Below are 57,671 nucleotides of genomic sequence, written 5' to 3' on the forward strand. Positions count from 1 at the left end.
GGCGGCAATCGAGGCCCGGGTGCAGGCGAGCTTTGATGCCCTGGCGGACCGGATCCTTCCTGTCGACCGCGAGATCGCGGCCCTATGGGGCAGGTTGTTGGGCACCAACGATAAACATACCGACGACACCGGATTGGCAGCCACCGCCCGCATCCATCGGCTGATCCTTGTTACCCGAAATACCGCCGACGTGGCCGGGCGGGGCGTTACCACCCTCGACCCCTACTCTGCGTCTCCCCGGATACGGCCCGCCTGACGCACCCCCTTTGGCCTATCCGACTATCCCGGCGTAGGTCCACGGCCCACGGGGAATCCCCAATCGGCGGTCCAATCCTGCTCCTGGGGTGAAACCACCAGTCCTGTCCGATGACGGGTAACCCGGACCGTGCCACCGACGGGCAAGCTCGAACTATTGAGGTCGGCGCCCAAGCGCAGGTAGTGGGACCGCCCCTCCTGGTCTTGGACAATGATGAACGGCCGGCCCGTCAACTCGTCGTCCAAGCCCTTGGCGGTGATTTGACCGACGATGGGGTGGGCCGGCCCCTCTTGCCCATGGACTACCACGTCACCGACCGCACGGCCCAGCATCTGGTTCACGGTCCGAATGATGTCGCCGCGGCGGCCCATCGCCTTCAGCGTGGGCTCCGCCTCTTCGGCCAGGCGCCAGCGCCCTTCCCCGTCAGTCGAGGCCAACCCCAGGGTCTGCAATCGCTGCAGCCGGCCGATGAGCAAGCCCTGCACCCCTGCCCCATCGCCCCGGCCCGATTCTGATCGCATGTCGATGACGCCGGTGGGATCGGTGGTGGCCACCCGAGCCAGGGTGCGGTCCAACTGCGTCCAGCGCTCGGCCTCCACCTCCCGCGCCAGCTTGGTCCGGATCTCCCACTCCGAGCGCGGCCCCAGTTCCAGGGTGGCCAGTTCCTGGGCCCGTGCCCGCAGGCCCTGGGTGATGTAATTGCGGTGGATGACCAGGTCGCGGCCGGCCTCGTCCTTGCCACGCACGATCAGGTGGACATGGGGGTTGTCGGTGTTCCAGTGGTCGACGGCCACCCAGTCCAGCTTGGTGCCCAGGTCGCGCTCCATGGTCCGCACCAGGTCGCGGGTGTAGGCCCGCAGGTCGGTGAGGTCGGCCGCATCCTCCGGGCTGACGATGAAGCGGAAGTGGTGGCGGTCCTCCGCCGTCCGGTTGACGAACGTCCGCACGTCGGCGTCGTCGGGGTCCGCGCTGAACATCCGGGCCGGCTGGCCGTCCTTGGTCACGCCTTCCCGGCGCAGATAGGCCAGGTGGGTTCCCAGCGGCGCCCCCCGCCGGCCGTGGCGGACGATGCGGGCCTTGACCACGACGCGGCGCCCGCGCTGGGCCAGGAGGCCCCGGCTGAGCTTCCAGGCCATGCCGGCCCCCCGGCCAGCCATTGAGTGCTTGGAGCGGGTGGAGATGACGCCCGCCTGCTCCCGCGCCACCAGCACCTTGGCCTTGAACAGGCGGGGCTGCCGCTCCGCCCGGAAGCGGCCCAGGCGGGGGCGCAGGAATGCGTCAGCGTCACGGTCACTACGGCACCGCATGATGCCCCCGTGCCAGGAAATCCCAGGCAATCCGCCCCTCAGCGGGCGCGACCGGCACGGCACCACGAAGCTGGCACCGTCCAGACGCCAGGCAATCTGCCGCTGACAGCCCGTAAAATCCACCCCACGGCACTGCCTTTAATCTTGCCGTCCGTCGTCCATCGGGGTGGCAAGCGTCGATCCCCCGCCCCTCGCCGCCGATCAACGCCCCGCCCTCGCCGTCGCGCTGGCCTCTCATGGTGCCCTCTCGGCGTGGCTCAGCACGACAAACAGCCCTTGGTCCCGCGCCAAGGGCTCACTTGGGGCTTGGGTCCATGGCCGCAGCACCTGGGCGACATAGCGCTGGGTTGCCGCCGGGAGCGGCTGGCCGGTACGGTAGTGCGCCAGCACACGCGCGGTCCCGGCGTGGTAAGCGGCCAGGGCGTCCACAGGCCCGAAGCGCTCCCGCAGGTCGGCCAGGAGGGCGGCACCGGCCAGCAAGTTGTCGCGCACCTGGTAGGCGCTGGCGCCCAAGTGCAGCCGGGCCCGCAAGGAGGCCCAGGTCCCAGGCAACAGCTGTGTCAGACCCATGGCCCCGGCCGGTGAGGTCGCGACCGGGTCGCCGGCGCTTTCCACCGCCACCACGGCCATCAGCAAGGACGGCGGCAGGTGGAAGCGCTCGGCTGCTTCGGTGATCTCGACCCGCCAGCGTCCGGCCTCCCCCACGCAGGGCGGCGAAGGCTGCAACGGCGCGAACAGCGGACTGGCGGTGGCGAGGCCGCAGGCGGCGGCCAGGGTCAGGACGGGCATGGCGGTCTCCGATACGACAGCGACGACGGGAGGAGCGGAGCGTGGCCCTCAGCCACCGGGCTCGCCCGCGTCAAGGCCAAGCGCCGCTTGACCTTGACCCCGGCTGCGCGCGGCGGCGGACTGGAGGGCGGTCGGGACGACAGGATGGCAAAGGATGGGCGGCGTCATGGGTCCCGCCTCACCCAGAACGGGATCGCCTGGCCCAGGACGGCGGTGAGCGGCGTCGGTCCAAAATACCTTCCGTCCAGCGCGTCGGTACGGTCGGGGTTCAGCAGCAACACCTCGCCGGGGAACAGCCGCCGGCAGCCGCGCCAGGCGGTGAGGGGCCGGCCCCGGCCATCGGCCTCCAGCGCCCGCGCCAGAGGGCGTCGGTCCACCAGCATCCAGCCGGCGCGGCCACAGACCTGCTGCCCCGCCACCGCCGCCACCGGCTTCAGCAAGGGCATGCCCAGGGGTAGGTAGCCGCGATCCGCAAAGAGGCGGGCCTGAGCGGCATCGGGCCGCACCAGCAGATAGGCGCCGGGGGCCAGGCCGCCATCCGCCAGGGGGCGGAGGCGATAGAGGCCGAGGGGCGCGCTGGCGGTGGCGTTCCACACCAGTACAGGCCAGCGGCCTGGCGTGGCGAGGATCAGCAGTAGCACGGCGGCCAGGCCCGCCAGCAGGAGGACAATCCGGCGCGTCATGCCCCCACCCCCCGGCGCCGGCACAAGGCGGCATGCTGATCCCGGCCATAGCGCCGGGGGGCTTGGCCACAGGCCAGGCGGTTGTGGGCATGGCGCCAGTAGTCCGGCGCCACCGCCGCCGGGTCGAAGCCATCGGCCTCCAGCATGTCGACCAGTTCCAGCGTGCGCTTCACCCGGGGCCAGCCCGACAGGCGCAGCAGGCTGTCACCCCCAGGATCGACGCCGGGAACGGTGACGCACCCCTCCCCGGCGGCACAGGCCCGCAGGATGTCGATGCGGGAGAGCACGGTGCCGTGGGCGTTGCCCTCCCACCGCACATAGCCGAACACGGCACCGGGGGCGAAGAACAGCAGGCGCCGCCGCCGGTCCAGCACCTGATCCGCCACCGGATGGCCGAAGCGCAGCCAACGCTCGATCCAATCGCGGTGGAACACCAGTTCGACACTGATCAGGGAGCCACCCAGGGAAGCCGGCGCGATCATGACGGCCCCGCGCCGAAGCGCTCCTCCAGCATCGCGCGCAGCAGGTCCGCCACGGTGACACCCTGACGGAAGGCCGCGACCTTGATGCGGCCGCGCAAGGCCGGCGTGACGTCGATGGTCAGGCGGGCGCTGTAGGCCTCGGCCTTGGGCGCGGTGCGACCCTTGCCGTCGCCATCGACCCAGCGCTGGGCATCGTCGCGCGGACGGGCCGCGAGCACGGGGGCGGGCCGGCGGGTCATGGCCGCCCCCGCAGCACCTCGGCGGCCAGCGCCGCCACCTCGCGCACCGCCGGCGAGGCCCGGTCGATCTCCCGCGCCAGCAGGCCGGACCCCGCCGCCTCGGCGTAGATCACCCGTTGGGCCAGGCTGGCCTCCAGCGCCGGCACGCCCAGGCTGGCGATGGCGCGCTTGACCTCCCGGGCGATGCGGGTGCGCACCACCCGGCGGTTGACGACGAAGTCAGCCGGGCGGACACCGCGCCCAGCTTGAGGCGCTGCTTCACCGTCCGCTCAGCCACGCCGAAGCGGGCTGCGATCTCCAGGGCCGGCAAGCCCTCGGCGGCATGCAAACGGTGGAAGGCCTCGAACTGGTCCGCCGGATGGGGCGGAACGTAGCTGTTCTCGGCCAGGCTGACCTCCAGGGCGTTGGCCGTCCCCAGCAGGGCGCAGGGGATGGGGGCCGCCTTGGGCAGGCGCTTGCGCTGGGCCAGGAGCTTGAGCGCCGCCAACCGGCGCCCACCGGCCACCACCTCATAGCGCCCCGTCTCCTGCCCCTGGCCATCGAGGACAGGCCGGACGGTGAGGTTTTGCAGCAGGCCATGAGCGGCGATGCTGGCCGCCAGTTCCTCCAGCCCGCTGTCGCGGGCGGTCTTGCGCATGTTGGCATCCGAAGCGCTGAGCTTGGACAAAGGCAGGGTCAAGAGCTCTCCCATGATCGTCTCCATCGGTAAAATCCCGCCGGGAAGCACCCGTGCGTGCTTCCCGGAGGCGGGCGACCGCGCGGGGGGAGAGGGGGGCGAGCGCCGACGCGCCCGGCCGGGTTGCCAGGACGGGCGGGACCGTCGCCGCCTCCGTGATCATGACCATAACGCCGGGCCTGCGCGGCCGCGGCCCTGCCGGGCGGCGCCCGGCGCTCGCGGGGGAGAGGGGGCGAAGGGCCCACTCTCCCATACGGAAGGAGAGCCTCAGGAAAGCTGTGGGACCTTCACATCGTCATTAGCGCAGGCGCATGCCAATTTTACGACAGGCCCGCCAATTGATCTCCTATCCTGAGAATTCTCGCACTTGACCTGAATAATCCGCTTCAATCGCTTCAGGTCATCAGGAGGTGGACGACATGAAACGATTGGAAAGTCACGGCCAAACGCGGACGATACGCCGGCATCAATTGCGGGAAATCGTACCGCTCGCAGATACGACCATCTATGACATGGAGCAGCGTGGTGAATTCTCGCAGCGTTTCTACCTCACATCACGCTGCGTGGTGTGGGATCTGGGCGAGGTTGAAGCCTGGCTTGAGGCGCGCCGGCAGGCGTCACGGGCCAAAACTATTAATCGTGCCCCAGCCCCTGACGTGAAGTTGCGAAAGACCAGGCCCGTCAAGCGGTAGGCTCTGGCGCCAAAAGGTCCATTGCTGGCGGCAGCAGGGTCGGGAGGTATTTCCTCCCTGCCGCCCAAGCGTCGACCAAGTTGGCCCATTCCTGCAGCATGTGCCGGCGCTGATGTTCGTATTCCGCACGGTTGTATGTACCTCGTGAGGACCGGCTATCCTCATGGGCAAGGCACTTCTCTATCCAATCGCGGTTGAAGCCCAACTCGTTCAGGAGAGTGGAGCCCGTCCGCCGAAGGTCGTGGACGGTGAAGGCCGCCAGCGGCAGTCCCTCCTTCTCCGCGCGCGCCACAACCGCTGTGGTGATGCGGTTGAAGGTCGCCCGGGACATTGGCGCATCCGCATCATAGCGCGAGGGCAGTAAGTACCGCGAACCGCCAGCGCAGGTCTTGAGCGCGATCAGGATATCGATGGCTTGTTGGGCCAAGTACACATTGTGCGGCTTGGCCCGCTTCATCCGCTCTTTCGGAATAGCCCAAACCGCATTCTCAAAGTCGACCTCGTCCCAGGTTGCGTCCAGCAGTTCACTCTTGCGCACCATAGTGAGCAGGATGAACTTAAGGCCGAGCCGGATGGTGGGCAGCGTGGGGACATGTTCCAACTGCCCCAGCATGAGCCGTATCTCCAACGGCGACAGCGCCCGGTCCTTCGGGACAAAGGTAGCGATGGACGCCGGGTTGACGCTCTCGGCAGGGTTCGCCACCTTCTCGCCATGCAGGATGGCGAAGCCATAGATGAGCTTCACAATGTCCCGGACCTGCACAGCCGTGGCGGGAGCGCCGCGCGCTTTCACCTTCGCACACATGGCACGGACATCATCTGACTCGATTTCAGTCAGCAGTCGGTTCCGGAATGTGGGAAGGATGTCCCGTTCATAAATGATCCGCCGCATCGCGCGCGTGCTATCGGCCATTCGGGCCTCCTGCAGCCAGCGCTCACCAAACTCGCCAAAGCGTTTGGCCTCCTTGAGGCGGCGCTTTTCCCGCTGTTTCTCTTGGGCTGGCGACCGTCCTTCCAGAACCGCCCGTCGGGCTTCGATCACCTTATCTCTGGCACGCGCCAGGGACAGGTCGGCCGCGCCATATCGACCCAACGTCACGGACTCCCGCCTTCCGTTCAGGTGATAGTCCAGCCTGAACACAATCGTGCCCGACGGCTGGACGACGACGTACATACCGTCACGGTCCGAGACCTTGTATGCTTTTGCCTTTGGTTTCAGTGCCTTGATACCAGCGTCCGTCAGCATTCTGGGCCTCCGACATCGGCAAAAGCGCGATAGCGCCGCCAAAAAATACCGTCAACCCAAAAGGGCCTTGGCACCCAGGCATTTTATCCTTTTAGTTCAAAGCACTGAGGTCAAAAAAATACCGTCAGGGGCTCGATATCCCCTGACGGTATCTTCACTTGGCGCTGTCGGCAAGAGCCGACATACCGTCAGCCAGACCGTCAACCGCGAGGCTAGCCCCGCGATCGGCCTTGATAGATGCCGACGGATTATTCAAGTATTTTCAGTGGGTTATGTCGTACTTTAGCGTACTGTCGAGTGCTCACGCGGAGGCAAAAATCACTCCCACTCGATGGTGCCCGGCGGCTTGCTGGTGATGTCGTAGGTCACGCGGTTGATGCCGCGCACCTCGTTGATGATGCGGGTCGCCACCCGGCCCAGGAACTCATGCGGGAAGGGGTAGTAGTCGGCCGTCATGCCATCGACCGAGGTGACGGCGCGCAGGGCGCAGGCGTAGTCGTAGGAGCGGCCGTCGCCCATCACACCCACGGTGCGGACCGGCAGCAGCACGGCGAACGCCTGCCAGATGGCGTCATAGAGGCCGGCGTTGCGGATTTCCTCCAGGTAGACCGTGTCGGCCTTGCGCAGGATTTCCAGCTTCTCCGGCGTGATCTCGCCGGGGATGCGGATGGCCAGGCCCGGGCCCGGGAAGGGATGGCGGCCGATGAAAGCCGGGGGCAGGCCCAGTTCCACGCCCAGGCGGCGGACCTCGTCCTTGAACAGCTCGCGCAGCGGCTCCACCAGCTTCAGGTTCATGCGTTCCGGCAGGCCACCCACATTGTGGTGCGACTTGATGGTGACGCTGGGGCCGCCGGTGAAGCTGACGCTCTCGATGACGTCGGGGTAGAGCGTGCCCTGGGCCAGGAAGCCGGCGCCGCCGATCTTCTTGGCCTCAGCATCGAACACGTCGATGAAGGTGGCGCCGATGGTCTTGCGCTTCACCTCCGGGTCGCTGACGCCGGCCAGCTTGCCGAGGAACAGGTCGGCCGCGTCCACATGCACCAGCGGGATGTTGTAGTGGTCGCGGAACAGCGTCACCACCTCATCCGCCTCGCCCGCCCGCATCAGGCCGGTGTCGACGAAGATGCAGGTCAGCTGCTCGCCGATGGCCTCATGGATCAGCACGGCGGCGACCGAACTGTCGACGCCGCCGGACAGGCCGCAGATCACCCTGCCGCTGCCGACCTGGGCGCGGATCTTCTCGATGGCCTGGGCCTTGAAGGCGGCCATGGTCCAGCTGCCGCTGAGGCCGCATACCGAGAACAGGAAGTTGCGGATCAGCGCGTCGCCATGCGGGGTGTGCACCACCTCCGGATGGAACTGCACGGCGTAGAAGCGGCGGTCATCGTCGGCGATGATGGCGTAGGGCGCGCCCTCGCTGGTCGCCACGATGCGGAAACCTTCCGGCAGCCTGGCGACGCGGTCGCCGTGGCTCATCCACACCTGCTCGCGGGCGCCGACCTGCCACACGCCCTCGAACAGGGCGCAGGGCTCCTTCACGTCGACGAAGGCGCGGCCGAATTCGCGGGTCTCGCCCGGCTCGACCTTGCCGCCCAGCTGCTCGCACATGGTCTGCTGGCCATAGCAGATCCCCAGGACGGGCAGGCCACTGGTGAAGACGATGCCCGGCGCACGGGGGCTGCCCTCTTCCGTCACCGAGGCCGGGCTGCCCGACAGGATGATGGCCTTGGGCGCGTAGGCCTGGATGGCCTCCTCGGACATGGAGAAGGGATGGATCTCACAGTACACGCCCGCCTCACGCACCCGCCGGGCGATGAGCTGGGTCACCTGAGACCCGAAATCGAGAATGAGGACCCGATCGGACGTCGTCTCTGTGGCCATGGCCTTATCCATATGATGGGGGTTGCGAGGGTGGCCGCACGCTAGTCCAAGGCACCCGGGACAGCAAGCGCCGGACGGGCAAGGGCCCCCCGCGCTGAACGCGGGCGAAACCTCGGGCCCAAGGTCCCGGGAGCATGAGCGGGACATTCATTTGTTATTTTGCTAAATAACAAACTATGAAGTCTACTTCCGGGTTCGACCAGCCCTGCCCTCGCCCACGAGCCTTCAGGAGATGATGCCCCATGCCCACAATCCATCCCACCCACCCCCGCCTCCGGGGTTGGGGCCCCGCCTTGCTGGCCTCCCTGTCGCTGACGCTTGGCCTTGGCACCCAGCCCGCCTTCGCCCAGGTGGCCGACACACCCGCCGCCGCCAGTGCCCCCACTGCCGCCGCCCCGGTGGGAGAGGTCAGCATAGCCGGGGGTGCCGCGCCGCTCTACGGCACCTACTTGAGGCCAGAGGGGTGGCGGGGAGGCGTTGCGGTGCTGATGCAGGCGGGCTCGGGCCCATCCGACCGCGACGGCAACGCCACGACGCTGCGGGTTCGCAGTGACGTGCTGAAGCTGATCGCCCAGGGCCTGGCGGCCCATGGCATCGCCAGCCTGCGGGTGGACAAGCGCTGCATCGCCAAGAGTGCTGCCGCCTGCCCCGGCGAGGACAAGCTGCGCTTCACCACCTATGTCGATGATATGACCGCCTGGGCGCGCTTCCTGGCCCACCAGCCGCAGGTGCGCTGCGTCATGCTGCTGGGCCATTCGGAGGGGGCGACCATCGCCACCCTGGCGGCGACGCGGCTGGCGGCGGAGGGCGTGGCGGTTTGCGGCGTGCTGTCGCTGTCCGGCGCCGGCCGCCCGTTCGAGGACATTCGGCTGCAACAGTTGCGCGACCGGGGCGCGCCACCGGACGTGCTGGGCCAGGTGGCCACCATCCAGGCGGCGCTGAAGGCAGGCCGGACGGTGGATGACGTGCCGCCGGGATTGAAGGCCCTCTACCGACCCAGCATCCAGCCCTACCTCATGTCCATGGACGCCGTCAGCCCGACGCAGGCGGCAGCCGGCCTGACGGTGCCGTTGTTGGTTCTGCAAGGGGAAACGGACCTGCAGGTCAGCGTCGAGGACGCCCACCGGCTGGCCCAGGCCCAGCCAACGGCCACCCTGGCCCTCATTCCCGGGGCCAATCATGTGCTGAAAACGGCGCCGGCGGAGCCCAAGGCCAACATCGCCACCTATGCCGACCCCACCCTTCCCCTGGCCCCCGGGGTGATGGAAGCCATCACTGCCTTCATCGACCAGGCGGCGCCCGGGAAATAGCGCCGTAACCGAACATCCGCCAACCGTCCGGAAACGGACAGTGTCCGAGAGCGGACAGTATGCGATGGGTAAATCTCTCATTAAGTCGCCAACATGGCGACTTAATGGCAGGAAAGCGGTTCACGTTCGGTTGATGCAGGCCATAACATCAGGATTTTCGCCATCTTCAACGACTGGCACGCCCTTTGCTTTTGTAGGGGCAACACCGACCCACCATCCTGATGGAGATGAAAATGACCACCTTCACCGTGGCCCCCCGCACCGCTTCCTTCCGCTTTTTCAAGGTGTTGCCGTCCATCGAGAGTGTCGAGACGGTCGCCATGCTGGCCGTCGCCCTGGTGGTCGCCGCCAGTATCAACGCGATGCTGTAAGCCACCCGCCCAACCAACCCACGTTTCGACCAACGACCATCGCCCGACCAGCGATCCTACACATCACAAGGGGATATCGATCATGACCACCGCCACTGCCGCCGCCAATGCCACCCGGACCACGTCCTCCTTCGGCTTCGCCGCCCGCCTCACCGCCCTGGTCGAGGCCGCCGGCATGCTGTCCATCGCCGCCGTCGCGGCCTTGTGCATCAACGCCATGCTGTGACGCTGGTTCAAGACCCCGCGCGCCTGGCCTTGAAGCCGGCGCGCCGGCCGGAATCGCGGCGAAACGAAAAGGCCTTCTTCCCTGCGGGGGGAGAGGGCCTTTCGCTTTCCGGGCCGGGCGGCAGGCACCACCGGTAGACCTTTGCCCCTTGCGCCAACCCACCCGCATGCCTATCCAAAGGGGGCAACGATTGGGGGATTCGCTTTGGCCGACCTGACCCTGTTGGATAATCCGGTGTGGAACGCCCTGACCACCCTGCACCAGCCCCTGGGTGTGGCGCGGGGCCTGGCCGCACGGTACGCCGAGGACATCTCCCCCCTCGCCAGCCTGGCGGAACCGACAGCGCAGGCGCTGGCCGACCTGACAGCCCTGGTGCCGGCCGGGCGCGCCATCGGCCTGGTGACGCCGATGGCGGTGGACACCCTGATCCAGGAGGGGCCGGCCGATGCGTGGCAGGTGCTGCGGGCGCGGGAAATCGACCAGATGGTGTGCGAGACGCTGGTCGCCCCGCCGACATCCGCCACCGGCCCGTTGCTGACCTTGGGAGTCGATGACGTGCCCGACATGGTGGATCTGGCCACCCGGACGGAGCCCGGGCCCTTCCTGCCCGGCACCATCCGCATGGGCGTCTATTCCGGCCTGCGCAGTGAGGACGGCCGGCTGATGGCCATGAGCGGCCAGCGCATGCACCTGCCGGGCCTACAGGAGGTCAGCGCCGTCTGCACCGACCCGGATTTCCGTGGCCGGGGCCTGGCCCAGGCCCTGGTCGGCGCGGTGGCCGCCAGCATCGTGGCGGCGGGCAAGACGCCCTTCCTGCATGTGAAGACGGAGAACGGGTCCGCCAAGACGGTCTATGAGAGGCTGGGCTTCCGCGTGCGTCGCTCCATGCACTTCACCGTGTTGCGCAGAACCTGAAAGGCCCGGGCGCGACACCCGACACCGGCGTTCAAGATGGCCCTCACCGCTCGCTGTACGACGACAGGCGGGCCAGCGGCGCCAGGTCCAGCCAGCCATAGGCGACCTCCGTCAGGCGGGCGCCGGCGAAGGTGATGGGCTGTTCGGCCAAACGACCGCCCCCCAGGCGTTCATAGAACCAGCGGGCCGGATTGTCGCGCAGCACCCAGACACAGGCGGAGCGCATGCCCGACGACAGCAGCTCCGTCGCCATGGCGGCCATCAGACGGCGGCCATGGCCCTGGTTCTGGGCGTGGTCGTAAAGATAGATGGCGTAGAACTCGCCCTCATAGCCCCGTATCTCGGTACGCTGGGGGCCGCAGGTGGCGAAGCCCACCACGCCGGTGGCGGGCAAGCCGTCGGCGGCGATGTTCTCCCCCATGGCGACAAAGGTGCGGCGCTGACGCCCGGCCAGCAGGCCGCGCCAACGCGCCGCGTGCGCCTCGGGCGACAGGCCCACCAGATAGTCGTCGGGCAACTGCCCGGGATATGTCGTGCGCCAGCTGGCGACATGGACGCGGGCGATGGCGGCGGCGTCCGCCACCGTCGCGTGCCGCACCAAACCGATTTCCGCCGGACCGTGAGCCATAAACCGCCCCTCGTTCCCGTTACCGCTTCCACCATCCTGCCGCAGATTCCCGCGGCCCGCCAGAGGGTGGCGCGAGGGAGGGTGGTGTTGGTCGGGGCCCGGGGCGGGGGATCAGGCCTCGGCCGTATCCTCCACGGCTTCATCCGCCGCTTCAGTGCCTTCGGCGGCCCCCGGGGCCGCCTCCTGGCGCACCATGACGGCGGCGAAGAAGCCGTCGGTGTCGTGGCGGGCGGGGGACAGCGACAGCATGTCGCCGGTGCTGGGCGGCGTGCCCATACCCTCTGGCCAGGCTTCCTGGATGGGCATCAGGGTGAAGTCCGGATGGCTGGCCAGGAAGGCCGTCACCTGGTTCTGGTTCTCCTCCGGCAACAGGGAGCAGGTGGCGTAGACCAGCCGGCCGCCGGGCCGCACCAGACGGGCGGCGCTGTCCAGGATTTCCGCCTGCAAGGGCAACAGTTCCGACAGGCCCGGGCCCAGCTGGCGCCAGCGGGCGTCGGGGTTGCGGCGCCAGGTGCCGGTGCCGCTACACGGCGCGTCCACCACCACGCGGTCGAAGCGGCCCTTGTGCCGCTTCACCCAGGGGTCGCGAGCGGACTTCAGCGGCCGCGTCTCGATGTTGTGCAGGCCCGCCCGGCGGAACCGCTCCTGCGCCCGCTTCAGCCGGCCATCCAGCACGTCACAGGCGACCACGCGGCCCTTGTTGGCCATCATGGCGGCGATGGCCAACGTCTTGCCGCCGGCGCCCGCACAGAAATCCACCACCTGTTGGCCCGGCTGCGGGTTGGTGGCGAAGGCCACCAGCTGTGAGCCCTCGTCCTGGATTTCCAGCAGGCCGTCCTGGAAGGCCTTCAGCGTGGCGATAGGGAAGCGGTTGCGCACACGGATGCCCAGCGCGGAGATGCGCGTGGGCTCGGCAGTCACGCCCGCCTTGGCCAGCGCGGCCAGCGCCTGCTCGCGGGTACCCTTCACCGGGTTGACGCGCAGATCCATGGGGGCCGCCGTCAGCATGGCCTGCATTTCCGGCACGAAGCGGTCGCCCAGGGCCTGGCGCAGCGTGTCCGCCGCCCAGTCCGGCACCTCCGCCCGCACGGCGTCCGGCTGCTGCGGATGGTCCAGGGTGTGGGTTTCCAGTTCCTGGATCAGGGCGCGCTCATGCGCCTCCAGCGGCATGGGCGCGAACTTGCCGCCGTTGAAATGCTCCGCCACCGAGGCCGCACCGCGGCCCCGGGTCAGCAGTTCGTCGGCGATCAGCAGGGCGCGGGCATCCACCGCCGGCTGGCCCTCTCCGCCATATCCCGCCCGGTTCAGCCACCAGTGCAGGCGGGCCCAGCGGCGCAGGATGCCGTAGACCTTCTCGGCCACGTCTGTGCGGTCCTTGGCGCCGATGTAGCGGCGGGCGCGGAAGAAGGCGCTGGCCACGGCATCGGCGGGGCGCGGCGTGGCCAGCACCTCCGCCAGAAGGTCGATGGCCGCCTGCAGGCGGGCGGTCGGGGTCATGGGTCTTCTTTCTCGGTGCCTCAAACGCCGGCCGGGCGCATCCGCGCCCTTGGCTTATCCTCAGTTTCCAGTCCGCTTCGCTCCCCGGAAACTTCCGGCGGCCGCCCATCTTCCTGAAAACAGGGTCGGGGCCTACAGCGGCATGAGGCATGCCTCATGCCGCTGGGAAAGGAGGGCCTGAACGGACTTCGGAAATCAGCCCGGACGGTAGTTCGGCGACTCGTTGGTGATCTGGATGTCGTGGACATGGCTTTCACGCAGGCCCGCGTTGGTGATGCGCACGAAGCGGCAGTTGGTCTGCATCTCGGCCAAGGTGCCGTTGCCGGTGTAGCCCATGGCGGCGCGCAGGCCACCCACCAGCTGGTGGATGACGCTGCCCACGGGGCCCTTGTAGGGCACGCGGCCTTCCACGCCTTCCGGCACCAGCTTCAGGGTGTTGCTGACCTCCGCCTGGAAGTAGCGGTCGGCGGAGCCGCGCGCCATGGCGCCCACCGAGCCCATGCCGCGATAGCTCTTGTAGCTACGGCCCTGGTACAGGATGACCTCGCCCGGGCTTTCGTCCGTGCCGGCGAACATGCTGCCCAGCATGGCGCAGTCGGCGCCGGCGGCGATGGCCTTGGCCAAGTCGCCGGAATACTTGATGCCGCCGTCGGCGATGACGGGGATGCCCCGCTCCCGGCAGGCGTCCACCACGTCCATCACCGCCGTCAGCTGCGGCACGCCCACGCCGGCGACGATGCGGGTGGTGCAGATGGACCCCGGGCCGATGCCCACCTTGATGGCGTCGGCGCCGGCGTCGATCAGCGCCAGGGCGGCGGCCCCGGTGGCGACGTTGCCGGCGATGACCTGGGTGTAGTTGCTGAGCTTGCGGGCGGCCCTCACCTGGTCCAGCACCTTGGCGGAATGGCCATGGGCGGTATCGACCACCAGCACGTCCACGCCGGCGTCGAACAAGGCCTCGGCGCGGGCCAGGCCGTCGGGGCCGGTGCCGGTGGCGGCGGCGACGCGCAGGCGGCCCTTCTCATCCTTGCAGGCGTTGGGGTGCGACTGCGCCTTCTCGATGTCCTTGACCGTGATCAGGCCGATGCAACGGTAGGCGTCGTCCACCACCAGCAGCTTCTCGATGCGGTGGCTGTGCAGCAGGCGCTTGGCCTCGTCCTTGCCCACGCCCTCGCGCACGGTGATCAGGTTCTGATGCGTCATCAGTTCCGACACCGGCTGGTGCGGGTTGGTGGCGAAGCGCACGTCGCGGTTGGTCAGGATGCCGACCAGCTTGCCGGCGGCGCCGTTCTCCACCACCGGGATGCCGGAGATGTGATAGCGCGCCATCAGGCCCAGGGCGTCGGCCAGCGTCGCGTCGGCGGCGATGGTGATGGGGTTGACCACCATGCCGGATTCAAAGCGCTTCACCCGGCGCACTTCCTCGGCCTGGCGCTCGATATCCATGTTGCGGTGGATGACGCCCATGCCGCCGGCCTGGGCCATGGCGATGGCCAGCGCCGCCTCGGTCACCGTGTCCATGGCGGACGACAACAGGGGGATGCCCAGCTCGATGGTCTTGGTCAGGCGGGTGCGGGTGTCGACCTCGCCCGGCATGACGCTGGACGCCGCGGGCTCCAGCAGGACGTCGTCGAAGGTCAGGGCTTCGCGAATTTGGAGCGCACGGGTCATGAACCATCTCCCTAGGCGGCCGACCCAGGTGCAGCGGGTGGCCAGGCGTCAGATACAGGTATGGGACGACCCACCCGTCCCCAGGCGGGGGGCCGGTCGAGTCATCCAGGGCTTAAGGTTCGACGCACTATACACGCGCTAGGTCGCTTGTGAACCCACCAGATATGGGGCAAATCCGCGATGGCAGGTCTGCGCCGTTCTCACCCCTCCCACGGTGGCGGGCGACGCATTCAGTCCTCTTCCGGGATGTAGGCGCCTTGGCTGGCGGTGCGGCGGAAGCCGGTGGCGACCACGTAGGTCTCCGAACTGTCGGCGCGGCTGGCCGCCGGCTTGGCGTGGCGGACCACGGCGAAGTCACGCTTCAGTTGGTCCAGCAGGCCGCGTTCCGCCCCGCCCTGGAACAGCTTGGCGACGAAGGCGCCGCCGGGGGCCAGCACCTCGGCGGCGAATGCATAGGCGGCATCGGCCAGGGCCATGATGCGCAGATGGTCGGTCTTGGGATGGCCGGTGGTAGGGGCCGCCATGTCGGACAGCACCACGTCGGCGGGGCCGCCCAGCGCCTCCTTCAGGCGGTCGGGCGCCTCGGGCAGCAGGAAGTCCATCTCCATGGTGATGGCGCCCGCCACATCCTCCATGCCCAGGATGTCCAGGCCCACGACCTTGGCGCCGCGCACCTTCTCCACCGCCACCTGGGTCCAGCCGCCGGGGGCGGCGCCTAGGTCGACCACGCGGGTGCCGGGGCGCAGCAGGTGGTACTTCTCATCCAGCTGCAGCAGCTTGAAGGCCGCGCGAGAGCGGTAGCCGCGCTTCTTGGCCTCCGCCACATAGGGATCGTTCAACTGGCGTTCCAGCCAGCGGGCGGAAGAGACGGAGCGCTTGGCCTTGGTCTTGACGCGCACGGTCAGGCCGCGCCCGCTCAGCTTGCTGCCCAGATCCTTGGTGCTTTTGGTCATGGTGATGGAAAACCCGGTTTGGCGGACCGGGCCCGCGGCCCCGTCATCTTCGGCGAATCAAAACATGGAATCGAACCGCGGATATTGGTCGCCACAGCCGTAAAGGCAAGGCAAACCTCAGATCCGGCCGCGCGTGGCGGCCATGAGCTCGGTAAGGATACCCTCGCGCACGCCGCGATCGGCGATGCGCAGGTTCTCCACCGGCCAGCGTTCCCAGATGGCCTCCAGCACGGCGCAACCGGCGATGACCAGGTCGGCGCGGTCATGGCCAATGCAGGGATGGGCGGAGCGGCCGGCGTAATCCAGGTGGAGCAGCGACTTGCTGATCGCCCGCGCCTCTTCCAACCCCAGCCAGGACCCATCAACCTGGGAGCGGTCATAGCGGGTGAGGCCCAGACGGATGCCGGCCAGCGTGGTGACGGTGCCGGAGGTGCCCAGCATCTGCACCCGGCCGGCGGCGACGTCGCGCCGGATGTCGTTGCGGGCCTCGAAATCGGCCAGCGCGGATCCCACCGTCCCCACCATGCCGCGATAGGCCTCCGGCAGCACGCGGTCGCCACCGAAGGTCTCCGTCAGGCTGACCACCCCCTGGGGAACGGAAACCTGGTCGATCAGGATGGGCCGGCCACGGTTGAACGACAGCCACATGATCTCGGTGGAGCCACCGCCGATGTCGAACACCAGGGCGCGGGGAATGCGGCGGTTCAGCAGGGCGGCGCACCCCGCCAGCGCCAGCCGCGCCTCCTCCTCCGCCGAGATGATCTCGATGCGGATGCCCGTCTCCTCCACCACCCGGTCGATGAAGGCGTTGCAGTTGGCGGCGCGGCGGCAGGCCTCCGTCGCCACGGCGCGCAGGTCGGTGACGCCGCGCCGCCGCATCTTGTTGCCGCAGATCTTGAGCGCCGCCACGGTGCGGGCCATCGCCTCATCCGACAGGGCGTTGGTGCGGCTCACCCCCTCGCCCAGCCGCACGATGCGGGAGAAGGCATCGATGATGCGGAAGCCCTCGCGCCCCGGCCGGGCGATCAGCAGACGACAGTTGTTGGTGCCAAGGTCCAGCGCGGCCAGGATCGGCCGTCGCAAAGGCTCACCCGGACCCGCACCCCGGGGGGCGCCGGCATCCGGCAAGGGCTGAACGCCCGCATCACTCATCGCCGAACCAGCCTTCTCGTCGCTCGAAACCGCCTGGACCCGGGTCGGGTCGGCCGCCTTGGGACCAGATGGTCTTCGGGGGCGCCCCGGCGCCGGCGCGGCACACATGGCTTTATCCTAGACCATGAAACACGCACCGCACCACCACCCTCGCGCACCCGTCCGCCCTGCGGCAATGCGACATTGGATGGGGCCACCCCACCATCCCTGGCTCCATCGCCCGCCCCCAGCCCCCGTCACCAGGCGTTCCCGCCGCCCACAGCCCGGCCCCGCGCCTGGGACGGACTGTCAAAAAAATTTCCAAGAAAGGGCTACCCATCCCCAAAGAGGGGTGTTATAAGCCGCGCCGTCCGACGGATACGGTGACTTAACGGCATCGCGTTCGTTCTGCTGGGGGATCGTCTAGCGGTAGGACTACGGACTCTGACTCCGTCAACCTTGGTTCGAATCCAAGTCCCCCAGCCAATTTCTTCCGCGACAGCATCGGATCATGCGCGTACAAGCCTGTTAAGGCTCGTGCGCCAACCGGCATCGCGGCCCGTCCTGCTGGGGGATCGTCTAGCGGTAGGACTACGGACTCTGACTCCGTCAACCTTGGTTCGAATCCAAGTCCCCCAGCCAACTCCCTTCAGATCAGAAACCAGCGATCACTGTCAGAACGCGGATTTGCTTTCCGCTTCGCGCCTGCCCTGGGGCGTTCGCACGCCGTTGTGGCGGTCGCTGGGATATGCCAGACTATTCCCCGCACAAGGGAGTGGCGCCATGTCCCACAGTGTCGTCGGAAAATGGGGAAAGAACCTGGCCATCCGGGTGCCCATGGATGTCGCCAGGGCCTGCGGCCTGGCGGACGGGGAAACGGTGGAAATCGAATTGCAGGACGGCGATCTGGTTATCAGGCGGTGGGCCGCTCATGTCCGCGCGCGCCAAGACGCGGAGGCCGCCGCGGCCGAGATCATCGCTGAAAGCCATCACCATTCCCTCGGTGACGTCTCCATCCGGGAGTTGATCGAAGAAGGCCGTCGCGGATGAGCGTCGTCGTCGACGCCTCCATGGCCATAGCATGGCTATTCAATGATGAACGCACGGAGGCCGCCCACGCCGTCATGCGCCGCGTCGTGGCTGAGGGCGCCTGGGTTCCCGCCCTTTGGCGCCTTGAGGTCGCCAACGTGCTGCGGAATGCGGTCCGGCGTGGTCGGTGTGATGTGGCCTTCGCCGACCGCTCGCTCGCGCGGCTGGGACGTCTGACGATCCAAAGCGACGAGGACACCGACCGTCAGGCATGGGGTGCCACCCGGCGGCTCTCCCAAGACGAGAACCTGACCCTTTATGACGCCGCCTATCTTGAGCTGGCGTTGCGCAAACGGTTCCCGCTCGCGTCCTGCGACGCCGCCCTGATCACCGCCGCCGGACGGCGCGGGGTGGATGTGCTGTCGGCCTGACGGCGTCATCCCTCCCATTGACAGCGCGCCCCGTCCAGGGTCTCATCCCCCTTAGTGCGCAGTGGGGCGCCACCTGTCCGCGGCAAGGGGGCCTGGCCTCCACCCATTCGGCTTCGTCCGTACAGACATCCCCCCCTTCTTCCGGCCCTTTGTAGCGGACATCGGGCGTTTTTCGGAAGGAAGGCCCATGTCCCCCGTTTCCCCATCCCGTATCCTCTCCCCCCGTACCCTTTCACCGGGCGCCACCATCGACGGCTTGCGCCGGGAGGCCAAGCGCTGGCTGAAGGCCATGACCGGCGGCGATGCGCAGGCCGCGCGGCGCTTCCTCACCCATTTCCCCGGCCACGCCGCCCCGCCCAAGCTGCGCGAGGTGCAGCACGCCCTGGCGCGGGAGCATGGCTTCCCCACCTGGGCCGCCCTGCGGCAGGAGATGGAGGACCGCGCCCGCACCACAGCCGAGCGCATCCGCCTGGTGCTGGAGAAGTCGGTCAACCGCTACGGCACCGATCCCGGCACCCGCAAATGGGGGGATTATGAGCGCGACGGCCCCGGCCGGGGTGCCGTGGCCGCCCGTCTGCTGGCCCGCCATCCGGAAATCGCCCGCAGTGGCATCCATGCCGCCATCGTGGCCCACGACTTGGATGGTGTGCGCCACCTGTTGGACAAGGAGCCCGGCCTGGTTCACGACCGCAGCGATTTCGACGGCTGGACGCCGCTGCTACGCCTGGCCTATGCGCGCCTGCCCCTGGCGGCTGTCGAGCGGAACGCGCTGGCCATCGCCGCCCTGTTGCTGGATGCCGGTGCCGATCCTGACGCCGGCTGGTCCAGCGAGGCGCCCGAATTCACCCCACTGGTGGGTGTCATCGGCGGTGGCGAGGGCGGCCAGGCGCCCCATCCGCAGGCCGAGGCCTTCGCCCACCTGTTGATCGATCGGGGCGCCAACCCCTTCGCCGCCCAGGCGCTGTACAATACCTCGCTGGGCGCCGACGACACCTTCTGGCTGGACCTGCTATGGGATGAGTCCGCCAAGCGGGGGGAAACGAGCACGTGGACAGGGCCCGCCCCGAACGCCCTGGGCGGCGCGCGTGCCGCCAGCGCCATCGCCTACCTGCTGGGCAATGCCGTGTCCAACAACCATCCACGGCGGGCCGAATGGCTGTTGGCCCACGGGGCGGATGCGCGCGGCATCGATTTCTATTCCCGTCAGCCGGTCATCAAGCTGGCCCTGCTCGGCGGCCACCAGGCCATCGCCGAGGTGTTGCTGCGCCATGGCGCCATCCCGCCGGCCCTGACCGAGGAAGAGGCGTTCACCGCCGCCGTCGCCGCCGGTGATGTCGCCACCCTGCGCCGGTTGGCGCAGGCGCATCCCGCATTCCTGCGGCGGATCGGGCCCATGGCCACCGCCATCCGCCGGCACCGCGCGGACCTGGCCGAGGTGCTGCTGGATCTCGGCATGTCGCCCGACGTGGCGGACGACCACGATTGCCGCGCCCTGCATTTCGCCGCGCACGCCGGCGCGATCGAGGTGGCGCGGCTGCTGATCCAGCGCGGGGCGGAGGTCGACGCGTTCGACGGGCGCTATGGCGGCAGCCCCCTCACCCACGCCGTCTATCACGGCGAGACGGAGATGGCGGCCTTCCTGGCCGGCCACAGCCGCAATTTCCGGGGCCTCTGCTTCGCCGGAGCGGTGGACCGGCTGCGCGCCCTGCTGATCGAGGAACCCAACCGCGCCAACCGCCAGGACCGGCCCGGCGAGCCCGCGCTGTTCTGCCTGCCGGATGAGGAGGACAAGGCGGTGGCGGTGGCCGAACTGCTTCTCTCCTTCGGCGCCGACCCCACCTTCCGCAACCCGCTGGACCACACGCCGGCCGAGGCCGCGCGCCGCCGGGGCCTGGATGAGGCCGCCGATTTGATCGAGGCGGCGGTGGATGGATAGGCGCCGCGACATTTAAGCCATGGAAGCGGGAACCCGCCCCCGGCACACTGCCATCCGCTAAGATGAGCGAAGGATGACGGTGATGCGGGGCCGGTTGGGCATGGGCGTGCTGACCGCCCTTTTGGCGATGGCGGCCAGCGCGGCATCGGCGGCCACCGCGCAGGATTGGCGGCGGGCCGCCGAAACCGACCTGAACGGCCTGCACGACATCCTGGTGGCCAACCACCCGGCCATGGTGGTGCAAAAGGACAGCGCGCCCTTCCGCGCCTGGTTGGAAAGCGGGCGGGACGAGGCCAGGAAGCTGCTGCCCGGCGTCCAGGATGAGATCACCTACTTCGACCTCCTGCGCTTTTACGCCGGCGGCTTCCGCGACAGCCACATCGGCACCTATGCGACCAAGCATGCCGCCTCCTTGGGCCGCCTCTATGACTGGCCGGGCTTCAACCTGACCTGGACCGGTAGCGCCTACGCCGTCGTCGCCCACGCGCCCGATACGGCCCTCCCCCCGGCGGGCGCCCAGTTGGTCGCCTGCGACGGCATGTCTGCCGCTGCCCTGTCTCATGATCGGCAGGAGCGCAACGGCAAGGACCTGGCCCTGGACTCCCAGCGCCGCCTGCACGCCTTCTGGTTGCTGTGGGCCAGTGAGCACAGCTTGTTCCAGCCGCCGCTGAAAACCTGTTCCTTCGCCTCACCCGGTGGCGGCCCAGCCCGCTCCTATACCCTGAGTTACCGTCCCACAACGGAGATGGATAGCAAGCCCGCGCGGGCGGCCCAGGCGCATTTTGGCCTCAACCGTTGGGGGCGGGACGGCTGGTGGATCGGAGCGCCGGACATGACGAGCGATCATGCCTGGAAACGCACCTTGGCGGCGGTGAAGACCCATCGCGAGGCCATCCGCCGGGCGCGGACGGTCGTGGTCGATGTGCGCGGCAACACCGGTGGCAGCGCCGAGTTCGCCAATACCCTGGCTGATCTGCTGTGGGGGTCGGATATGGTGAACGCCGATAAGCCCGCCCTGGGGCCCGTGGTCTATCGCGCCACCCGGCTGAACCGGGACCAACTCGCCGCCGATCTGCCCCAGATCACCGATATCGGTTCCCAGATCGGCACCGCGGCCAAATTGCGGCGCCGGCTGAAACGCTATGACGACGCCATTGCCGCCGGCCAAGCCACCTTCACGGAAGAGGCCCCCGCCCGGAGCCAGCCCCTGCGCCCACCGCCCAACCCCATGCGTGGCCAGATCATCATACTGACCGACGGCGCTTGTGTGTCCGCCTGCCTGGACCTGATGGATTTGTTCCTGGCCTTGCCCAACGTGCGCCAGGCGGGCACGGAAACCAATGCCGACACAATCTTCATGGAGATAAGCCAGGCGACACTGCCTTCCGGCTACGCCGGGATGTCGTTCGGCCACAAAGCCTGGGTGGAACGGCCGCGCGGATCCAACGTCAGCTATCACCCCACCCCAGCCCTGACGTGGATGGGCGATCCGGCGGACGACGCCGGTGAGCGCGCCTGGCTGGCCCAGGCAATGGGCATCAGCCCCTAAAGCCGGGAAAAATCAAAGCGCGGGCGGAAGCCCAGCAGGGCGGCGGCGCGGGTAGCGTCGTACACCCGGTCCAGCCGCGCCGGCAGGGGCCAGCCCCGGCGGTCGAACAGGGCCGCCACCCGGGGCAACCGGGCACGGATGAGACCGGCGGCGTCCTGGGCCAGACTGTCCGCCTCCGCCCGCCGGAACGGTGTCCTGGCGGAGATGACGAAGGTGCCGGGAACGTCCACCGTCACGGCGTGCACATGGGCGGCGGCGGCATCCGCCATGTTGAGCCCCCGGTGCAGGCGGTGAGCGGCACGGGCCGCCGCCGGCTCCCGGAAGCAGCGGGCGATGCGCAAAATCGCCCAGCCGCGCGGGAAGGTGGCGTCGGCGCAGAGGGCCTCGGCCGCCAGTTTAGTCTCGTCATAAATGTCGCGTGGCCGGGGCGCCAAATCCTCATCCACCCAGGCCAGCCGGCCGGGGGCCGGCACCAGGCTGTGGCCATAGAGCGAGGTGGTGGAGGTATAGATGAAACGCCCCACGCCGGCCGCCCGCGCCCGCCGTAGCAGCAAGGCGGTCGCATCCACGTTCACCCGGTGGAAGTCCGCGTCCGGCACGCGGCCCACCTGGGGCGCATGCAGGGCCGCCACATGGATGATGGCATCGCATCCCGCCACCGCCCGCGCCAGCGCGTCATCATCCGCCACGTCGGCCAGAATGTCGGTGGTGGCGCCCGGCCGGATGTCCAGCCCCACCGCCGCCCAGCCGCGGCCCCGCGCTTGGCGGACGATGGCGGCGCCCAGGGGACCTGAGGAACCGGTGACGAGAAGGCGCATGCGGCGGGGCCCTCACAATGACAACGGGGGGCGGATCGCTCCGCCCCCCGCTTTTACACCAACCAGTCCCGAAAGGCTCAGCGCCGCCAGGCGACGACCGTCTGCTGCTGCGTGCCCAACAGGTCGGAGCCCAGGCGCATGACGTCGCCGGCCTTCAGGAACACCGGCTCCGGCTTCACGCCCATGCCCACGCCCGGCGGGGTGCCGGTGGTGATAAGGTCGCCCGGCTGCAGGGTGATGAAGCGGCTGATGTAGCTGACCAGGGTGGCCACGCCGAAGATCATGGTGTTGGTGTTGCCGGTCTGGCGGCGGCTGCCGTTGACGTCCAGCCACAGGTCGATGTTCTGCGGATCGGCGATCTCATCCGCCGTCACCAGCCAGGGGCCGACCGGGCCGAAGGTGTCGCAGCCCTTGCCCTTGTCCCAGGTGCCGCCGCGCTCGATCTGGTACTCGCGCTCCGACACGTCGTTGATCAGGACATAGCCGGCCACATGGCTCAGGGCGTCGGCCTCCTCGACATAGCGGGCGGTCTTGCCGATGACGATGCCCAACTCCACCTCCCAATCCGACTTCACGCTGTCCTTGGGCAGCACGACGTCGTCATTGGGGCCGTTCAGGCAGCTGATGGCCTTGGTGAACAGCACCGGCTCCTTCGGCAGGGGCAGGTTGGATTCGGCGGCGTGGTCGGCATAGTTCAGGCCGACGGCCAGGAACTTGGAAATGCCGGTGTAGGGGACCCCCAGGCGCGGGTCGCCGGACACCACCGGCAGGCTGGCGACATCCAGCGCCGCCAGGGCGGCCAGGCCCTCGGCCGACAGCTGGGCGGGGCCGATGTCGGTCACATGGCCCGACAGGTCGCGGATCTGGCCGGCGGCGTCCAGCAGGCCGGGTTTCTCCTGGCCCACGGGGCCGTAACGCAGCAGCTTCATGGGAAGTCCTACCCTGAATTGGAAAAGCGCATGTTAGCGGTCGCAGTTTTCTTCCAAGCCGACACCGCTGGCAATGCCGAACCTTTCATGCCCCGGCGGCGGCACCGGGACTTGACGCCACGGCGGGCCCACACGCGCCGCCCTCCATCGCCGCCGGCGCGGATATGGGCGGCCAGCCCCTGGGCCAGATGGTCGTAGAGCAGGCGCACCCGCCGGCTGGACTTCAGGTCCGGATGCATGACCAGCCAGGTGTCGAGGTCGAAGCCCAGGGTGCCGGGCAGCAGGTGCACCAGGTCCGGGTCGCGTCGCGCCACCCCGACCTGGCAAATGCCGATGCCGATACCCGCACGGATGGCCGCCAGCTGGGCCACGTCACTATCGGCGCGGAAGGCGAAATGCTCCCGACCGAAATACCGCCCTTGCGCGCGAAGGGCACGGATCGCAGCTGTTTCGGTATCGAAACCGATCAGGCTATGGCTGGCCAGATCATCCCAGGTGGCGGGGGCGCCATAAGCGTCCAGATAGCGGCGGTGGGCATGGAGGCCCAGCGCGATGACGCCCAAATGCCGGGCGACCAGCGCCCCTTGCGTGGGCCGCACCATGCGGACGGCGATGTCGGCGTCGCGGCGCAGCAGGTCCTCCGTCTCGTTCGACAGGGACAGTTCCACCGCGACCTTGGGATGGTCCCGGCGGAAAGCCGCCAGGATGGGGGGCAGCACCTCCACCCCCACCACCTCGCTGGCGGTCACGCGCACACTGCCCTGCACCTCTCCGGCCGGGCCGGAGGCCACGCGCAGCAGGGCGGCGGCGGCCGACTCCATCACCTCCGTATGGGGGCGCAGTTCCAGCGCCGTCTCCGTGGCGGTCAGGCCTTGCGGGGAGCGGGTGAAGAGCGCGGCGCCCAGCGCCCGCTCCAGTTCCTCCACATGGCGGCCGATGGTGGGCTGGGTCAGTCCCAACACACGCCCCGCCGCCGACAGGCTGCCCTCCCGCAGCACCGCCAGGAAGGAGCGGTACAGTTCCCAGCCGGGTTCGATTCTAGTCATAAATTTATGTATATCAAACCAACGTTATTGCGCAATTCCGTTTAGTCCCTGGCGCGCTCACTGTCCGGTCAACGCAACGGTGAGATGACGGAGAGAGAGAATGAACGCGAACGGCAAGACAGTCCTGGTGATCGGCGCCAAGGGTGGGGTGGGCGGCACGGCGGCGGCGGCCCTGCTGCGGGCCGGCTGGACGGTGAAGGCCCTGGCGCGCGGCCAGGGCACGCGGCCGGATCTGGCCGGCACCCAGTGGATCCAGGGGGACGCCATGAACAGGGCCGACGTGGTCCAGGCGGCGGTCGGGGTGGATGTCATCGTCCATGCCGTGAACCCGCCGGGCTACAGGGACTGGGACACGCTGGTGTTGCCCATGGTGGACAACACCATCGCCGCCGCCAAGGCGGCGGGCGCCCGCATCGTCCTGCCCGGCACGGTCTACAACTACGGCCCCGACGCCCTGCCCACCCTGACCGAGACCTCGCCCCAGAATCCCCTGACGGTGAAGGGCGGCATCCGCGTCGCCCTGGAACGGCGGCTGGAGGCGGCGGCGCGGGAGGGCGCGCGCGTGCTGATCCTGCGTTGCGGCGACTTCTTCGGCCCCCATGCCGGCAACAACTGGTTCGGCCAGGGGCTGGTGACGCCGGGCAAGCCCGTGACCGCCATCCCCTACCCCGGCCCCCACGGCATCGGCCACGCCTGGGCCTACCTGCCCGACGTGGGTGAAGCCCTGGTCCGCCTGCTGGCGCGGGAAGGTGATCTGGCGGCGTTCGAGTCCTTCCACTTCGGCGGCCACTGGCTGGAGCCGGGGGTGGAGATGGCGGCCAGCATCCAGCGCGTGGTCGCGGCCCGTACCGGCCGGCAACCCGTCCTCAAACCCTTCCCCTGGTGGCTGGTGACGCTGGCGTCGCCCTTTGTCACCACGCTGCGCGAAATGCGGGAGATGCGCTATCTGTGGCAGCGGCCGGTGCGCCTGGACAACACCAAGCTGACCGCCTTCCTGGGATCGGAGCCGCACACGCCGCTGGACCGGGCGGTCGCCGACACGCTGGCGCAGCTGGGCTGCCTGCCCGCTTGACGAGCCCGGACCATTGCGCTGAGCGCAGGATTAAGGTCTGGACAAACGTACCTCCTTCAAACATCAAATTTTTATTGGATACAAAATCCGTTTGAAGGAGCAGGGGCATGGGAAAGGTGGCGGTGGCGGCACTGGCGGCGATGCTGATGACATCGGCGGCGGCGACGGGATGGGCGGCGGACGAGAAGAAGGACAAGGGGGGCGAGGGCCCCCGCAAGCCGGACAAGGTGGCGGAACAGATCGAGGAGGCCACGGCCCGCGCGCCGGTCGCGGAAACCGCCAAGACCACCGCCCACAGCGTCACCATCCATGGCAAGACCATCAAGTACCAGGCGACCGCCGGCACCCTGACCATCCGCGACAATGACGGCAAGCCCACGGCCAGCGTCTTTTACGTCGCCTACACGGCCGAGGGCGCGCCGGCCACCAAGCGGCCGGTGACCTTCCTCTACAATGGTGGCCCCGGCTCGGCCAGCCTATGGCTGCACATGGGTCTTGGCCCCGTGCGGGTGCGCACCAACAGCCCGGACAACACGCCACCGGCGCCCTACAGCTACGCCCCCAATGACGACAGCATCCTGGACAAGACCGACCTGGTGTTCATCGACGCGGTGGAAACGGGCTATTCCCGCGTGCTGGGCGAGGCCAAGGGCAAGGATTTCTGGGGGGTGGACCAGGACATCGACGCCTTCGCCCGCGCCATCAACCGCTATGTCACCATCAACAACCGCTGGAACTCGCCCAAATTCCTGTTCGGTGAATCCTATGGCACCACCCGGTCGGCCGCCCTGTCCAACCGGCTGCAACAGGACGGCATGGACCTGAACGGCGTCATCCTGCTGTCCTCCATCCTGAACTATGGCATCCGCCAGCCAGGCTTCGACAACATCTTCGTCTCCTACCTGCCCAGCTACGCCGCCACCGCCTGGTACCACAACCGCATCGCCAACAAGCCAACCGACCTGGCCGCCTTCCTGCAGCAGGTCCGCGCCTTCGCGCGCGGGCCCTACACCGTGGCCTTGGCCAAGGGCCAGGACTTGCCGGCGGAGGAAGAGGACGCGGTGGCCAAGCAACTGTCCGCCTACACCGGCCTGTCGGTGACCTATCTGAAGCAGGCCAAGCTGCGCGTCAGCCTGCAGCGCTTCCGCAAGGAGCTGCTGCGCGACCAGGGCAAGACGCTGGGCCGCTTCGACAGCCGTTTCCTGGGCGTGGACACCGATTCCGCCGGCGAGGGGCCGGAATACGACCCCTCCTCCAGCGCGGTCACCAGCGCCTACATCTCCAGCCAGCGGGCCTATCTGGCCGGCGATTTGGGCTACAAGACCGACCTGGACTATCGCCGCAGCGCCGAGGGCGCCATCGGGCAGTGGGACTGGCACCACAAGATCGGCAACCACAAGATGGAAACCCCGGATGTGGCGCTGGACCTGGCGGAGGCCATGCGCCAGAACCCGCACCTGCAGCTGCTGTCGCTGAACGGCTGGTACGACATGGCGACGCCGTTCTTCGGCACGGAGTATGACATCGGCCACATGCAGCTGGACGCGCCGGAGCGGAAGAACATCACCTTCAAATACTACCCGTCGGGCCACATGGTCTATCTGAACCCCGACGCCCTGAAGCAGATGATCGCCGACCTGGACGCCTTCTACGACAAGGCGGCGCCCGCCGCCCCGTAAGAGGCGGCCAGCCGTGTTCCGGCAGGTCTTCCCCTCCATCGGCCCCTGGGCAAAGGGACCGTGGAGCCCGGAAGACCTGTTCGGCCTGATCCTTCACCCAACTGCGACAAAAAGGCGTGGCCGCGAAAAACCGGGGCAGACATCCCTAGTGTTATAATATTACATTCCCTACCATCGAGCCCGCGCACATCGGGTTCTGAACAAGGAGTAGGGAATGCGCAAAACGGTCGTGGCCGCGTTGACGGCGGTGCTGCTGACCTCCGTCGCCGTGGCCGGGTGGGCAAGCGGGGCGGAAGACAAGAAGGACAAGGGCGGCGATGACACGCCCAAGAGCGACAAGGTGGCGGAGCAGATCGAGGCGGCCACCGCCCGCGCCCCGGTGACGGAGACGGCCAAGACCACGTCCCACACCGTCACCATCAAGGGCAAGAGCATCCGCTACCAGGCCACGGCCGGCACCCTGACCATCCGCGACAACGACGGCAAGCCGACGGCCAGCGTGTTCTACGTCGCCTACACGGCCGAAGGCGCCCAGGCCGCCAAGCGGCCGGTGACCTTCCTCTACAATGGTGGCCCCGGCTCGGCCAGCCTGTGGCTGCACATGGGCTCGTTCGGGCCGGTGCGGGTGCGCACGGCCAGCCCCGACAACAACGCCCCGGCGCCCTACAACTTCGCCGCCAACGACGACAGCCTGCTGGACAAGACCGACCTGGTGTTCATCGACGCCATCGGCACCGGCTATTCCCGCCCCCTGGGCGAGGCCAAGGGCAAGGATTTCTGGGGCGTGGACCAGGACGTGGACGCCTTCGCCCGCGCCATCAGCCGCTATGTCACGATCAACAACCGCTGGAATTCGCCCAAATTCCTGTTCGGCGAATCCTACGGCACCACCCGGTCGGCGGCGCTGTCCGCCCGCCTGCAGGCCGACGGCATGGATTTGAACGGCGTCATCCTGCTGTCATCCATCCTCAACTACGGCATCCTGCAGCCGGGCTATGACGAGGGCTACATCGGCTTCCTGCCCAGCTACGCCGCCACCGCCTGGTACCACAACCGTATCGCCAATAGGCCCGCCGACCTGGCGGCCTTCGTCCAGCAGGCGCGCGTCTTCGCCCGGGGCCCCTACGCGGCGGCGCTGGCCAAGGGCCAGACGATCACGCCGGAGGAGGAGGATGCGGTGGCCAAGCAGCTGTCCGCCTTCACCGGCCTGTCGGTTGACTACCTGAAGCGCACCAAGCTGCGCATCGACCTGTTCCGCTTCCAGAAGGAGCTGCTGCGCGACAAGCGGCAGACGGTGGGCCGCTTCGACAGCCGCTTCCTGGGTGTGGACACCGACGCCGCCGGCGAGGGGCCGGAGTATGACCCGTCCGACAGCGCCATCAACAGCGCCTTCATCTCCAGCTTGCGGGCCTATGTCAGCGGCGACCTGGGCTACAAGACCGACCTGGAGTACCGCCCCGGCTCCGACGACGCCAACGAGCAGTGGGACTGGCACCACAAGGTACCGACCGTGGGCAAGCTGGAGGTGCCGGACGTGGCCCTGGACCTCAGCGGCGCCATGCGCCAGAACCCCCACCTGCAGGTGCTATCGCTCAACGGCTATTACGACATGGCGACACCGTTCTTCGCCACGGAGTACGACATCAACCACATGGAGCTGGAACCGGGGCAGCGCAAGAACATCACGTTCAAGTACTACCCGTCCGGCCACATGATCTATCTGAACCCCGACGCGCTGAAGCAGCTGATCGTCGACCTGGACGCCTTCTACGACAAGGCGGCGCCGGGCGGGGCCTGACACCAGCGGGAAGCGGCCCTGCCCCCCCAAGGCGGACAGGTACTTGCCGGGTGCGCGGGCCGCCCCCATTTTCGATCGATCCGCCGCCGGCGCCCAAACCCGCGCCGGCGGCCAACAAATTGCATGCAGACGGGGAAACTGATGAAGCGTATCGCCGTGGCCTTGGGCCTGATGCTGGCGTCCACCACCACCTTGACCGCCGTGGCGGCCCCACCCCCACCCGCCACCAGCGCGGCGGCCCCGCTCATCGAACGCGCCAAGTTCTTCGGCAACCCCAGTCGCACCCAAGGCAAGCTGAGCCCGGACGGCAAGTGGCTGTCGTGGATCGCGCCGCGCGACGGCGTGCTGAACGTCTGGGTGGCGCCCGCCAGCGACCCGACCCAGGCCAAGGCCCTGACAGCGGAGAAGGCCCGCCCCATCCGCCAGCATTTCTGGTCGCCCGACAGCAAGATGGTGCTGTTCATCAACGACAAAGGCGGTGATGAGAATTTCGTGCTGTACGGCGTCACCGTCGCCACCGGCGTCCAGCGCACCCTGACGCCGCAGGAAAAGACGCGGGTGGACATCGTTGGCACCAGCCACCGCATCAAGGACCGCATCCTGGTGGGGCTGAACAACCGCGACCCCAAGTGGTTCGACGTCTACAGCCTGGACCTGGCCAAGGGTGCCTTGACCCTGGTGTTCAAAAACGAGGGCTATGCCGGATTCACCGCGGATGAGGACCTGAAGCTGCGCCTCGCGGGCAAGTCCCGCCCCGATGGCGGAACCGACTTCTTTCGCGTCGTGGACAACAAGGTGGAGTCCCAGCCGCTGGGCGACGTCGGCCTGGACGACAGCCTGACCACCAACCCCATGGGCTACACCGCGGACGGCAAGACCCTGTACTGGATCGACAGCCGCGGCCGCGACACCGCCGCCCTGATCGCCCAGGACGCGGCCACCGGCGCCACCAAGGTGGTGGGCCAGAGCGCCAAGGCCGATGTGGGCGACGTCCTGGCCGATCCCAAGACCGGCGTGGTCCAGGCCTATTCGGTCGACTATCTGCGCACCGAATGGACAGCGCTGGACCCCAAGATCGGCGCCGAGCTGGATTTCCTGAAGGCCCAGCTGAAGGGCGACATCCACGTCACCAGCCGCACCGAGGACGACAGCGCCTGGATCGTGGTGGTGGACCCGGTGACGGCCCCGGCGGCCACCTACCGCTTCGACCGCAAGGCCCACACCCTGACCAAGCTGTTCGTCAATAGGCCGGAGCTGGAGGGGGCGGATCTCGCGGCCATGCATCCGGTGGAGATCAAGGCGCGCGACGGGCTGACCCTGGTCTCCTACCTCACCCTGCCGGCGGGCGCCGACGGCAAGGGTGATAGCCATCCCGACCAGCCCCTGCCCCTGGTGCTGTTCGTCCACGGCGGGCCCTGGGCGCGCGACAGCTACGGCTACAGCGGCTATCACCAGTGGCTGGCCAACCGCGGCTACGCCGTGCTGTCGGTCAACTATCGCGGCTCCACCGGCTTCGGGAAGAACTTCATCACCGCCGGCAACCTGCAATGGGGCCGCAAGATGCATGACGACCTGATCGACGCCGTCGACTGGGCCGTCAGCCAAGGCATCACCACCAAGGACAAGGTGGCCATCATGGGCGGGTCCTACGGCGGCTATGCCACCCTGGCCGGCGTCACCTTCACCCCCGACACCTTCGCCTGCGGTGTGGACATCGTCGGCCCCAGCAACCTGGAAACCCTGCTGAAGACCATCCCGCCCTATTGGGAGGCCGGCAAGCAGCAGTTCTACAAGCGCATGGGCGACCCCACCACGGAGGATGGGCGCACGCTGCTGCGCAACGCCTCCCCCCTATACAAGGCGGCGGCCATCAAGAAGCCGCTGCTGATCGGCCAAGGCGCCAACGACCCCCGCGTCAACCAGGCGGAGTCGGACCAGATCGTGACGGCGATGAAGGGGAAGAACATCCCCGTCACCTACATCCTGTTCCCGGACGAGGGCCACGGCTTCGCCCGGCCGGAGAACAGCATCGCCTTCAACGCCGCCGCCGAACAGTTCCTGGGCGCCTGCCTGGGCGGCCGGGCGGAACCGTTCGGCACCGCTTTCAAGGGTTCCAGCATCACGGTACCCGACGGCGCCAAGTTCACGCCGGGGTTAGAGGCGGCGCTGGCGGCGAAGTAGCCGCCGGCCATGCGGCGTTCCGCCCCCTAGCCTGGCAAGGGCCAGCACCAACAGGCTAGGGGCAAGTTCGCCACGGAGTGCGACATCGACCTGGCCGCCTCTACGACAAGGCGGCCGCCGACGGTGCCTAAAAGTTGAGAAGTGGTCCGGTTCACCCGAGCCAAACTGGTCCTTGCCGGTGGAACCGGACCGTCCCCATTTTCGCTCCATCCTGCCGCCGGAGGTCCCGACCAGGGCCGACGGCGGCCAATAACGGACATGAGAACAGGGGAATAGATGAAGCGCACCGCCGCCGTGGCCTTGGGCCTGCTGCTGACGTCCACCACGCTTACCGCCGTGGCGGCCCCGCCCCCGCCGGCCACCAGCCCCGCCGCCCCGCTCATCGAACGCGCCAAGTTCTTCGGCAACCCCAGCCGCACCCAGGCCAAACTGAGCCCCGACGGCAAGTGGCTGTCGTGGATCGCGCCGCGCGACGGCGTGATGAACGTCTGGGTGGCGCCCACCGCCGACCCGACCCAGGCCAAGGCACTAACGGCGGAGAAGAACCGCCCCATCCCCGAGCATTTCTGGTCGCCCGACAGCAAGATGGTGCTGTTCATCAACGACAAGGGCGGCGACGAGAACTTCGTGCTGTACGGCGTCACCGTCGCCACCGGCGCCCAGCGCACCCTGACGCCGCAGGAAAAGACGCGGGTGCAGATCGTCGGCACCAGCCACCGCATCAAGGACCGCATCCTGGTCGGGTTGAACAACCGCGACCCGAAGTGGTTCGACATCTACAGCCTGGATTTGGCCAAGGGCGCCTTGACCCTGGTGTTCAAGAACGAGAGTTATGACGGCTTCACGGCGGATGAGGGCCTGAAGCTGCGCCTCGCGGGCAAACCCGGCCCCGATGGCGGAACCGACTTCTTCCGCGTCGTGGACAACAAGGTGGAGTCCCAGCCGCTGAGTGGCGTCAGCCTGGACGACAGCATGACCACCTATCCCATGGGCTACACCACGGACGGCAAAACCCTGTACTGGGTCGACAGCCGCGGCCACGACACCGCCGCCCTGATCGCCCAGGACGCGGCCACCGGCGCCACCAAGGTGGTGGGCCAGAGCGCCAAGGCCGATGTGGGCGACGTCCTGGCCGATCCCAAGACCGGCGTGGTCCAGGCCTATTCGGTCGACTATCTACGCACGGAATGGACGGCGCTGGACCCCAAGATCGGGGCCGAGCTGGATTTCCTGAAGGCGCAACTGAAGGGTGATATCCACGTCACCAGCCGCACCGAGGACGACGGCGCCTGGATCGTGGTGGTGGACCCGGTGACGGCCCCGGCGGCCACCTACCGCTTCGACCGCAAAGCCCACACCCTGACCAGGCTGTTCGTCAACCGGCCGGAGTTGGAGGGGGTGAAGCTGGCGGCCATGCATCCGGTTGAGATCAAGGCACGCGACGGGTTGAGCCTCATTTCCTACCTCACCCTGCCGGCGGGCGCCGATGGCAAGGGCGACGGCCACCCCGACCAGCCCCTGCCCCTGGTGCTGTTCGTCCATGGCGGCCCCTGGTCGCGCGACAGCTATGGCTACCATAGCCATCACCAGTGGCTGGCCAACCGCGGCTACGCCGTGCTGTCGGTCAACTATCGCGGCTCCACCGGCTTCGGGAAGAACTTCATCACCGCCGGCAACCTGCAATGGGGCCGCAAGATGCATGACGACCTGATCGACGCCGTCGACTGGGCCGTCAGCCAAGGCATCACCACCAAGGACAAGGTGGCCATCATGGGTGGCTCCTACGGCGGCTATGCCACCCTGGCCGGCGTCGCCTTCACCCCCGACACCTTCGCCTGCGGTGTGGACATCGTCGGCCCCAGCAACCTGGAAACCCTGCTGAAAACCTTCCCGGCCTATTGGGAACCCGCCAAGCAGCAGTTCTACAAGCGCATGGGCGACCCCACCACCGAGGATGGGCGCCAACTCCTCCACAACGCCTCTCCCCTGTTCAAAGCGGCGGCCATCACAAAGCCACTGATGATCGCCCAGGGCGGCAACGATCCCCGCGTCAACAAGGCGGAATCGGACCAGATCGTGACGGCGATGAAGGAGAAGAACATCCCCGTCACTTACCTGCTGTTCCCCGACGAGGGCCACGGCTTTGCCCGGCCAGAGAACAGCATCGCCTTCAACGCCGCCGCCGAGCAGTTCCTGGGCGCCTGCCTGGGGGGCCGGGCGGAACCGTTCGGCGCCGCCTTCAAGGGTTCCAGCATCACGGTGCCCGACGGCGCCAAGTTCACGCCGGGGTTGGAAGCGGCGCTGGCGGCGAAGTAGGGCGCAATGGGTTGGGCGCCAGTCTGGCGCCAGGGTTTCCGCCGCCGGTGCACGGCACCGGCGGCGGCCGGCTTTTCCATGGCATGGCCGGCATCATTGAGAATGCCCTGATGCTGGCGGGCACCTCGAAGAGCGGAGGGTGCCGGGGATCGCCTCCCACACCAACGCGGATGCCGCATACCTGCACTGAAGCGCATGACAAACGTGCCGCAAGATATTGTTAAGAATGATATTGCGAGACGTTCTCATTCTTAGTATCAGGGGGCTATTCCTTCCCTGACGCAATGGAACGACAATGAGAAAGCGCGCCGTATCGGTGCTCGCCCTGCTGGCGGCAATGCAGGCTCCCCTGCGGGTACAGGCCGCAGAGGCGGTGGACGCGGTGGATGCGACCGGCTCCACCGACGCCGCGCAGGAAAAGGCGTTGGACGATATCGTCATCACCGGCGCACACACATCGTCGTTCCGGGCGGAGGTGGTGCAGGTCGGCGCCTTCCGCAACCAGTCGCTGCTGGACACGCCGCTGACCATCGCCATCGTGCCGCGCGCCCTGCTGGACGCGCAGGGCGCGCAAGGGCTGGAGGATGCGCTGCGCAACACGCCCGGCGTGACGCAGCAGTCGACCAGCCCGCTGACCAGCAACAACTTCGTCTCACGCGGCGTGCTGATGAACGCGCGCACCAACTATCGCCTGAACGGGTCGCTGCCCATCATCAACCTGGGGCCCATCCCCATTGAGAACAAGCAGCGCGTGGAATTGCTGAAGGGCGTGTCGGCGCTGTACTACGGCATCAGCACGCCGTCGGGCATCGTCAACGTGGTGACCAAGCGGGCCGGTTCCGACCCCGTCACCAGCTTCACCATGAACGGCGACGGCAACGGCAGCTTCGGCAGCGGCTTCGACATCGGGCGAGAGTTCGGCGACCACAATGAGTACGGCGCCCGCGTCAACGGCTACGCCTCGCGCATCGGCACGCCGGTGAACGATGTCGACGGCCGCCGCTGGCTGATGAGCGGCGCCTTCGACTGGCGCGCCACCGAACGCCTGACCTTCAAGCTGGACACGGAATACTACCGCCGGGAGATGGATGAGCCGGGCGGCGTCACCCTGCCCAGCGCCGTGGGCGCCAAGAACGGCGTGGGCGGCACCATCACCCTGCCTGCCGTGCCTGATCCCACCAAGCGCTACGCGCCGCTGAATTCGCCCTACAACACCTGGGCGACCAACGTGGTGGGCCGCGCCGACTACGCCATCACCGATGACTGGTCGGCGCGCGCCGAATTCGGCGTCGCCTCCACCCGGCGGCAGCGGACCATCGCCAACCTGGGCTCGGTGAACCTGACGACCGGCGCCGGCACCATCTCCGGCACCTACACGCCGGACCAGGAATACCGCAACCAGAACCTGCGCCTGGAAGTGTCGGGCAAGGTCGAGACCGGCCCCATCAACCATGAACTGCTGGTGGGCTTCAGCCGCAATCGGCAGACGCAGGAGGACCAGCACCAGCAGTCCTACACCGCGGTCAAGCAGAACCTGTACGACCCGGTGGATATCCCCTACGACAGCCTGAGGTTCACCACCACCAAGCTGAACGCCGGCAGCGTCAATATCGACACCGGCGGCTACATCATGGACATGGCCCATCTGGGCGAGAACTGGCTGCTGATCGCCGGCGCCCGCTATGTCGACTATGACACGGCATCGGCGGCCAAGAACTTCGCCGTGACCACCGTCACCCCCACCGCCGGCCTGGTCTACAAGCTGACACCCAAGTCCAGCCTGTACACGACCTACATCGAAGGGCTGGAAAGCGCCGGCACCGCGCCCGACGGCACCACCAACGCCGGCAGCATCCTGGACCCCGTGGTCAGCAAGCAGTTCGAGGTGGGCGGCCGGATGGAGGTGGCGGGCGCCATGGTGTCGCTGGCCTATTTCCACATCAACCGTGGCCTGGCCTACACCGACAGCAGCAACACCTATGTCGTGAACGGCCGCGCCGTGCACCAGGGCGTCGAAGCCTCCGTCCAGGGTGACATCCTGCCCGACGTGTCGGTCATGCTGGGCGGTCAGTACCTGGACGCGGTGCAGGAGAATACGGGCATCGCCGCGCAAGACGGCAAACGGGTGGAGAACACGCCGCGCTGGTCGGGCTCCGTCTTCGCGGAATACCACCCCGATTTCCTGGGCGGCGTGGCGCTGAACGCCGGAATCTACTACACCGGCGATCGCGCGGCGGAGGCGCAGAACCGCGCCTACCTCCCCGCCTATACCACGCTGAGCCTGGGCGCCAGCTACAAGACCAATGTGCAGCAGAACGCCCTGACCCTGCGCGTCAATGCCGACAACGTGACCAACGAACGCTACTGGGCCACCGGCGGCAGCACGCTGTACGCCGGCATGCCGGCCACCGTGCGCTTCTCGGCGACGCTGGATTTGTAAAGTTCCTCAGGCGCCGGCAGGCCCATCCGGGCCTTCGGTGCTCACTCCGGCCGCCCCGGTCGGGGCCTACCGCTGGCGGGAGACGAATTCTCCCGCCAGCGCCCTGGGGGGCGCCTTGCGAAAGCTGGTGGAGCGGCCTTGCCAAAGATTGCCGCCAGCGTTTCGGCGTCACCTCTTTGATGCCGGCGCATGACCGTCCTTGAAATTTCATGAGCGTGTTCGCTTGACACGCCGCCCGGATGCCGCTTTTATCCTCGGCACCATGACCGACATCGCGACCAGCCTCCTGCTTCTTATGAACCCGGCCTCCTGAGAGGACCGGGCAGTTCGTCATAAGTTTGCGCAAGGTTCGCGAGTTTTCCCAAATGTCGTGTCGTTCCGCCCCCATCGTACGCACCCACTGGGGCCTCCCTGTTGAAGCTGAGATCGCCGCCGCCAGCGCCCCTGCGCTGAGCCTTGTCGCGCGCCTGCTCCTTATCGGCGGTCGCCGGGCCTGACGGCCATCCGGCGGCTGTAGCCTTGGCCGTATTCCTCCCCCCCCCCGACCGAATACATTCAACAGAGACGCCCCACCATGCTGCGCGATCCGTCCACCAAGTACCGCCCCTTCCCCCACGCCGACCTGCCCGACCGCACTTGGCCGTCGCGCACCATCACCAAGCCGCCGCGCTGGCTGTCGACCGACCTGCGCGACGGCAACCAGGCGCTGATCGACCCCATGGACGCCGAGAAGAAGCAGCGCTTCTTCGACATGCTGGTGAAGATCGGCTTCAAGGAGATCGAGGTCGGCTTCCCCTCCGCCTCGCAGACGGAATTCGACTTCGTCCGCAGCCTGGTGGAGGGCGGCAAGGTCCCCGACGACGTCACCATCCAGGTGCTGACCCAGGCGCGTCGCGACCTGATCGAGCGCACGTTTGAGTCCCTGCGCGGCGCCCCGCGCGCCATTGTCCACATGTACAACGCCATCTCCCCCGCCTGGCGCCGCATCGTCTTCGGCATGGACCGGGCCGGCATCAAGGACATCGCCGTCAAGGGTGTGACCATCCTGCGCGAGCAGGCGGAGAAGTATCCGGAGACCGACTGGATCTTCGAATACTCGCCCGAGACCTTCAGCACGGCGGAGCCTGATTTCGCCCTGGAAGTCTGCGAGGCGGTGCTGGACGTGCTGGAACCGACGCCGGACCGCCCGGTGATCCTGAACCTGCCGGCCACCGTGGAGGCCGCCGGCCCCCACATCTACGCCGACCAGATCGAGCGCTTCTGCCGCCAGATCAGCCGGCGCGACAGCGTCGTCGTCAGCGTCCATCCCCATAACGACCGGGGCACCGGCGTGGCCGCCGCCGAGCTGGCGGTGCAGGCCGGCGCCGACCGTGTCGAGGGCTGCCTGTTCGGCAATGGCGAGCGGACGGGCAATGTCGATCTGGTGACCCTGGGCCTGAACCTGTACACCCAGGGCGTGGACCCGGGCCTGGACTTCTCCGACATCCAGTCCGTCGTCCAGACGGTGCAGTACTGCAACCAGATCCCCGTCCACCCCCGCCACCCCTATGCCGGTGAGCTGGTGTTCACCGCCTTCTCCGGCTCCCACCAGGACGCCATCAAGAAGGGCTTCGCCGCCCAGGCCGCGCGCAACGACCAGATCTGGGACGTGCCCTACCTGCCCATCGACCCCACCGACCTGGGCTGCGGTTATGAGGCGGTCATCCGCGTCAACAGCCAGTCCGGCAAGGGCGGCATCGCCTGGGTCATGGAACAGGACAAGGGGTTGAGGCTGCCCCGCGCCCTGCAGATCGACTTCAGCCGCGTGGTCCAGGGCTATGCCGACGAGACCAGCCGCGAGATGACCGCCGCCGACATCTGGGGCATCTTCCAGGACACCTACTGCCTGACCGGCCTGCAACGCTTTGAGCTGATCGACTATCAGGAGACCGGTGCCGCCGGCAGCCGCGAGCGCATGTTCGTCGGCCGCATCAGCGTGGGCCGGGAGGAACGCAGCGTCAGCGGCCGGGGCAACGGCCTGCTGTCCAGCGTGCTGGCCGCCCTGAAAGCCGATTGCGGCATGGACCTGGACATCGTCGATTACCAGGAACACGCCATCGGCCACGGCGGCGACGCCCGCGCCGCCGCCTATGTCGAGTGCCGAACTGGCGACGGCCGCAAGGTCTTCGGCGTCGGCATCGACACCGACGTGGCCACCGCCTCCGTCCGCGCCGTGCTCAGCGCCGCCAACGGCGCGGGGTGATCACAGGATGGGGCGATTCCTTTAGGGGGCCGCCCCTGCCTCACACTGCTGGCGGTGGCCCATCGAGATAGCGGTCGATGTCCATCGCCAAGGTGCCGATCAACGCGGCATCGATCTTCGCCGGATCCTGTGTCACCAGCAGATAGGTCGGCATTTTACCTTGGCTGATCAGGAACCGGCCGCCATCATCCCCGGTGAACAACAGCCCCTTGGCCACGAGGCAGGTGTGATCAGCCCCCGGCGGTACCGCACCGAAACCTCTGTTCGGATTGTCCCACCATCCGGCGGGCATCCTGTCCGCCGAGATGGTGCATTCCCGCAGCCACAGCACATCCACGTGCCACCGCGCGAAAGGCCAGGGGCGGCTCGGTCCCGGTTCAAGTTCTGCGGAAAGCCCGCCGAAATCGGGCGCAGAGATGCCCAGAACTTTCAACTCTTCCAGTATCGGCGCTACTTGATGCCAGAATGCCTCGGCTTCGGCGCGGAACCGCTCCGCCGTCCGCAACGCTAGGGTAGCGACATCGAACTGGAAAACGATACCGAGTTCCACGCTGGTCACGAGCAGCGGGGGCAGTTCCCCCCGCAACAGCCAAACCAGGTTCGGCCCCGACCTGTCTTCCTTGTCGAGACTGAAGCCGGTTAGGGTGGACGAAAGCGACCGGAGGTCCTCTGGCGTGGCTTCGATGGTTACAGGCGAGGCGTGTGTCATTTTGCAATTCTACCACAAGATGCCGCCGCAGCCTCCCTTTAGCCGGTGCCGCCAACGGGCCGGATGTCACCGGGCATCCGCGTAAGTCGTGACCAGCCGGTAGAGGACGGTGCGCGCGTTGTAGAGGGTGCGGACGCGCGCCCTTTCGACCTGACCCGGAAGGACACAGCCCCAACCCGCCGCTGCGCCTGCCCCTGGGCAGCGACACGGTGGCGACCATCGAACAAAAGAACGCCGACGTGGCGGCCGAGCTGGCGCAGTGGCGACACGTCGCCCTGTCCACCAACCACGACGCGGCATGACGAATGGCGAAAGCTGCCCCGCCCCTACCGCGTCTGGTCCCACGCCAGCAACTGCTGGCACTGGCCCGGCGGCTGCCAGTCCTGGATCAGCGTGGTGGGCGGTTGGGCGGCATCGTGCAGGATGAGGGCGAAACCCAGGCGCGGCTCCCTGCCGATGGCCATAAGCAACATGGGTGGACCGCCCTCGATCACCGGCCCCTGCCCCTGGCGCACACCGGCGGGCGTCTCCAGACAGGTGTCGCCGCTGAAGGCATAGAAGGCCTCCGGCCCTGAATGCACATGCAAGGGCGCCTTCATGCCGGGGGTGAAGACGGAGCGCAGATATTCGGCGGCATAGGACGGGGCGGCCGTCGTTGGCAGGGGGCCAATGTCGGCGATATGGTGCCCACCGTCCGGCCGCCACCCCTGCCTTTCGATGGTGAACAGCCAGACCTTGCCGAAGGCGGTGACGACGCTGCCCGTCCGGGTGGCCGCCGCCTCCGCCGCGGCCTTGGACGGGAAGGTGTCGAGATGCCAGTAGACATCCCCAGCCGGCAGGGTCGCGATGTTCTGGTGGACCATTAGGCAGGCGGGACCCGCCGTTTCCTCCACCCCACAGGGGCGGGAGGTGGCCTGGCCGAAGGCCGGTCCCGCCAGCAAGGCGGCGGCACAGGCGATCCCGGTGACGTAGGCGTTGATCATCCACGTGTTCCCTTCCAGCTGACAGGCGGCAGATTGGCCGCCGCCCGCAGCCAGCGCAACGTCACGGGATGACTACAACCTTAGGGGCCGGCTTATGGGCGCCGCCTCACGCCGCGCCCCGGGCAGCCTTGGCCGCGGTGAAGCGGTTGACCGGCACATCCAGCCCCAGATTGTCGCGGAAGGTCTCGCCTTCATACTCCCGCCGCAGCAGGCCGCGCTCCTGCAGGATAGGCACCACCGTCTCCACGAACACGTCCAGCTGGCGCGGCAGGGCTTCGAACAGCACGAAGCCATCAGCGGCCTTGGCGTCCAGCCAATGCTGGAACTTGTCGGCGATCTGTTCCGGCGTGCCGACGAAGTTGCCGCGCGGCGTGGCGAAACGCTGGGCCACCTGGCGCAGGGTCAGGTTCTCCGCCTTGGCGGCAGCCACGATCTTCAGGACGGCGCTCTGCGTGCTGTTGTAGGCGTCGGCCCCCACCTCGGGGAACGGCGCGTCCAGGTCGTATTGGCTGAAGTCATGGTCGTTGAACGGCCGGCCCAGCATGGACAGGGCGTTCTCGATGGACACCAGATTGGCCAGTTCCTGGTACTTGGCCTCCGCCTCGGCTTCTGTCGCCCCCACCACCGGCGCCGCGCCAGGCAGGATGAAGACCTTGTCGGGATCGCGGCCGAAGCCGGCGACCCGCGCCTTCACGTCGCGGTAATAGGCCTGGGCCTCCGCCAAATCGTCCTGGCCGACGAAGATGGCGTCGGCATTCTTGGCGGCGAAGTTCTTGCCGTCCTCCGACGCGCCGGCCTGGAAGATCACCGGCTGGCCCTGGGGGGAGCGGGCGATGTTCAGCGGCCCCTTCACCTGGAAGAACTCCCCCTTATGGTCCAGGGTGTTCAGCTTGGTGGGGTCGAAGAAGACGCCGCTGTCCTTGTCATGGACCAGCGCGTCATCCTCCCAGCTGTCCCATAGGCCCTTCACCACGTCCAGATACTCGTCCGCCAGGCGATAGCGCCGGTCATGGGACAGATGTTCGGCCTTGCTGAAGTTGGCCGCACTGCCTTCCAGCCAGCTGGTCACCACGTTCCAGCCGGCGCGGCCGCCACTGATATGGTCCAGCGACGCGAACTGGCGGGCGACGTTGTAGGGCTCGCTGTAGCTGACGGTCAGGGTGCCCACCAGGCCGATATGGCTGGTCGCGCCCGCCAGCGCCGACAGGATGGTCAGCGGCTCGAACCGGTTCAGATAGTGGGGGCTGGACTTCTCGGTGATGTAGACGCTGTCGGCCACGAACAGGAAATCGAACTTGCCCGTCTCCGCCAGCTGGGCCTGGCGCTTGTAAAAGGCGAAGTTGGTGCTGGCGTTCGGCACGGCGTCCGGGTGGCGCCAATCGCCCCAGGTACGGCCCACGCCGTGAAGGATGAAACCCAGCTTCAGTTGCTTGCTCGCGCTCATGACCGCCTCCGTTGGAACAGGCGGCCAGCATTCCTTGCCGACGCCGGCGGCTCAAACGAGTCTTCTCAATGAGACTGTTGAGCCCCGGCGCCAACGATGAACCGTCAGAACTTCTCCACCCAGGGACGCAGTTCCACTTCCCAGGTCCAGGCGCTGCGGTGCTGGGTGTGGACGTGCCAATACTCCCGCGCGATGGCGTCGGGGTCCAGCCAACGGTCCTCCGGCCCCTCTTCCCCGGGTTTGGCCCAGCTGCTGGCGACACCGCCGTCGATGATGAAATGGGCGACATGGATGTTCTGCGGCGCCAGTTCGCGGGCCAGGCTTTGCGCCATGCCGCGCAGCGCGAACTTGCCCATGGCGAAGGGGGTGGACCCCGCCAGGCCCTTCACGCTGGCGGTGGCGCCGGTCAACAGAATGCTGCCCCGGCCCAGCGCCCGCATCCGCACGGCGGCGGCCTGCGCCACCAGGAAGCCGGCGAAGGCGGAGATGCGGAGGCTGTCCAGCACCTGGGCCGGATCCAGATCCTGCACCGGCCCCCGGGTGCGGGCGCTGGCGTTGAACACCACCAGGTCCGGCGTGCCCAAATCGGCGTCCACATCCGTGAACAGCCGCGCCACGGCCCCCGGATCGCCCGCATCGGCGGCATAGGCCGTGGCCCCTGTCTCCGCCACCAGATCCGCCAGCTTATCGATGTTCCGCGCCGCCAGCGCCACACGATAGCCCTCGCGGGTCAGCAGGCGGGCCAGCGACGCGCTGATGCCCTTGCCGGCGCCGACGATCAGGGCGGTGGGACTGTGGGTCATGGCATCCTCCTCAAGCGTATTGCGCTTCGCCATTGCCGAAGGACCAGTTCTCCTTGGCCACCTCGACCAGGCTGATGAACACGTCCTCACGCCGCAAGCCCAGACGGGCGTGCAGGCCGTCGGCGACCGCCTTGTAAAAGGCCTTCTTCACCTCCAGCGTCCGGCCCTGGTTCAGGGTCACCTGGATAATGACGCAGTCGCGGGTGCGATGAACGCCCAGATAGGTCGCATCGGCCGCGAAGTCGCTGTCGGCATGTTCGGTGATGATCTGGAAACGGTCGTCCTTGGGCACGTTCAGCGTGTTGATCATGGCATCGTAGAGGACGTCGCCGATGGTGTGGCGATACTCGGCGGACTTGCCTTTGACGAGGTCGATGCGGGCGAGCGGCATGGGGTTTCCTCCGGTGGGTCAGCACCTTGATGGTACCGGATGACGAGCATGCCGAATTTATGGGTAATTGCCCATATGATCGTTGACAGCGGAAAGGCCCGCGCGCCTGATAGGGTGGCGCCTGTTTAGACATGGACCACTGATGCCTGACACACCCCCCATGCCCGTGCCCACGGCCGAACCCGAACCCACGCGGTGCAACTGCACCGCCCTGCGCCAAGCCGCCCGCCGCCTGACCAAGTTCTACGACGACGCGCTGGTGTCGACCGGCCTGGGCACCAACCAGTACGCCATCCTGTCGCGCCTGCATCGCCACGGCCCCAAGACCATTCAGGACCTGGCGGCCATGCTGGTCATGGACCGGTCCACCCTGGGCCACCTGTTGCGCCCCCTGGAAAAGCGCGACCTGGTGCGCCTGACCATCACGACGGAGGATCGCCGCCGCCGCGTCATCGTGCTGACGCCGGCGGGCGAGGCGATGGTCGCCCAGGCCCAGCCGCTGTGGGCCGCCGCCCAGCGGCGGTTCGAGCAGGTTTTCGGCAGCGACAACGCCCAGTCCCTGCGCGCCGTGCTGCGCCAGGTGGAGACGGCCGATCTTTCCTGATGAAGTGTCAATTAAGTAAAATCCAATTTAATTGACATGGCCGGCGGCAGAACGTCGCAGCGGCGGACAACGCGACGGGTTCTCCGCCGACAGGGGTAGAAATCAGAAGGTTGCACCCCACGTCCTACCAAATAAGGGGTATCCCTTCTGTGGAAAGCCACGTGGAGCCCCTGCGCCACCCCAAGACAGGAGCCGCTATGCCGCGTCTGGTCGACTTATCCTTGCGCATCCGTATTTCCGTGGCCTTTTCCTTGGTCCTGGTCGTGACTTTGGCTCTGGGCGGCTTCGCCCTGGAACGCCTGTCCAAAATTGAACATGCCGCCGCGGATCTGGGCGGCGACGCGATGCCCTCGATCGTCGCCAGCAATGAACTGCTGCAGGCGATGCTGGAGGCGCGCCGATATCAGCAGGGCATGCTGCTGGCCACCACCGACGAGGCGCGGGCGGAACAGGAGAGGATGGTGAACCAGCAGTTGGCCCGCGTGACCAAGGGCCGGCATGAGTATGAGCCGCTGGTGACCGTCGAACGTGCGCAGATCGAGCGGTTCGACAGGCTATGGCCGCAATTCCTCGCCTCCTCCAACCAGCTTGCCGACGTGTTGCGCAAGGGCGACCGCGCCCAGGCGCTGACGCTGTACGCCAGCGACAATCGGGAGCAGACGCGCCAAATCGTGGCGACATTGACCGAAGCCGCCGATCTGAATTACCGCGCCGGCCAGCAGGCCTACGCCACGCTGACACGCACCACCGACATTTCGCGCCTGGGCACGCTGCTGGCCCTCGCGGCAGCGCTGGCCGCCGCGATTGCCGCCGGCCTCGTCACCGTGCTGACCATCGGCCGGCCCACCCGCCAGCTGACGGGGGTGATGACCCGCCTCAGCCAGCGGCAGCTGGATACGGCCATTCCCGGCGCCGATCGCCTGGATGAGATCGGCGCCATGGCCCGGGCGGTCCAGGTGTTCCGCGACGGCCTGGTGGAGGCCGACCGCCTGGCGGCCGTCCAGCGGGACGAGGAAGCGGCCAAGGCCCGCCGCGTGGCCGCCATCGACGCGCTGGTCAACGATTTCGACGAGCGGTCGTCCAACATCCTGCGGCAGTTCAGCGGGGCCGCGGCCGAGTTGGACACCGCCGCCCAAAGCATGTCCAGCGTGGCGGAGGAAACCAACCGCCAGTCCTCAACCGCCGCCGCCGCCGCCGATCAGACCACCGCCAACGTCCAGACCGTGGCCGCCGCAGCGGAGGAGATGGCGGCCAGCATCGCCGAGATCAACCGCCAGGTGGGCCACGCCCAGGCCATCGCCAGCCAGGCCAGCCAGGATGCGCGGGAGACCATGTCCACCGTCACCGGGCTGACGGAAGCCTCCCAACGCATCGGCGAGGTGGTGACCCTGATCCAGGCCATCGCGGAGCAGACCAACCTGCTGGCGCTGAACGCCACCATCGAGGCGGCGCGGGCGGGCGAGGCCGGCAAGGGCTTCGCCGTGGTGGCGGCGGAGGTCAAAGGCCTGGCCAACCAGACGGCCAAAGCGACGGAGGACATCGCGGCGCAGATCACCGCCGTGCAGCAGGTCTCGACCCGGACCGCCGGCGCCATCCAGGCCATCGGCGGCATCATCGAGGAGGTCAACGGCATTTCCACGTCCATCGCCGCCGCCATGGAGCAGCAGGGCGCCTCGACCACAGAAATCAGCCGGAATGTCGGCCAGGCCGCCACCGGCACCCAGGGCGTGGCCGACGCCTTGGGCGCGGTGACGGAGGCCGCGGCCCAGGCCGGTGCCGCCGCCACCCAGGTACTGGGTGCCGCCCACGATCTGTCGGAACAATCCGGCGTGCTGCGCGACCATGTCAGCCGCTTTCTGACCGCCATCAAGGCCGCCTGAAGCCACTCTGAAAACGCCGGCGGCGGAATGGTCCGTCGCCGGCGCCTTTCAGCACAGTCATGGCAATGGGATATTCAGCCCAGAAGCGCCATTGGGGTAATCACAAAGAGATTGGTTCATTCATCAGCAACATATTGCTGTAAACGCGTAAATTAATACTCCCTTAAGGAACACACCCAATACTTTCGAATATACCGAAACGCGGGGGATGATCCGATGTTCTCCAACATGCGAATCCTGTGGAAGATCGTCATCATTGTCGTTGCCATGGCGTTGGCGGCCAGTGGCATTGGGGCGGTCGGGATGATTGGCCTGCGGACCCTGGCGGAGAGCGCCACGGAGATCCAGGCCGCGGGCAACGCCGCCACCTTGAGCGCGCGGATGAGCCGGGAACTGTCGACCATCAACCGGCAGGAATACCGCGTCCTGGCCCTGCCCGAGGAATGGGAGGACGCCGCCCAGGCCAAGAAGGTAGCGACGGAGACACTGGTCAGCCGGCTGGATGCCTTGGAAAAGCTGGTGACCCCGGAGGAACAGCCTCAACTGGCGGCGGTGCGCGAGGCCTACGCCGACTACGCGCCGGTGATGGAAACGCTGTTCGACAAGGTACGCCAGGAGCGTGCGGGAAGCTTTGCCGGTGGACGTGCCGGCCTGGTGGACGCCATCCACGAATCACGGGCTCATGTCGCCGCGCTGCAGGACAAGATGAAGACGCTGGTGGACACCCTTGAACGGCGCTCCATCGCCGTGAAAGAGCGCGCCCAGCGGGCCGCCACCTGGGCCTCCCGCCTGATGGCCCTGTTCGCCGTGGTGGGCATCGCCGCCGGCCTGGCCGTGGGATGGCTGGTGGCGCGCCACGGCCTGCTGCGCCCCATCACCCTGGTGGTGGACAGCCTGCGCGATCTGGCCGCCGGCAATTTGGACAATGAAGTGCCGTGCGCCGACCGGGGCGATGAGATCGGCGACATCGGCCGCGCCGCCCTGATCTTCCGCAACAATGCGCGGGAGGCGGCCCGTCTGCGCAGCCTTCAGGCCAGCGAGCAGGCGGCCAAGGCCCGCCGGGCGGAAACGCTGGAGAAGCTGGTGGTCCATTTTGAAGCCAAGTCCGCCGACCTGGTGCAAATGCTGGCCAGCGCCGCGACGGAGATGGAAGCCACCGCGACCTCCATGGCCACGCTGGCGGACCAAACCAACCAGCGTTCCGGCGCTGTCGCCACCGCCTCGCACCAGGCGGCGCTGAATGTTCAGACGGTGGCGGCGGCCACGGAGGAATTGGCCCTGTCGGTGAAGGAAATCGCCCAGCAGGTCAGCCACTCCCGCGATATCGCGGACCGGGCGCAGGTGGAGGCGGAGGATACCCGCGCCACCGTGGCGCAGCTGGCCGACAGCGCCCAGCGCATCGGCAACGTCGCCCAGCTGATCGCCGGCATCGCCGCGCAAACCAATCTGCTGGCCCTGAACGCCACCATCGAGGCGGCACGGGCGGGCGATGCCGGACGCGGCTTCGTCATCGTCGCCAACGAGGTGAAGTCCTTGGCGACGCAAACCTCCAAGGCGACGGAAGAGATCGCCGGGCAAATCGCGGAGATACAATCCCTCACCGGCCGCACCGTGGGCGCCATCGGCCGCATCAACGGCACCATCGCCACCCTGTCCGAAATCGCCGTGGTCATCGCCTCGGCGGTGGAGGAGCAGACGGCCGCCACCAACGAGATCGCCCGCAACGTCAACGAAGCGGCGCACGGCGTGGGTGACGTGTCGCATACCATCACCGACGTGAACCAGGCGGCCATCACCACCGGCGACGCCGCCAGCCAGATCGTTGACGCGTCGGGCCAATTGTCACGCCGGGCGGAAACACTGAACCACGAGATCACCACCTTCATCAGCGGGGTGAAGGCGGCCTAGGGCGCGGGCGCGATCAAGACGGCGTGCGCGGTGGGAGCAAGAACTGAGCAAAGCGGCCTTGGCCGGCATCGGTGCCACGCCTATGGTGTCACCGGTTACCGCCCCTTGCTGGAGCTTCCCCGATGCAGTCCCCCTACCGCGCCGCCGACGATCGTTACGCCACCATGCCCTATCGCCGGTGCGGTCGCAGCGGTCTTGACCTGCCCGCCATCTCCCTGGGCCTGTGGCACAATTTTGGTGGCGCCGACGTGTTTGAGACCGGCCGCGCCGTCCTGCGCCGCGCCTTTGACCGGGGTGTCACCCATTTCGACCTGGCCAACAACTACGGCCCGCCCTACGGCTCGGCGGAGGAGAATTTCGGCCGGGTGCTGGCCAGCGACTTCAAGCCCTACCGGGATGAGATGATCATCTCCACCAAGGCCGGCTACGATATGTGGCCCGGCCCCTATGGCATCGGCGGGTCGCGCAAGTACCTGATCGCCAGCCTGGACCAGAGCCTGCGCCGCATAGGCCTGGATTACGTCGACATCTTCTATTCCCACCGCGTGGACCCGACCACGCCGCTGGAAGAGACCATGGGCGCCCTGGCCCAGGTGGTGCGCCAGGGCAAGGCGCTGTATGTCGGCATCTCCTCCTACTCCGCCGAGATGACGGCCAAAGCGGCGGCGCTGTTGAAGGAGATGGGCGTGCCCTGCCTGATCCATCAGCCCAGCTACTCCCTGCTGAACCGCTGGATTGAACGCGGCCTGCTGGACACGCTGAAGGATACGGGCATCGGTTGCATCGCCTTCTCGCCCCTGGCGCAAGGCCTGCTGTCGGCCAAATACCTCAACGGCGTGCCGGCCGACGCCCGCGCGGCCAAGGGTGGTTCCTTCCAGGAAGGGATGCTGACGGTCGAGGCGCTGGCGCATGTGCGGGCGCTGAACGCCATCGCCGAACGCCGGGGTCAGACGCTGGCGCAGATGGCGATATCCTGGGTGCTGCGCGATACCCGCGTCACCTCCGCCCTTGTCGGCGCCCGCACGGTCGCCCAGTTGGACGACAGCCTGGACGCGCTGGGGAACCTGGCGTTCACCGAAGCGGAGTTGGCGGAGATCGACACCCACGCGGTCGATACCGGCCTTAACATCTGGCAGCGTTCCTCCGACGCCAGCACGCCGGAATGAGCCCCGGATGAAGCGATGCCCGCGCCCTGGATGATGGGCGCGGGCATCAAGGCCGGCGGCGCGGGCGGGGGGCCGCGAGATGCCGCCTCCGGGGAGGAAAACGACGGGGTCAATGGGGGGACATCCCGTCGTCGCCCCTGAAAACTACCCCAGGCGGCGGGCGCGTTCTTGCACACCACACCGCCGTTTTGTATGAAAGTGCTGCTTCATCACGCCAACAGGCGCGCCATCTCCGCCCGGACCGCCGGCGCCATGGCGGCGGCGGCCAAGTCTTCCTCATCATTGAGGTCCTGGCGACGGAAATACTCCTCGTCCAGCCCGTCCTGCTTCTCTGGATGCCCATCGGGATAGGGCGCCAGCCCCCGCGCCCGCTTGCGCTGGAATTCCGCCCTGGACTTCACGGAATAGTGGTTGAGCCACAACCGCGCGTGGGAAACGGCGGGCGTGAAGGCGAAGTCGCGGATATCCACCGGTTGGCCCCGGTCGTCGACATAGCGCCAGCCCGCACCCAGGCGGCCCGCGTGGATCAGCATCCGGTCCAGCGCCGCCGGCCGCGCCAGGGTCTTCATGTGCACATGCCCGGAGAACGCCGTTGGCGCGCAGCGGGTGAAACGCTCGATCACCAGCCGGCCGTCCGGCGCCAGCTGCCCGCTGGAACCAAAGTACCGCCAGTTCAAGGCCACCGCACCCACCGCCGGATCCTGGCCGTAGCGGGCCGCCAGCGCCGGCAGCGACATGCCGTCCCGGCTGACGACGAATTCATCCGCATCGATGAACAGCACCCAGTCGGTCTCAGCACCGTAATAGGCCAGGAAGTGGTTATAGGCGCGCATCTGCGGGCCCACCGTCCGTTCCCCCCACCAGTTGAAGCCCCGCAAATCAGGACGGGACAACACAAGGTCGCGAGCCTCGGGAAAGGACAGCGCGACGCCGCCACCGGCCGACGGCCAGTCGATGACCGTGATGTCGATCCGGCGCGCCAACCGTTCCAGCAAAGCCCGGCTGCCGTCGGTGCTGCCATTGTCATAGACGACGAAACGGTCGACGCCCATGAGGTGGTGATAGGCCACCCATTCCAGCAAGCTGTCGGCCTCATCCTTGATGATGGCGCACAGGGTGACGCGTGGCGGCACGCCGGTCACGCCTGCCCAGCCGCCGCCACCAGGGCCTCCATGTGCCCCAAGTAGCGATGGATGGTCTGGTCGAGCGGCGTCAGGTCGCCATTGGCCGCCAGCGTCACGAAGCCGCCATCCGTCTCGTCGGCGATCACCACCTCGCGCTCCAGAAACAGGTCATAGACCCGAACGCGCAAAGGATAGGCATGCCGCCCCCGCACCGTGACAGGCGCCCAGCCAGCACCTTCCGGCGGGTGGATGGCGATGAGAACCTTGAAATTGCGGAGATCTTCCGACAGCAGGCAGAGGCGTAAGCCCCGCAGGTCTTCAGGCGCATGGTCAGGTGTGATCGTCATATAGAAGGCCGGCACGTTGCCCAGGACCGCCGGATCGAAGACACGGACCGTGTAGCCTTCTAGCCCGGCCATGCCGGCTGCGACGTGCTGGACCAGCGGCTGGACGTCCCGGATCGGAATTTCGGGTTCCGGCACCTCCACAGTGGACAGGCGAGCCTCGAGCGCGGCGGCGTCCAGGACGGCCATGGCCTCCATCTCGCCCCTCATCTTCAGCGGCAATTCCAGCGGGCGCTTGCGGATGAACAGCCGTCCCTGCTCGCGCGCGACATGGACATTCTCCGGGGTACATAGCATGTCGGCATTGCCACAGAGATGCGGCCAAGCGACGTAGGTGGGGCTTTGCCCCAAGACCCGCGCCTCTCCCCGCCCGGCCGCGGTCATCAGCAGCGACTGCAGGAAGGTCTCGTCCGGCAAGGCGGAGGCGACGAACGGCGCGGCAATGACGGGATCGGCCGCCTGGGCGCAGAGGATTTCGCATGCCGCGCGGGCCAGTACCAGCCAGTTGCCGCCATGCCATAGACACGCCATGAAACCGCCATCCATCGTCGCCGGCTGTTCGCCGAAACAGCCCACGCCCGGAAGTTCCCGGAAATCCATGGAAAACCGGTGCAGCACGTCGGCACGCCCCTCGGCGTACATCGGCTCCACCGCGATGGCGTCACAATAGGATGTCCCGACCTCCAACCCCCAGCCCGGGCTGTCCTGGGAAAACAGCGGCAGGTGCTGCTCGCTCAACCAGAAGAAATGCTCCCAGGAATGCCCGCTCTTCAGCGCGGCTTCCATGGCGCGCAAGGCCGTGGCCACCAGCGAATAGCCGCCCCAGCTGTGGAGATGGGCCGGCAGCGCCATGACATTGGGAAACGCGACCGCCAACCGGCTGATCAGATCCCGCAGAAGCGGCGGCGCCTTCTCATCGTGGTGCAAAATATAGAGGTGCCCAGGCCGGTACAGGAAACGGAACAGGTCGGATACATGGTCCCGGTCCCTGTGGCAGCTGATGAAGTAGCAGTTAGCCATAAACACTGATTATCCCGAACGGCGTATCGACTGGAGGGAAGCTCAAAATCGCCCGGCAGCAAGGTGCGAGCGGGTGCGGACCGACGCAAGGGTCTTTTGGGTCAGGGCCCGCAAATGAGGGCTCATTCGCGTACCCGTACCGTGGCCTTGGCCCGCTGTCCGGCGGCGTCGATAACGGCGATGTCGGCGAAGCCGATGCCATCGGGGACCCAGTCCACCCCCTCCCCGGCACCGGGCAGCGGCAGGCCGTTGACCAGCCAGCGCAAGGGTGGGCGGCCGCCCACCGCCTCCAGCGGCACCGGCGCTGTGACGCCATCGCGGCCTTCGGCCCGTTCCACCTCCGCCCCATCCGGCGGGAAGGCGATCTTCAACAGGGCCGGGCCGTCGACAGCACCGCCGCCGGGCGGCGCCCGGTCGAACAGGGCCAGCGCCGGCGGCAGGGCATGGCCCGGGCCGGCCTCCAGCGCGCCCGGCGGCCGGCCGGGCGGCGTGCCCCGGTCGGGCAGCAGATCCACCAGACGGAACAGCAGCGGGGCCGCGACGTCGCGGCCGGCGGCGCCGGGCCGGGGCGTGCCGTCCGGCCGCCCCACCCACACCCCGACCACATGGGTGGGGGTGAACCCGACGGCCCAGGCGTCGCGGAAACCGTAGGAGGTGCCGGTCTTGTAGGCCAGCCACCGTCCGCCGACGGCGGCGCGGCCGTCCGGCCGGGGGGTGCCGGACAGGATATCGGCCACATACCAGGCGGCCAGCGCGCTCATCAGCCGCCGGGCCGGCCGTTTGCCCCCCGGGCCGTCCCCTTCCGCCGGGGTCAGCAGCAGCGGCAGGGCCTGGCCGCCATCGCCCAGGTCGGCATACAGGTTGGTCAGGTCCGCCAGGCTGAGCCCCAACCCGCCCAGCGCCAACGGCAGCCCGGGGGCGGTATCCGGCCGGGGCAGGATGACCTGGGCCCCGACCTCCCGCAGCCGGCCGAGGAAGCGGGCGGGACCCAGCCGGTCCAGCACCTTCACCGCCGGCACGTTGAGCGATTGCTGCAAGGCCTCACGCACGGTCACCAGGCCATGGAAGCCACCGTCGAAATTGCGCGGGGCATAGTCGCCGAACACGGCCGGCGCGTCGTTGATGCGGGTTTCCGGATGCAGGGGCAGCGCCTCGAAGCCCAAGCCATAGAGGAAGGGCTTCAGCGCCGAACCGGGGGAGCGCGGGGCCGCCACCATGTCCACCTGGCCATAGGGGCCGGTGAAGCTGCCGCCGACATAGGCGCGGACCTTGCGGCTGGCGATCTCCATCACCAGCACGGCGACCTCCGCCGCCGGCTCCAGCGTGCCCTGGGTGTCGCGCGCCAGCGCCTCCACCCGGCGTTGCAGGCCGGCGTCGAGGGTGCTGGCGATGACGCTGCCCGGCGGTGCCGCCCGGCGCAAGCGGTCGGCCAAGTGCGGCGCCAGGAAGGGCAGCGGCCGGCGATCCGTCGGCACCGGCTCCGACATCGCCTCCCGCGCCGCCTGGGGGGTCAGCACCCCCGCCGTCGCCATGCGGCGCAGCAAAGCATCCCGCCCCGCCCGCGCCGCCGCCGGCGCCAAATCCGGCCGGCGCTTGGTGGGCGATTGCGGCAGCGTGACCAGCAGGGCCGCCTGCCCGGGGGTCAGCACCGCCGGCGGCCGGTCGAAATAGGCCAGCGACGCCGCCCGTGCCCCCTCCAGGTTGCCACCGAAGGGCGCCAGGGTCAGGTACATGCCCAGGATCTCCCGCTTGGAAAACCGGGCCTCCAACTGCACCGCCCGGAACATCTCGATCAGCTTGGCCCCCACCGTGCGAGGCCGGGGTTCCAGCAGGCGGGCCACCTGCATGGTCAAGGTGGAACCGCCGGAAACGACGCGGCCGTGGCGCACCGCCTGCGCCACGGCCCTGGCCAGGGCCAGCGGGTCAACGCCGGGATGGCGGTAGAAGCGATGGTCTTCATAGGCCACCAACAGCTTCAGATAGATGGGGCTGGCGTCGTCCACCCCCATGGGCAATCGCCATGAGTCATCGTCGGTGATGAAGGCGCGGAGCACCTCCCCCCGCTCATCCGTCACCAGCGTGGAGCGGGCCTGCCAGCGCCGCAGGTCCGGCGGGAACAGCCGGTCGGCCACCAGCGCCACCGCAACCAGGGCAAGCAGCCCGGCGGCCAGACGCCCACCCCACCGCAGGCGCCCCCCGCGTGCCGCCCAAACGCCCAGCCCGGGTATCACGGCACGGCGTCCACCACGGTGCGGCCGGCGGCGGTGCGGGCGATGGCCGCCGGGTCGTACATGTCCTGGGTGGACGCCGGCGGCAAGGCGAACTCGCCGGGCGTCACCGCCCGCACCACATAGGCGAAGCGGAAGTCCCGCGTCGGCCGGTCGTCCTCCTTCGCGTCGTCGCTTGCCTCCTCAATCCCGTTCGAATGGACCCAGGAAGGCTGGCCCGCGTCCAAGACGCCGACGAAACGGTCATCGCGGCCCTCGGCCACCGCCGCGTCGCTGATGTTCTGCAACCAGTCCAGCGCCCTTGGATCCCCCTTGTACCCCGGGTGCAGCACGGACTCGATTTCCCATCCCGCCGGCAGCGGATCGACCGTCACCAGGGTGCGCTTCACACGCTGGCGCAGCACCCCGGTCAACACCACCACCAGCCGGGTGTTGCGGGCGACATGGTCGGTGCCGACAGGCTTGCCGTCCATGGTGTAGACCTGCTTGGTCAAGGTGATGCCCTCGGACACCGGACCGGGGCTCTCCTTGGGCACGCCGTGCAGCTGCACCGTGCGCCAGACCGCGGCGGTGCCGCTGTTGACCACGCCGAATCCTGCGGCCAGCTGCGCCGGGTTGGGACTGTAGGTCAGGGTGCGGCCGGTGGCGGCCTTGGCATAGCCGGTGGTGGTCAGCGAGATGGGTTGGCCCTTGGCCAGGATGGCCTGCGAGGCCAGCAGCAGCCAGCTTTTCTGGTTGGTGTTGTAGTGCCAGGGCTCCTTCAGGCCGGACAGCGCCAGATGCAGCGCCGCCTCCTGCAGCGGCACGGCGTTGGCCTCGGCCGCCACCGCAAGGGTGGCGGCGGCGTCGCGCAGGGGGCTGCTGTAATAGTCATGCGAGGCTTGGCCCAGATGCTTGCGCGCGCGCTCGAACGCCGCGTCGGCCCGAACCTTGTCCCCCGCCGCCAGCAGGGCCGCCCCCAGCTGGGCGTAGGCCAGCGGGCCATCCGACAGCCGCTCCGCCGTCACATCGTGGATGTAGCGCAGATTGGCCGGGTTGGCATTGCCGCCGCGGGCCAGCAGATACTGGCCGTAAACCAGCGCCTCCCCCTGTTCGCCGGTGGCGCCCACACCCCGGTCGGTCTGTTGCGTCACCCAGTCGGCCAGCGACCGCATGGCCAGGTCCGGCACGAAGTAGCCCGCCCCCCGCGCCCGGCTGAGGAAATCGAACACGTACATCTGCAGCCAGGGGGAACCCAGGCCGTCGCCCGAGGACCACAGGCCGAACTCACCCGTCGAGCCCTGGCGCTGCAGCAGGCGGTCGATGGCGGTGTTCACCCGGTTGTCCGGATCCTTGACGTTGCCTTCCAACCCCAGCTGGCGGGCCAGGTCGCGGAAGGCGACCAGCGGCAGGGCGCGGCTGACGGTCTGCTCCGTGCAGCCATACGGGTACAAGTCCAGATCCGTCATCAGGCCGGCCACGTCGATACCGGGCAGGTTGGCGTAGGACAGGGTGATGCCGCCGGTGCCGGGCAGGAAGGCATCCAGGAGGTTGGGTGGCAGGGTGAAGGCCTCCCCCGGCGCCTGCTGGCGCTGTTCCGCCATGACGATGGGCGCCTCCGCCGGGCGGATGGTGATGGGCCAGGACCGTTCCAGCTTCAGCCCGCCCGGCCCCTCCACGGCCAAGGTCAGGCCGCCGATGCCGGCCCCGCCGCCGCGCAGCGCCACCGGCTGCACCACCCGCTGGCCGGCAGCGAGGGTGACGGTACGCCTAGGATCCGCCGCCAATTTCAGGGCGCCGTCGGTCACCAGCGTCACGCGGTAGTCACCGGCCGCCCCCTCCAGATTATGCAGCAGCAGGGTGCCACTCGCCGTGTCGTTGGGCGCCAGGAAGCGGGGCAGGATGACCTCCGCCACCACCGGGTCGCGCACCACCAGCGCGCCCTCGGCCATGCCCATGCGCTCCTTGTCCACGGCCACCGCCATCAGGCGCAGGCTGCCATTGAAGTCGGGAATGTCCAGCGTCACCTTGGCGTGGCCCTTGGCATCCAGCGCCACCAGGCCGGAGAACAAGGCGACAGTCCGGGTGGGCACCACCGGCAGGCCGACGCCGCCCGGTGAGTTGTCGCCGCCCTGGCGCAGCACGCCGGTCTGGCCGGCCTGGTTTTCCAGCAGGTTGCCGTAATCGTCGCGCATCTCCGCCGCCAGCTTGCGCTTGGCGAAGAAATGGGCCAGTGGGTCGGGGCTGCGGAAACGGGTCAATTGCAGGATGCCCTCGTCCACCGCCGCCACGGTGACATAGGCGCCAGCCCCGGCGGTGGGCGCGTCCACCTGCACATCCACCTTCTGGCGGGGACGCAAGGTCTTGGGCGCGGTGATGCTGACCGCCATCGTCTTGGCGGCGGACTCGATCGGGATCCAGGCGAGGCCCACGGCCCGCACCGGCTGGTGGCCGGCGCCCTTGTCCGCCGGCCTGATGAAGGACACCAGGGCATAGGCGCCGGCCCCCCACTCCGCCCGGACAGGGATATCCACCGTCACCGGCTCCCCCCCTACCGCCCGGGTGGTCAGGATGCGGACATCCTGGCCGGCGACGGCCACCTGCATCTGCCCGGCGAAGGGCGGTTCGATGCGCAGGTGCGCCGTCTCCCCCGCCTTGTAGGCCGCCTTGTCCAAGGCGGAGGGCACGACGTCGGGCGCGTCGGTGCTGGCGCCCGCCATGTACCAGCCGCTGTAGAAGGATGCGGAGGCGACAGCACCGTTAGCGGGGCTTTCCACCAACAGCCGATACTCGCCCCAGTCCAGCCGTTGGCTGAGGCGCGCGGGTTTGACGCCGTCCAGGTCCAGCACGCCGGTGGCCACCGTCTGGTACTGCAGGCTGGTCCTATACGACCAGCGATAGCCGCTGCGGTACCAGGTGTAATGGCGCTCGACCCGGCTGACCGTGTAGCGCAGCCCCTTCGCCACCTGCGGCGCCCCCAGACTGTCCACGGCCAAGATGTCGAAGTCGGCGCCGCCCCCCTCCCGCACCCGGTGGTTGGCGAACCGGGGACGGATGCCGAGGAAGCCGGCCCGGTAGACCACCGGCACCGTCGTCTGATCGCGCGTCACCCGGCCGCCCGGCTCGACCACGGCGGCGGTGAGGACGGCCTGAAGGGGCGCGGTGGCGGACCCGGCCGCCGGGATCGGGAACTCCACCCGCGCCATGCCCTCGCCATCGGTATGGGTGTCCACCGACGGCTCCGTGGCCGGCTGGAACCCGTCGTCGTCACGTCCGAAGGCGAAATCGGTCCATTTGGCGAAGGGCTTGGGGTCGCGTTCCAGCCGCACCTCACCGCCCACCGGCAGATCAGCGGCCACCGCCCCGTAGAGGAAACGCGCCTCAACGGGCAAGATCGCGGGCTGACCCGCCGCCAGCGCCGGGGACGTCGGCTTGCCGACAGTCACCTTCAGGCGCTCGGGCACGAAGTCTTCCACCTGGAAGCTGCCGCTGCCCACCACGGCGTCACCGCCGGCGACATACAGGTCGATCCGCCACTCGCCACGGGGTGCGGCGGCGCTGATGGGGACGTCGACGGTGCCCGCACCACTGGTCAGTTTGATGGTCAGGTGTGCCGCCTCCACCCCATCGCTGCGACGCACGACGGCGGCCACACTGTCCACCGCCGTCGTGCGGATCTGGGCGTCGCGCAGCACAAAGGCGGCGTGCACCGTCTCCCCCGGGCGATAGATGCCCCGCTCGGTATAGACATAGGCGTCCAGCGGCCCCGGATCCGGGCGGCCATCGGCGCCCCGGGCGCTGAAATCGAAGGCGGCCCGGTCCAGCGACAGCGCGGCGAAGTCGGCCGGCGCGCTGGCGAAGGGGATCAGCGACGCGCCACCGGCGAACGCCTCCACCAGGGCCGGCCGCGCCCCGCCCTTGCCGCGCAGCAGGCCGATGGGGAAGCGGGCGATGCCGTCGCCATCGGTCTTGGCCTCACCCAGCGTGCCGGAGTCATGGGCCACCAGCACGACCCGCGCGCCGGAGAGGGGGGTCGCCTTGGCCAGGGAGCGGGCGACGACCGTCAGCCCGTCCCCCCCGGTCAACGCCGTCAGCGCCATGTCGGTTTCAACCAGCCAGCGGGCGGCGGTACGGGCCTCACGCTCCCCATAGGGCGCGTTGTCCCGGTCCTTGGCCAGCTTCTCATCCTCCACCACCAGCAGGTAGGCGCCGGGCTGGCGTTCCTTCAGCACCTGGTCGAGGGGGAAGTTGGTGATGGTCCGTTTGTTCAGCGCGCCCTTGGTGTCCATGGTGCCAGTCCACACCGGCCGCACCTTCTCATCCACCAGGCTCTCCACGCTCCACCCCGTCGGGTCCTGGTTCAGGGGCAGGCTGGCCAGGGCGGTTTCCGGCGCGCGGTAGAGGCTGAGCGCCACCCGCGCGATGTTGACCGTCTCCACCCCCACCCCGGCATTGCCCACGCGCGGCAGCACATAGCCGGTGCCGGCGATGCGCACACTGCCCGGCAGATCATGCATCACCAGGTGGAAGGTCAGGTTCTTGGGCAGGGTGTTGCCATCGGCGGCCGGCAACCCCGCGCGGACGGTGACGCTGTAGGTCTTTCCCGGTTCCAGCCCGCTGAGGCACAGCTGGCGGTCATCCGCGGTGACGGCCATGTCGGCCGCCGGTT

The 57,671-nt window shown here is 68.2% G+C and carries 47 protein-coding genes and 2 tRNA genes (1 of these 49 running past the window's edge); 23 read left to right on the forward strand and 26 right to left on the reverse strand.

Translation table 11 applies throughout. The annotated features are described in order from the left end of the window. Positions 1 to 256, forward strand: a 256-nt coding sequence (locus tag FHS74_RS27760; protein ID WP_484549474.1) for a PIN domain-containing protein, incomplete at its 5' end; no start/stop codon positions are given. A 23-nt stretch (positions 257 to 279) separates the two neighbouring features. Here FHS74_RS27760 and FHS74_RS27765 read toward each other — a convergent pair. From FHS74_RS27765 to FHS74_RS27795, 7 genes are all read right to left on the reverse strand, one after another. After that, complete coding sequence (locus FHS74_RS27765; RefSeq protein ID WP_184807518.1) at positions 280 to 1,563, reverse strand: DUF3363 domain-containing protein; 1,284 nt, start codon at positions 1,561 to 1,563, stop codon at positions 280 to 282. A gap of 234 nt (positions 1,564 to 1,797) precedes the next feature. Further along, positions 1,798 to 2,352, reverse strand: coding sequence for a lytic transglycosylase domain-containing protein (locus FHS74_RS27770; protein WP_184807519.1), 555 nt, complete (start codon positions 2,350 to 2,352; stop codon positions 1,798 to 1,800). Positions 2,353 to 2,516: 164 nt separating this feature from the next. Continuing rightward, the gene (locus FHS74_RS27775; protein ID WP_184807520.1) at positions 2,517 to 3,035 is read right to left on the reverse strand and encodes a S26 family signal peptidase; all 519 of its coding nucleotides are present in this window, start codon (positions 3,033 to 3,035) and stop codon (positions 2,517 to 2,519) included. After that, positions 3,032 to 3,517, reverse strand: coding sequence for a DUF2840 domain-containing protein (locus FHS74_RS27780; RefSeq protein WP_184807521.1), 486 nt, complete (start codon positions 3,515 to 3,517; stop codon positions 3,032 to 3,034). Before FHS74_RS27780 ends, FHS74_RS27775 begins: the two co-directional genes overlap by 4 nt. Then, entirely contained in the window at positions 3,514 to 3,756 is a 243-nt protein-coding gene (locus FHS74_RS27785; protein WP_184807522.1) for a hypothetical protein, read from the reverse strand. Before FHS74_RS27785 ends, FHS74_RS27780 begins: the two co-directional genes overlap by 4 nt. Further along, positions 3,753 to 3,902: a hypothetical protein gene (locus tag FHS74_RS27790; protein ID WP_184807523.1), complete on the reverse strand. Its 150-nt coding sequence runs from the start codon at positions 3,900 to 3,902 to the stop codon at positions 3,753 to 3,755. Before FHS74_RS27790 ends, FHS74_RS27785 begins: the two co-directional genes overlap by 4 nt. Further along, positions 3,866 to 4,447, reverse strand: a complete 582-nt coding sequence (locus tag FHS74_RS27795) for a ParB/RepB/Spo0J family partition protein (protein ID WP_184807524.1) — start codon at positions 4,445 to 4,447, stop codon at positions 3,866 to 3,868. Before FHS74_RS27795 ends, FHS74_RS27790 begins: the two co-directional genes overlap by 37 nt. A gap of 404 nt (positions 4,448 to 4,851) precedes the next feature. Here FHS74_RS27795 and FHS74_RS27800 point away from each other — a divergent pair, with 404 nt between their 5' ends. Further along, the gene (locus FHS74_RS27800; RefSeq protein ID WP_184807525.1) at positions 4,852 to 5,124 is read left to right on the forward strand and encodes a helix-turn-helix transcriptional regulator; all 273 of its coding nucleotides are present in this window, start codon (positions 4,852 to 4,854) and stop codon (positions 5,122 to 5,124) included. On the opposite strand, the gene FHS74_RS27805 is transcribed toward FHS74_RS27800, so the two are convergent. Both FHS74_RS27805 and guaA read right to left on the reverse strand, forming a co-directional pair. After that, entirely contained in the window at positions 5,114 to 6,370 is a 1,257-nt protein-coding gene (locus tag FHS74_RS27805) for a tyrosine-type recombinase/integrase (RefSeq protein WP_184807526.1), read from the reverse strand. The two genes, FHS74_RS27800 and FHS74_RS27805, sit on opposite strands and share 11 nt — an antisense overlap. Before the next feature lie 318 nt (positions 6,371 to 6,688). After that, on the reverse strand, positions 6,689 to 8,251 hold the full coding sequence (guaA, locus tag FHS74_RS27810) for a glutamine-hydrolyzing GMP synthase (protein WP_184807527.1): 1,563 nt from the start codon (positions 8,249 to 8,251) through the stop codon (positions 6,689 to 6,691). Between the two features lie 242 nt (positions 8,252 to 8,493). Here guaA and FHS74_RS27815 point away from each other — a divergent pair, with 242 nt between their 5' ends. The 4 genes from FHS74_RS27815 to FHS74_RS27830 all read left to right on the forward strand — a co-directional run bounded on the left by FHS74_RS27815 (position 8,494) and on the right by FHS74_RS27830 (position 11,073). After that, positions 8,494 to 9,561, forward strand: coding sequence for an alpha/beta hydrolase (locus FHS74_RS27815; RefSeq protein WP_184807528.1), 1,068 nt, complete (start codon positions 8,494 to 8,496; stop codon positions 9,559 to 9,561). 233 nt (positions 9,562 to 9,794) lie between these two features. After that, positions 9,795 to 9,932 carry a hypothetical protein gene (locus tag FHS74_RS27820; RefSeq protein WP_184807529.1) on the forward strand — a complete coding sequence of 46 codons (138 nt, stop codon included), beginning with the start codon at positions 9,795 to 9,797 and terminating at the stop codon, positions 9,930 to 9,932. Positions 9,933 to 10,014: 82 nt separating this feature from the next. After that, complete coding sequence (locus tag FHS74_RS27825) at positions 10,015 to 10,158, forward strand: hypothetical protein (RefSeq protein ID WP_184807530.1); 144 nt, start codon at positions 10,015 to 10,017, stop codon at positions 10,156 to 10,158. Positions 10,159 to 10,362: 204 nt separating this feature from the next. Then, positions 10,363 to 11,073, forward strand: coding sequence for a GNAT family N-acetyltransferase (locus tag FHS74_RS27830; RefSeq protein WP_184807531.1), 711 nt, complete (start codon positions 10,363 to 10,365; stop codon positions 11,071 to 11,073). Positions 11,074 to 11,116: 43 nt separating this feature from the next. Here the strand turns inward: FHS74_RS27830 and FHS74_RS27835 are convergent, their stop codons facing one another. The 5 genes from FHS74_RS27835 to FHS74_RS27855 all read right to left on the reverse strand — a co-directional run bounded on the left by FHS74_RS27835 (position 11,117) and on the right by FHS74_RS27855 (position 16,974). Next, the gene (locus FHS74_RS27835) at positions 11,117 to 11,701 is read right to left on the reverse strand and encodes a GNAT family N-acetyltransferase (protein WP_184807532.1); all 585 of its coding nucleotides are present in this window, start codon (positions 11,699 to 11,701) and stop codon (positions 11,117 to 11,119) included. Positions 11,702 to 11,812: 111 nt separating this feature from the next. Continuing rightward, a complete protein-coding gene (locus FHS74_RS27840) occupies positions 11,813 to 13,198 on the reverse strand; it encodes an RsmB/NOP family class I SAM-dependent RNA methyltransferase (protein ID WP_184807533.1) in 1,386 nt (461 codons plus the stop codon). A 195-nt stretch (positions 13,199 to 13,393) separates the two neighbouring features. Next, positions 13,394 to 14,869 carry an IMP dehydrogenase gene (guaB, locus tag FHS74_RS27845; RefSeq protein ID WP_184807534.1) on the reverse strand — a complete coding sequence of 492 codons (1,476 nt, stop codon included), beginning with the start codon at positions 14,867 to 14,869 and terminating at the stop codon, positions 13,394 to 13,396. A gap of 230 nt (positions 14,870 to 15,099) precedes the next feature. Next, complete coding sequence (locus tag FHS74_RS27850; protein WP_184807535.1) at positions 15,100 to 15,822, reverse strand: RlmE family RNA methyltransferase; 723 nt, start codon at positions 15,820 to 15,822, stop codon at positions 15,100 to 15,102. A gap of 117 nt (positions 15,823 to 15,939) precedes the next feature. After that, the gene (locus tag FHS74_RS27855) at positions 15,940 to 16,974 is read right to left on the reverse strand and encodes a Ppx/GppA phosphatase family protein (RefSeq protein WP_184807536.1); all 1,035 of its coding nucleotides are present in this window, start codon (positions 16,972 to 16,974) and stop codon (positions 15,940 to 15,942) included. A 391-nt stretch (positions 16,975 to 17,365) separates the two neighbouring features. Between FHS74_RS27855 and FHS74_RS27860 the strand changes: the two genes are divergently transcribed. From FHS74_RS27860 to FHS74_RS27885, 6 genes are all read left to right on the forward strand, one after another. Next, positions 17,366 to 17,439: transfer RNA gene (locus tag FHS74_RS27860), tRNA-Gln, on the forward strand. 82 nt (positions 17,440 to 17,521) lie between these two features. Continuing rightward, positions 17,522 to 17,595 (forward strand) — tRNA-Gln (locus tag FHS74_RS27865). A gap of 141 nt (positions 17,596 to 17,736) precedes the next feature. Beyond that, on the forward strand, positions 17,737 to 18,003 hold the full coding sequence (locus tag FHS74_RS27870; RefSeq protein WP_184807537.1) for an AbrB/MazE/SpoVT family DNA-binding domain-containing protein: 267 nt from the start codon (positions 17,737 to 17,739) through the stop codon (positions 18,001 to 18,003). After that, entirely contained in the window at positions 18,000 to 18,413 is a 414-nt protein-coding gene (locus tag FHS74_RS27875) for a type II toxin-antitoxin system VapC family toxin (protein ID WP_184807538.1), read from the forward strand. Before FHS74_RS27870 ends, FHS74_RS27875 begins: the two co-directional genes overlap by 4 nt. Before the next feature lie 187 nt (positions 18,414 to 18,600). Beyond that, the gene (locus FHS74_RS27880) at positions 18,601 to 20,349 is read left to right on the forward strand and encodes an ankyrin repeat domain-containing protein (protein ID WP_184807539.1); all 1,749 of its coding nucleotides are present in this window, start codon (positions 18,601 to 18,603) and stop codon (positions 20,347 to 20,349) included. Positions 20,350 to 20,431: 82 nt separating this feature from the next. After that, positions 20,432 to 21,898, forward strand: a complete 1,467-nt coding sequence (locus FHS74_RS27885) for a S41 family peptidase (protein WP_184807540.1) — start codon at positions 20,432 to 20,434, stop codon at positions 21,896 to 21,898. Here FHS74_RS27885 and FHS74_RS27890 read toward each other — a convergent pair. From FHS74_RS27890 to FHS74_RS27900, 3 genes are all read right to left on the reverse strand, one after another. Next, positions 21,895 to 22,716: an NAD-dependent epimerase/dehydratase family protein gene (locus FHS74_RS27890; protein ID WP_184807541.1), complete on the reverse strand. Its 822-nt coding sequence runs from the start codon at positions 22,714 to 22,716 to the stop codon at positions 21,895 to 21,897. The two genes, FHS74_RS27885 and FHS74_RS27890, sit on opposite strands and share 4 nt — an antisense overlap. Positions 22,717 to 22,793: 77 nt before the next feature. After that, positions 22,794 to 23,645 (reverse strand): 2,4-didehydro-3-deoxy-L-rhamnonate hydrolase, encoded by an 852-nt coding sequence (locus tag FHS74_RS27895; protein WP_184807542.1) that lies wholly within the window; start codon positions 23,643 to 23,645, stop codon positions 22,794 to 22,796. A gap of 8 nt (positions 23,646 to 23,653) precedes the next feature. Continuing rightward, on the reverse strand, positions 23,654 to 24,691 hold the full coding sequence (locus FHS74_RS27900; RefSeq protein ID WP_184807543.1) for a LysR family transcriptional regulator: 1,038 nt from the start codon (positions 24,689 to 24,691) through the stop codon (positions 23,654 to 23,656). A 100-nt stretch (positions 24,692 to 24,791) separates the two neighbouring features. Between FHS74_RS27900 and FHS74_RS27905 the strand changes: the two genes are divergently transcribed. The 7 genes from FHS74_RS27905 to leuA all read left to right on the forward strand — a co-directional run bounded on the left by FHS74_RS27905 (position 24,792) and on the right by leuA (position 38,419). Further along, a complete protein-coding gene (locus FHS74_RS27905; RefSeq protein ID WP_184807544.1) occupies positions 24,792 to 25,763 on the forward strand; it encodes an NAD-dependent epimerase/dehydratase family protein in 972 nt (323 codons plus the stop codon). Between the two features lie 107 nt (positions 25,764 to 25,870). Further along, a complete protein-coding gene (locus FHS74_RS27910; protein WP_211106596.1) occupies positions 25,871 to 27,442 on the forward strand; it encodes a S10 family peptidase in 1,572 nt (523 codons plus the stop codon). A 214-nt stretch (positions 27,443 to 27,656) separates the two neighbouring features. Continuing rightward, entirely contained in the window at positions 27,657 to 29,240 is a 1,584-nt protein-coding gene (locus FHS74_RS27915; protein ID WP_184807545.1) for a S10 family peptidase, read from the forward strand. Between the two features lie 141 nt (positions 29,241 to 29,381). After that, entirely contained in the window at positions 29,382 to 31,421 is a 2,040-nt protein-coding gene (locus FHS74_RS27920) for a S9 family peptidase (protein WP_184807546.1), read from the forward strand. A gap of 276 nt (positions 31,422 to 31,697) precedes the next feature. After that, the gene (locus tag FHS74_RS27925; protein ID WP_184807547.1) at positions 31,698 to 33,737 is read left to right on the forward strand and encodes a S9 family peptidase; all 2,040 of its coding nucleotides are present in this window, start codon (positions 31,698 to 31,700) and stop codon (positions 33,735 to 33,737) included. A gap of 295 nt (positions 33,738 to 34,032) precedes the next feature. Then, complete coding sequence (locus tag FHS74_RS27930) at positions 34,033 to 36,177, forward strand: TonB-dependent siderophore receptor (RefSeq protein WP_184807548.1); 2,145 nt, start codon at positions 34,033 to 34,035, stop codon at positions 36,175 to 36,177. Between the two features lie 574 nt (positions 36,178 to 36,751). Then, positions 36,752 to 38,419 (forward strand): 2-isopropylmalate synthase, encoded by a 1,668-nt coding sequence (gene leuA / locus FHS74_RS27935; RefSeq protein ID WP_184807549.1) that lies wholly within the window; start codon positions 36,752 to 36,754, stop codon positions 38,417 to 38,419. A 40-nt stretch (positions 38,420 to 38,459) separates the two neighbouring features. Here leuA and FHS74_RS27940 read toward each other — a convergent pair whose 3' ends face one another. The 5 genes from FHS74_RS27940 to FHS74_RS27965 all read right to left on the reverse strand — a co-directional run bounded on the left by FHS74_RS27940 (position 38,460) and on the right by FHS74_RS27965 (position 42,749). Beyond that, complete coding sequence (locus FHS74_RS27940; RefSeq protein WP_184807550.1) at positions 38,460 to 39,128, reverse strand: hypothetical protein; 669 nt, start codon at positions 39,126 to 39,128, stop codon at positions 38,460 to 38,462. A gap of 326 nt (positions 39,129 to 39,454) precedes the next feature. Beyond that, positions 39,455 to 40,111, reverse strand: coding sequence for a hypothetical protein (locus FHS74_RS27950; RefSeq protein ID WP_184807551.1), 657 nt, complete (start codon positions 40,109 to 40,111; stop codon positions 39,455 to 39,457). Positions 40,112 to 40,217: 106 nt separating this feature from the next. Continuing rightward, entirely contained in the window at positions 40,218 to 41,555 is a 1,338-nt protein-coding gene (locus FHS74_RS27955; protein ID WP_184807552.1) for an LLM class flavin-dependent oxidoreductase, read from the reverse strand. 104 nt (positions 41,556 to 41,659) lie between these two features. Beyond that, the gene (locus FHS74_RS27960) at positions 41,660 to 42,358 is read right to left on the reverse strand and encodes an SDR family NAD(P)-dependent oxidoreductase (protein WP_184807553.1); all 699 of its coding nucleotides are present in this window, start codon (positions 42,356 to 42,358) and stop codon (positions 41,660 to 41,662) included. Between the two features lie 10 nt (positions 42,359 to 42,368). Beyond that, the gene (locus FHS74_RS27965) at positions 42,369 to 42,749 is read right to left on the reverse strand and encodes a tautomerase family protein (protein WP_184807554.1); all 381 of its coding nucleotides are present in this window, start codon (positions 42,747 to 42,749) and stop codon (positions 42,369 to 42,371) included. Between the two features lie 142 nt (positions 42,750 to 42,891). Here FHS74_RS27965 and FHS74_RS27970 point away from each other — a divergent pair, with 142 nt between their 5' ends. The 4 genes from FHS74_RS27970 (at position 42,892) to mgrA (ending at position 48,307) form a co-directional block, all read left to right on the forward strand. Then, positions 42,892 to 43,353, forward strand: coding sequence for a MarR family winged helix-turn-helix transcriptional regulator (locus tag FHS74_RS27970; RefSeq protein ID WP_184807555.1), 462 nt, complete (start codon positions 42,892 to 42,894; stop codon positions 43,351 to 43,353). 197 nt (positions 43,354 to 43,550) lie between these two features. After that, positions 43,551 to 45,233: a methyl-accepting chemotaxis protein gene (locus FHS74_RS27975; RefSeq protein ID WP_184807556.1), complete on the forward strand. Its 1,683-nt coding sequence runs from the start codon at positions 43,551 to 43,553 to the stop codon at positions 45,231 to 45,233. A gap of 216 nt (positions 45,234 to 45,449) precedes the next feature. After that, the gene (locus tag FHS74_RS27980) at positions 45,450 to 47,141 is read left to right on the forward strand and encodes a methyl-accepting chemotaxis protein (RefSeq protein WP_184807557.1); all 1,692 of its coding nucleotides are present in this window, start codon (positions 45,450 to 45,452) and stop codon (positions 47,139 to 47,141) included. A gap of 122 nt (positions 47,142 to 47,263) precedes the next feature. Beyond that, on the forward strand, positions 47,264 to 48,307 hold the full coding sequence (gene mgrA / locus FHS74_RS27985; protein WP_184807558.1) for an L-glyceraldehyde 3-phosphate reductase: 1,044 nt from the start codon (positions 47,264 to 47,266) through the stop codon (positions 48,305 to 48,307). A 209-nt stretch (positions 48,308 to 48,516) separates the two neighbouring features. Here the strand turns inward: mgrA and FHS74_RS27990 are convergent, their stop codons facing one another. The 4 genes from FHS74_RS27990 to FHS74_RS28005 all read right to left on the reverse strand — a co-directional run. Then, a complete protein-coding gene (locus FHS74_RS27990) occupies positions 48,517 to 49,440 on the reverse strand; it encodes a glycosyltransferase family 2 protein (protein ID WP_184807559.1) in 924 nt (307 codons plus the stop codon). Positions 49,441 to 49,445: 5 nt separating this feature from the next. Further along, entirely contained in the window at positions 49,446 to 50,795 is a 1,350-nt protein-coding gene (locus FHS74_RS27995; protein ID WP_184807560.1) for a beta-1,6-N-acetylglucosaminyltransferase, read from the reverse strand. A gap of 122 nt (positions 50,796 to 50,917) precedes the next feature. After that, the gene (gene pbpC / locus FHS74_RS28000; RefSeq protein WP_343067060.1) at positions 50,918 to 53,026 is read right to left on the reverse strand and encodes a penicillin-binding protein 1C; all 2,109 of its coding nucleotides are present in this window, start codon (positions 53,024 to 53,026) and stop codon (positions 50,918 to 50,920) included. Then, positions 53,023 to 57,671, reverse strand: partial view of an alpha-2-macroglobulin family protein gene (locus tag FHS74_RS28005; RefSeq protein WP_184807561.1) — the 3' portion only. 211 nt of this gene lie beyond the right edge of the window; the window shows 4,649 of its 4,860 coding nt (coding positions 212–4,860); the start codon falls outside the window, past its right edge; the stop codon is at positions 53,023 to 53,025. Before FHS74_RS28005 ends, pbpC begins: the two co-directional genes overlap by 4 nt.

The organism is Nitrospirillum iridis, from assembly GCF_014205765.1.
GTDB classification, from domain to species: domain Bacteria; phylum Pseudomonadota; class Alphaproteobacteria; order Azospirillales; family Azospirillaceae; genus Nitrospirillum; species Nitrospirillum iridis.

Bases quoted from the DNA above. Each gene is read 5' to 3' on its own strand.
- FHS74_RS27765 (WP_184807518.1), bottom strand. From the start codon at position 1,563: ATGCGGTGCCGTAGTGACCGTGACGCTGACGCATTCCTGCGCCCCCGC.
- FHS74_RS27770 (WP_184807519.1), bottom strand. From the start codon at position 2,352: ATGCCCGTCCTGACCCTGGCCGCCGCCTGCGGCCTCGCCACCGCCAGT.
- FHS74_RS27775 (WP_184807520.1), bottom strand. From the start codon at position 3,035: ATGACGCGCCGGATTGTCCTCCTGCTGGCGGGCCTGGCCGCCGTGCTA.
- FHS74_RS27780 (WP_184807521.1), bottom strand. From the start codon at position 3,517: ATGATCGCGCCGGCTTCCCTGGGTGGCTCCCTGATCAGTGTCGAACTG.
- FHS74_RS27785 (WP_184807522.1), bottom strand. From the start codon at position 3,756: ATGACCCGCCGGCCCGCCCCCGTGCTCGCGGCCCGTCCGCGCGACGAT.
- FHS74_RS27795 (WP_184807524.1), bottom strand. From the start codon at position 4,447: ATGGGAGAGCTCTTGACCCTGCCTTTGTCCAAGCTCAGCGCTTCGGAT.
- FHS74_RS27800 (WP_184807525.1), top strand. From the start codon at position 4,852: ATGAAACGATTGGAAAGTCACGGCCAAACGCGGACGATACGCCGGCAT.
- FHS74_RS27805 (WP_184807526.1), bottom strand. From the start codon at position 6,370: ATGCTGACGGACGCTGGTATCAAGGCACTGAAACCAAAGGCAAAAGCA.
- guaA (WP_184807527.1), bottom strand. From the start codon at position 8,251: ATGGCCACAGAGACGACGTCCGATCGGGTCCTCATTCTCGATTTCGGG.
- FHS74_RS27815 (WP_184807528.1), top strand. From the start codon at position 8,494: ATGCCCACAATCCATCCCACCCACCCCCGCCTCCGGGGTTGGGGCCCC.
- FHS74_RS27820 (WP_184807529.1), top strand. From the start codon at position 9,795: ATGACCACCTTCACCGTGGCCCCCCGCACCGCTTCCTTCCGCTTTTTC.
- FHS74_RS27825 (WP_184807530.1), top strand. From the start codon at position 10,015: ATGACCACCGCCACTGCCGCCGCCAATGCCACCCGGACCACGTCCTCC.
- FHS74_RS27835 (WP_184807532.1), bottom strand. From the start codon at position 11,701: ATGGCTCACGGTCCGGCGGAAATCGGTTTGGTGCGGCACGCGACGGTG.
- FHS74_RS27840 (WP_184807533.1), bottom strand. From the start codon at position 13,198: ATGACCCCGACCGCCCGCCTGCAGGCGGCCATCGACCTTCTGGCGGAG.
- guaB (WP_184807534.1), bottom strand. From the start codon at position 14,869: ATGACCCGTGCGCTCCAAATTCGCGAAGCCCTGACCTTCGACGACGTC.
- FHS74_RS27850 (WP_184807535.1), bottom strand. From the start codon at position 15,822: ATGACCAAAAGCACCAAGGATCTGGGCAGCAAGCTGAGCGGGCGCGGC.
- FHS74_RS27855 (WP_184807536.1), bottom strand. From the start codon at position 16,974: ATGAGTGATGCGGGCGTTCAGCCCTTGCCGGATGCCGGCGCCCCCCGG.
- FHS74_RS27870 (WP_184807537.1), top strand. From the start codon at position 17,737: ATGTCCCACAGTGTCGTCGGAAAATGGGGAAAGAACCTGGCCATCCGG.
- FHS74_RS27875 (WP_184807538.1), top strand. From the start codon at position 18,000: ATGAGCGTCGTCGTCGACGCCTCCATGGCCATAGCATGGCTATTCAAT.
- FHS74_RS27880 (WP_184807539.1), top strand. From the start codon at position 18,601: ATGTCCCCCGTTTCCCCATCCCGTATCCTCTCCCCCCGTACCCTTTCA.
- FHS74_RS27885 (WP_184807540.1), top strand. From the start codon at position 20,432: ATGCGGGGCCGGTTGGGCATGGGCGTGCTGACCGCCCTTTTGGCGATG.
- FHS74_RS27890 (WP_184807541.1), bottom strand. From the start codon at position 22,716: ATGCGCCTTCTCGTCACCGGTTCCTCAGGTCCCCTGGGCGCCGCCATC.
- FHS74_RS27895 (WP_184807542.1), bottom strand. From the start codon at position 23,645: ATGAAGCTGCTGCGTTACGGCCCCGTGGGCCAGGAGAAACCCGGCCTG.
- FHS74_RS27900 (WP_184807543.1), bottom strand. From the start codon at position 24,691: ATGACTAGAATCGAACCCGGCTGGGAACTGTACCGCTCCTTCCTGGCG.
- FHS74_RS27905 (WP_184807544.1), top strand. From the start codon at position 24,792: ATGAACGCGAACGGCAAGACAGTCCTGGTGATCGGCGCCAAGGGTGGG.
- FHS74_RS27910 (WP_211106596.1), top strand. From the start codon at position 25,871: ATGGGAAAGGTGGCGGTGGCGGCACTGGCGGCGATGCTGATGACATCG.
- FHS74_RS27915 (WP_184807545.1), top strand. From the start codon at position 27,657: ATGCGCAAAACGGTCGTGGCCGCGTTGACGGCGGTGCTGCTGACCTCC.
- FHS74_RS27920 (WP_184807546.1), top strand. From the start codon at position 29,382: ATGAAGCGTATCGCCGTGGCCTTGGGCCTGATGCTGGCGTCCACCACC.
- FHS74_RS27925 (WP_184807547.1), top strand. From the start codon at position 31,698: ATGAAGCGCACCGCCGCCGTGGCCTTGGGCCTGCTGCTGACGTCCACC.
- FHS74_RS27930 (WP_184807548.1), top strand. From the start codon at position 34,033: ATGAGAAAGCGCGCCGTATCGGTGCTCGCCCTGCTGGCGGCAATGCAG.
- leuA (WP_184807549.1), top strand. From the start codon at position 36,752: ATGCTGCGCGATCCGTCCACCAAGTACCGCCCCTTCCCCCACGCCGAC.
- FHS74_RS27940 (WP_184807550.1), bottom strand. From the start codon at position 39,128: ATGACACACGCCTCGCCTGTAACCATCGAAGCCACGCCAGAGGACCTC.
- FHS74_RS27950 (WP_184807551.1), bottom strand. From the start codon at position 40,111: ATGATCAACGCCTACGTCACCGGGATCGCCTGTGCCGCCGCCTTGCTG.
- FHS74_RS27955 (WP_184807552.1), bottom strand. From the start codon at position 41,555: ATGAGCGCGAGCAAGCAACTGAAGCTGGGTTTCATCCTTCACGGCGTG.
- FHS74_RS27960 (WP_184807553.1), bottom strand. From the start codon at position 42,358: ATGACCCACAGTCCCACCGCCCTGATCGTCGGCGCCGGCAAGGGCATC.
- FHS74_RS27965 (WP_184807554.1), bottom strand. From the start codon at position 42,749: ATGCCGCTCGCCCGCATCGACCTCGTCAAAGGCAAGTCCGCCGAGTAT.
- FHS74_RS27970 (WP_184807555.1), top strand. From the start codon at position 42,892: ATGCCTGACACACCCCCCATGCCCGTGCCCACGGCCGAACCCGAACCC.
- FHS74_RS27975 (WP_184807556.1), top strand. From the start codon at position 43,551: ATGCCGCGTCTGGTCGACTTATCCTTGCGCATCCGTATTTCCGTGGCC.
- FHS74_RS27980 (WP_184807557.1), top strand. From the start codon at position 45,450: ATGTTCTCCAACATGCGAATCCTGTGGAAGATCGTCATCATTGTCGTT.
- mgrA (WP_184807558.1), top strand. From the start codon at position 47,264: ATGCAGTCCCCCTACCGCGCCGCCGACGATCGTTACGCCACCATGCCC.
- FHS74_RS27995 (WP_184807560.1), bottom strand. From the start codon at position 50,795: ATGGCTAACTGCTACTTCATCAGCTGCCACAGGGACCGGGACCATGTA.